This window comes from Pirellulaceae bacterium (assembly GCA_029243025.1).
Taxonomy (GTDB): Bacteria; Planctomycetota; Planctomycetia; order Pirellulales; family Pirellulaceae.
In genome coordinates, this window is record JAQWSU010000006.1 from 461,371 (window position 1) to 519,041 (window position 57,671).

The window sequence follows — 57,671 nt, forward strand, 5'->3', positions numbered from 1 at the left end:
CGTCAAAAAAGCAACGCTGCTTGGTGTCAGCGAGTTCTTTCTTGCTTGCGGTGGAATTCTCAGTACGGTGATCTACTCGCGGTACTTGGGTCCTGATCGGGTTGGCCAACTGGCTGTCTTCATGTCGACGCTCACGATCGTGGTCCCCCTCGTATCGCTGGGGATTGGCCGAGCAAATATCTACTTCTTGAACACGGGGAGATTTGATCGACATCAAGTCATTAACAGTTCCCTGACGGTGGGTCTCTTCATTGCACTCGGTTTGACAGGAGCGATGACCGGCTTTTTCTATTGGAGAGCTGCGTTCTACGGCTCATTTCCCCTCGCGGTACTCTTCATTTTCTCTTTTGGCATGTCCTGTAGCGTGATGATTTCCTTGTTGCGATCGGTTTTACTTGCCGAGCTCGCAAGTCGCCGTATTATGCTTGTCGATGTGATTCAACGCGTTGTCATGGTCGTCGCTGCGCTCGTACTGGCGCTCGTTGGCGTGTTGTCAGTGGGTTGGGCGATGTGTATCAATACGCTCGCTGGACTGGCGGGGGTGTCACTGTTGTTCTTCTTCTTACGCGATGATTTGACGTTTTCGCTGCGATTTAAACGAGAATGGTTCTCGGAAACTGCCACTTACGGCATCAAGGTCGCCGCGACCGGAATCTTGTACGCGATCACTTCATCGCTGACTGTGCTGATTCTGCGTCAGCGCTTGTCCGATGATTTTGCCACCGTTGGGTTTTACACACGCGCCGTGGCGATTTCGGGTTTTGCTGTACTCATCCCACGAGCTTTATCGCCACTGTTCTATGCGAAATGGGCGGATGCCACGAACACCGATAAGACTGTGCAAATTGAGCGAGCCGCACGGTTCAATGTTTGTTATGGCACGCTGGCGGCGTTGGGATTGGTTTTCTTTGGGAAACTGATTGTCTGGGTTTTGTATGGCAACGAATTCTTGCCCGCTTATCGAGTACTTTATCTGTTTGCGCCTGCGATGGTCTTGATGTGTTTGTTTAGTATCTTCAACAGTGTGCTGACTAGCGATGGCCGAGCGACAACAACGGCGCGGACGTTGCTGTTGTCATTGCTCTTGGTCGCGGCAATGGCCTACTTCTTAGTTCCCGTTTGTGGAATGTTCGGAGCGGCCTTGGCTGTTCTTTGTGGCAATCTTTTATCGACGGTTATTCTTGCTGTTACCTGTCGGAGCCTCTATGGCTTGAAACTGTTGCGGATGTTGTTTATCACTCGTGCTGATATCGACTATTTTGTCAAAGCACTCGCGCGCTAAGCGATGCTGCTCTGCACCGCAACCGTCTCACCCGGTCTGACTGGGACTTGTCCAATATGAACTTGCTCACTGATCGATTCAATTTCAACCGGTTGTTGATTCGCGAAACAGTTGGCTACTTGCTCGCCCAGCACGACCAGCTGCAAATCAATTGGCAGGCTGCTCGCGGTTGGATAAGAAAATTGCCAACCGTTATCGTCTGTCGGTGAAATGCGAAGTTTTCGGGTGGCTGCCCAGAAATCGCCAATCTCGGCCATGGAGGCCACCCAGATTTGCCCCTCATCGCGTCGGTTTGCCAGTTGCTGCAGGTTATCGGCGAACTTATCCGTAAGTCGCCAATGACCATCGGATTCCGCGGTTATCGCATGACTTAAATGAGCTCGACTGATTGATGTCAAATAGGTGTGCGAAAAATGAATGCCGTAACTTCGAATCAATCGATCGATGGCCTCCGGCGCGTAGGCTTTTTCCACATCATGAATGGCTAACGTGTTGAACAACCACCGCGGGTTGTCGCCGGCTGCCTGGGATCCGAGAGTTCCGCTTCCCAGCGAGAGGGAGTGATGCTCGGGGTAGAAGATCGGAATCATGCTGATTTCCTCTCGAACGCCGCCAACGTGTCGTAGTAAATCGCTTACTCCGGGAGGTAAAGCCAGGGCGGCAGCCATTTTGGTCGATTGCCAAAACGCTCCCGGAACAGCAGCCAAGTCCGCTGACATCACGCGTTGGATTTTACGTTGGGCCAGAAAAAACTGCAGCATTGTCTTTTCAGGAATCAGTTGATAGGCAAGTACGGACATGCCGTGTAGGACAGCCCAGGGGCGTTTTGCTGCGAGGGCGCGGCGGGTATTAGATGGGAGATCACGAATGTAGGCGCTTCCGCAAAACTGTTGTGTTTCGAGTTGGTCAAGCTGACCCTGGGGCAGAGCGTGCCCAAAATCTAACCGGCCCCAGATATAGCGAATTCCTAATCGATCAAGCCACGGATGCAGAGAATATTCGTCGGAGGGATCCCACCCCCGTCGACCGTAATTTGATAGAAATCGATTGCCGTGGTCGATCCATGTTCGTGGCTTAAACTCGTCGAACGGGCTCAACAACGCCTCGAGTTCATTCACTCGAGGTTGAACGGAACTGTGCACACCGTGGGGACAGATTTCGATGCCTCCGGCATGTCCGTCACGGCAGACTCGAACAAAGTCAGGGTTGTGCAAACCGGGGCCGTCTGATTTGGGTGTTGCCGGAAAGACTGATTTCGTAAACGGCAACTTCCGACCAATGAAACCGGCGGTTGGGTTTCGCGAGGAAGGCCTTGAGTGTCCGTGCCACAAAGCGTTAACTCGTTCACAGCTGTCATGATCGGCGTGATCGGTGATAGAAAATACAGCCCGATTGCGCTGGGGATATCGGCCGGGCACAACGATGGGCACAGGCGTTCGTGAAACGCACAGATAGAACGAGAATTCCAGCTGCTGTCCGACCTGTAAATCATAAGGATTGTGCCAGTTTCGGTAGTCAGGACCTTCAAAACTAAAACGAGGATGAGCGAATTGATGGTCGAGCCAGAATTCGATCGCCAACCGGTTGGCCGTCTCACCGACCTCCCATCGATGGGCTGGCAAGGGTCCGGATCCAACCAAAGAGAGGTGATAAGGTCCCACAGCGGCTTGGAGTGCGACGGGGGTCAAGGCTCCATTTAATTGTGTCTTGCCCAGCGTATCGAATCGATAATCGTTACTCAGCACGCGGACATTCGAAAGATGGGCTACCGACTTCCAAAGCAGTTCTTGAGATTTTATCGTTCGAGAACAGGTCCAAGAACAACTAACTGCCACGACGCGCGGAGAAAGCGACCGGACAGAAACCTGGCCGTGGTAGTCGTTTGACTGAAAAATGCTCTCGAGCGATGTCTCACTCGACCTCAATTCTGGATTCGGGGCGAGGCGGTTGTTTTGCTCAGGGACGGCGGCGACTGATAGGAGCGGTTGTCGGCCCGAGTGACGCGTGGATCCAAATTCAAGTGAACCGTCGTCTTGATTCAAATAGATAGAAAGATCGTTCATGGTGGCTGTTGTACTTGATCTGCTCGTCTGTGCCGAGTCGTGATCCGGATTCCCCAGACTACCGCATTGTTTGCCGTTGGTCGGAAGGCCAACGTTCTAGGCTTCCAATCCGATTGCGAGTCGTTCGCATAGGGGTTCGATGCGGAAAGCCACGAATTCGTCGACCTTCCAGAGATTTTGAGCCGGATCGGTCTCGAAGTAGACAGCCGCCGAGACCAGCAGGAGGTCACGAAAGCTTTTTAGCGGCAGGGATCTGACACCTTTGTTACCGACCCATTGGTAAGCATGGAGTTTGGCGCGGTGAATCCCCAGAAAATTCAGCGCGAGGCGCGTTATGACATTAACCTCTAATTCTTGGCCGACAACTTCACCACGGATCACTGCTGCGAAGGTCGTTGCTTCCAGCTCCCGCCAAATTGCGACCGCTCGATTGACTTCGCGTTTTGCGGCTTCAAGGGTGGCGCCGGTCGAAACCAGTTCTTCTATCGTTCGCTGTTGGCGTTTTGGCCGGTTAGCCCAGAGTCGAAAAAGTTTCGTGGCCTGTTTGAAATAGTAGGGTACGTCTTGCAGGATCAAGTCAAGTTTGCTTGGAAACGTTTTCAACAAACTTGAGCTCAATAAAGATTCCGCTTTGTCGGGACGAAGCTCGGTGTATTTGAATTCCGCGATGTCCGCGATGACTTCGGCGAGCACAGGTGTCATCGCGACCGGTAAACGTTCAACGATTTTGCCTTCGACGAAGTCTCGAAATTGCTGTGGATCCAGTTGCAACTGATCACCGTGCCCTCGGAAACAGTCAGCCAATTTAATGGTCTTGCCAGTGTGACTCTGCGCCTGCTCCTCTAATTTCAAGGGATCCGCATATCCAGCCAGTTGGACATACAAGTCGTCAAATCGCAGCAAACTTGCTTGCCAACCGTGTCCCCACACATCGTGAACGACATATTTGTCGACTTCGTGCAATGGCACGATGGCGGTGAGACGACTGATTTCGTAAGCGATTGATGAAACGGAAAGTCCCGTGCGGTTAGCGAGCTTCTCGAGCAAACTGTTGGGTAAAGCTTCACCCCGTAGAAAACCAAACACTGGGAAATGTGCAAACTGCCACTGTGAAAACTTGGTCACGCGTTTGAGGAATTGCCGTACCGGTTCCTGTTGATCGGCGTCAGACTGTTGGTAGCGTTGGGTATACAACTCCGTCTGGGAAAATGGCAGGCAGAAGAAGATCATGCAACCGGTTGCGATCAGTTCGACTTCGTCGCCTGCCAGGCCAGTATCGGGGTAGCACGTGCTAAAGAATCGGAAGATGTTTTCACGCAAAGTACTGGCCGTTGGCCAGAGGTCAAATTCATCACGAATCGCTCGCACGACTAATTTTTTTCGTTTTGCGTCTTCCGCATCCGCTTCCACTTGCCGTTGGACATCGCTCAGCATTTCGTCACTTAATTCAGGAAATGACCTCAATGCGTTCAGTAGCTGGCGTTGATAGGATGGCGTTGCTCGAAAATCGGGTTCAAAGTAGCGCAGGGTATCGGAGCCGGCCGTGTCGAGGACATCGGAATGATGGGATGCGACCGACTCGTCGAGTTTCATCAAGACGCAAACCGCCCGCGCAAATATTTCTACGTCCTGGGTCGGTGTCTGATTTTCCAACACCGATGGCTCCAAAAGCTTGTCGGAGCTTGAAACCAGGCGATCGTGCAAATCCCGCAAACGCTCTCGATCGGCATCGGTGGGACGCTGCGGCTTGCCTCGACTGATATCCAGTTCCAGTTGTACGAATTTTTCGAGCTCTTGAATTATCGGTGCCCACTGGGGTGGAACTTGCATGCTGCAAATGTTTTTCCCGGTTAAAGTGGCTGGCATTGGTTGTTCTTTCGATTGCGGAGGCGTTCTGTAGCTGAGTGCAATTCACTATCGCGGCAATTCGCGGTCTGGGCACAAGTTCGGCACTGTTCTAGAATGATGCGTTACTCCGTTCGCTAGAAACCCCTTGTTGCTACTAGACTATGCCAAATTCGGACATCGTGATTAAGGGTGCGCGGGAGCATAATCTGCGAGAAGTGGACCTGATTCTACCTCGCAATAAGTTGATTTGCCTGACCGGAGTGAGCGGATCGGGCAAGAGTTCGCTCGCGTTCGACACGCTTTATGCGGAGGGTCAACGGCGGTATGTCGAGAGCCTTTCGAGTTTTGCGCGACATTTCTTGGGGCAGATGCCAAAGCCGGATGTTGATTTCATCGGTGGGCTCAGTCCGTCTATTTCGATCTCGCAGAAGTCAGCGGGGACGAACCCCCGATCGACAGTCGGCACGATCACGGAGATTTACGACTATCTGAGAGTTCTTTTCGCGCGAATTGGTGATGGCCACTGTCCCTCCTGTCGAAGACCCGTCACGGCTCAATCTCGCGAACAGATTCTAGCACGAATTCTGATGATTCCTGACGAGTCTCAGGTCAATATTTTAGCTCCAGTGATTCGGGGACAAAAAGGGGAGTATCGAGATCTATTTGAGGAATATCTGAAACAGGGCTTTGTGCGGGCGCGAGTTGACGGGGAACTTGTCTCCCTGTCGGCCGACCAACAGTTAGATCGCCAAATGCGTCACGATATCGAGATCGTGGTGGATCGGCTGACCGTGAAAAGTGGCTCACGTTCTCGCCTCGCCGAGGCGATTGAGTTGGCGTTGAAGATTGGCAAAGGTAGCCTGATAGTTGCTCAGCCGGACGCGGCCGCTGACGGAACCGTTTCCCGTGGTCGCCGCAAGAAGACTCCAGCTCGTCGTCGTGGCAATCGACCCGGCGATATGGTGATGTCAATCAATTACGCGTGTACCGATTGCGGGCTGAGTTTTGAACCGCCGAGTCCGCAGTTATTCAGTTTCAACAGCCCACAAGGTATGTGTGTCGAGTGCGATGGGCTGGGTGAATATTATTCGTTCGACGTGTCCCTACTGATTCCTGATTCATCGCTCACCTTCAAGCAAGGTTGCGTAGAAATTTTGGGTCCTTGGAAGGATATGGGGCGATGGCGACGTCACATCTATCAAGGTGTGGCGACCACATTCGAGCGGCAGCATAACCTGCCAGAAGGCAGCATGCTCGAGACTCCCTGGGACGAATTGAATCAGCAAATCCAAGAAGCATGGCTATGGGGGACTGGCGAACTGCACATCACGTTTACCTGGCGTGGTGGTAAGTCACCCATGAAATATGGCGGTACTTTTGACGGGATCATTCCCGACCTAATGTCGAAGTATCGGAACAGTAAAAGTCGCATGCAATTGCGACAACTCGAGCGATACATGAGTACGATCGAGTGTCCTGACTGCCACGGACAACGACTGAATGCCCAGGCTCGCAGCGTGACGGTCCGCAGCACTCATTCTCGGTTTTCCGATGATCCGACGCGATCGTTGCCCGACGTCTGTTGCTTATCGGTTGAGGAAGCGATCGACTTCTTCCAATCGCTCGACCTGGATGAAACCCGCACGTTTGTTGCCAGCGAAGTGCTGAAAGAAATCCGTGGCCGCCTCGGTTTCTTGAACAATGTAGGTCTGGATTATCTCTCTCTCAATCGGTCGGCTCCCACTTTGTCGGGCGGGGAATCCCAACGGATTCGACTGGCAGGACAAATCGGCTGCGGTCTTGTGGGCGTTCTCTACATCCTAGACGAACCGTCCATTGGGCTTCATCCGCGTGACAACGATCGACTGATCGAGACGCTTGGCAACTTACGTGATCTTGGTAATACGGTCGTCGTAGTGGAACACGATGAAGATACGATGCGAGCCAGCGATCACCTGATCGATTTTGGTCCAGGGCCGGGAGTACGAGGGGGCCACGTCGTCGCCCAAGGCGATGTCGAAACGTTGGAAGCCAACTCGCAAAGCCTGACCGGTCAGTTCCTCGCCGGCAAGATGCAGATTGAAGTTCCCAAAACGCGGCGGTTGTCTGACGACATTCAGCCACCCGTGGTTGATTTGTCGACGCTCGAAGTCGATCCGCCCAAGAAAGCACGTCGCAAGGCCATCACTGAGGTGCCGACGAGAACGTCCGCTGGGAATCACTGGTTGACCGTTGTCGGAGCCGCTCACAATAACTTGAAACAGGTTGACTTTGCCTTTCCATTGGGTGCATTCATCTGTGTCACGGGGGTCTCAGGATCTGGAAAAAGTTCCTTGGTCAATGATATTCTCGTCGAGGTCTTGCGACGTGATCTGAATCAGGGTGATGGAGATCCGGGTGCGCACGAAGCAATTCTTGGTCTGGAAAATCTCGACAAGATGATTGCGATCGACCAGTCTCCGATCGGCCGCACGCCCCGCTCCAATCCGGGAACTTACATTAAGTTGTTCGATGACGTTCGAAATCTATACACCCAGCTTCCCGAGTCGAAAAAACGGGGTTACAAGCCAGGGCGGTTTAGTTTCAATGTGGAAGGGGGACGCTGCCCCGCTTGCGAGGGGAATGGGTCAACACGTTTAGAAATGGATTTCTTGGCAGATGTTTGGGTCACCTGTCCCGTTTGCCAAGGTCATCGATTCAACCGAGAAACCCTCTCTGTCAAATTCAAAGGTCATTCCATTGCTGACGTTTTAGAGATGGATGTGCAACAGGCACTTGAACTGTTCGACAACATTCCCAAGATTCGTCACAAACTTCAAACGCTCCACGACGTTGGCTTGGACTATTTGAAAATAGGTCAGCCATCTCCTACGCTATCGGGCGGGGAAGCTCAACGAACCAAACTGGCCCGTGAACTTGTCAAGAAAAGTACAGGGCAAACACTGTATCTGTTGGATGAACCAACCACCGGTTTGCATTTTGCCGACATCCAAATGTTGTTGAAAGTGTTGCATGGATTCGTTGAGTCTGGCAATACGGTCATTGTGGTGGAACATAATCTGGATGTCATCAAAACGGCTGACTGGATTATCGATTTGGGACCGGAAGGTGGCGCAGGTGGAGGGCAGGTGGTGGTTGCTGGCACTCCAGAAACGGTCGCCAAGAGTACAGTATCACCGACGGGTCAGGCGCTCAATCGATTAATGAACGGTGCCCCGATCACGAAGACGACGGGTCGTAAGAAAGCCAAGACGAACCGAACCAAATCCGCGCAGCAAGCGCGTTTCATTGAAGTTGAGGGAGCTCAACAACACAATTTAAAACATGTTGATGTGAAGCTGCCACGTGATCAAATGACGGTGTTCTGCGGGCCGAGTGGGAGTGGTAAGAGTTCGTTGGCCATGGACACAATTTATGCCGAGGGTCAGCGACGATACGTTGAAAGCCTTAGCTCTTATGCGCGACAGTTTGTCAGCCAAATGCAGAAGCCGCAATTGGAACGTATTGAAGGCCTCTCACCGGCGATTGCGATCGAGCAGCAAAACTTGGGTAACACGCCCCGCTCAACCGTGGGGACCTCGACAGAGATTTATGACTACCTGCGGATTCTGATGGCCCGTTTGGGTACGCCCCATTGTCCCGATTGCGACATTCCGGTTGGCACCCAGACTCCCGACCAGATCGTGGACAAGATCATGTCGGAGTCTGAGGGCACAAAATTATTTTTGATGGCCCCAGCCAACGTGGAAGCCGGTCAAAAATATGAGACGCTTTGGGACGAATTGCGAAGTCATGGTTTTCTGCGAATACGAGTCGACGGCGAGACGTTTACGCTGGATGATCCTCCCGCGATTGATCGCCGGCGCAGGCATAGTGTGGAAGTTGTGATTGATCGGATTGTGGTTCGCAAAAAGTCGCGGAGCCGGATTGCCGAAAGCGTTGAATCCGCACTTTCTTATGGGCAGGGCGTCATGCATGTGGCCTATCCCGACGACCGTATGCCGGAATCGCGCTGGAAGATTCAATCCCACAGTCAGCATCGCGTGTGTGAACAGTGTGGCCGAAGCTTTGAAACGCTCACGCCCCATAGTTTTTCCTTTAATAGTCATCTCGGTTGGTGCCAGATTTGCGAAGGATTGGGGACCCAGGTGGGTGCCAATCCGGCTTCCCTGATCCGCGATCGGCAAATGACGCTTGCTGAGGGCGCGATTCACATCTGGCCCGACGTTCGTAAACCGCTCTCTCGTTGGATGTTGAAGGCACTTACCGAGGGTACAGGCGTACCGTTGGATGTTCCATTCGATGAATTGGATGCGCGTCAGCGGCGGATCATGATGCATGGTTCGGGCGACGCGTGGCTTTCGGTTTATCGAAACGGTCGCAAAACAAAAACCGGAAGGCCACTCTTTGAATTTCAGTTCAAAGGTTTGTATCCGGCCTTGGAGGAGGCCGCCAAACTGTCGCCTACCTTGCGCGGTCAACTTGAACATCTGGTGGATGAAGTGGAATGCTCTGCCTGCGGCGGTAGTCGGTTGCGGGATGATGCAGCTGCCGTCCGCTTCCGAGGTCGCAGCATCGATCAGCTTTGTCATCAGCCGCTCGGGAACCTGCAAAAAACGATTGAGGCGTGGAAGCTGGCAGCCAACGAACGCAGGATTGCCGGTGAACTGGTTCGTGAAATTACTGGCCGAGTCGAATTCTTGAACGATGTTGGATTGGAGTACCTGACGTTGGCTCGTCCGGCGATGACGTTATCGGGCGGTGAAGCACAGCGAATTCGTCTCGCAAGCCAGCTCGGGAGCGGTCTTTGTGGCGTTCTCTATGTTTTGGATGAACCTACGATTGGATTGCATCCTCGCGACAACAGTCGGCTGTTGGCCGCCCTGCATCGTCTGCGTGACTTGGGAAATACGCTGGTGTTGGTCGAACATGATCGCGAAGTGATTCAAGGCAGTGACATGCTTGTCGATTTTGGCCCGGCCGCTGGCAGTCAGGGAGGGGAGGTGGTCGCTCAGGGAACACCTGAGGTGGTGGCGAAACGCCGTAACTCGGTGACAGGACCCTATCTTTCTGGTCGTAAAGCGATTCCCGTGCCAGCGAATCGACGTCTTTCCGCCGAGGTTGCAAATCAACTAAGCAGTGTTGTCAAGCAGCGTCGAACTCGCAAAAAAGATCAAGAATCGACCGTCGATCTTTTGACCGTGGTTGGCCCACGCCACAATAATTTGCACGGAGAAGATGTCAGCATTCCCTTGCGAGTTTTGACGGCGATCACTGGGGTGAGCGGTAGCGGTAAAAGTTCCTTAGTCAACGATGTCTTGTACGCGTCGCTTGCTCGTACACTCCATCGTGCGAGTTCCATTCCGGGTGCTCACGAACGTATCGATGGAATTGAACATATCAACAAGGTGGTCCGAGTCGACCAACAGCCGTTAGGCAACTCGCCCACATCAAATCCAGCAACTTACACGGGCGTGTTCGAATTAATTCGCATTCTGTTTTCGCAATTGCCGGAAGCAAAAGTGAGGGGCTACACGCAACGACGATTTAGTTTTAATGTCTCGGGCGGTCGGTGTGAGGAGTGTGATGGCAACGGTCAGTTATGTATCGAAATGCATTTCCTGCCGGATGTGTGGGTCGAATGTGACACCTGTCGAGGGCAGCGCTACAATGCAGAAACTTTGGAAGTCAAGTTTCGAGGGCATTCGATCGCCGATGTGCTGAATTTGACCTGCGGGGTCGCCCAAAAGCTATTCGAGAACATACCGAAAATTCGACGTATTCTGCAAACCCTTTGTGATGTGGGATTGGACTATTTGACGTTGGGACAAGCTGCACCAACCTTGTCCGGTGGCGAAGCCCAACGTGTCAAATTGGCGGCCGAGCTTTCGCGTCCCGATACGGGCCGAACGCTTTACTTGCTTGACGAGCCGACGACCGGACTCCACTTCAACGATTTGGCGAAGCTACTGTCGGTGCTGAACCGGTTGGTTGATCTTGGCAACACCGTGGTTGTTATTGAACACAATCTCGACGTGGTGAAAACGGCTGACTGGGTGATCGATATGGGGCCCGAGGCCGGCGAGCAGGGAGGTCACGTGGTGGCATGCGGCACTCCTGAGCAGTTGGTTCAATATGCGCTGGCAACCCCAAAACCAACGAGCACCTCGAAACGTTCCCAACAAAACCTGCTATCGGTGACGGGTCTGGCGTTGGCACCAGTGCTCGAAACAGACCCTCTTGAGCAACGGAAGGTTTATGATCCGACCTCCGATCAGGAGGATCGGGAGGGCGATCTGGATATTACCGAAGTGGGGCAGCAAGCCAAGATGCCCTGGCAAATCGATGGTCGACGATGGCATGCGCAGGATCGTGTTGGTCGAAAGGGAGAGCCCTGCCGCTGGGAAGGCCGCGCCCTTGAAGAGATCGTGGATCGTATTCAAGATTTGGGTGACTTCCATGAAACCGATTGGAGCGCCCGCACGATCGTCGAAATCGCAGGTCAGACCAAGAGTCACGGTTGGTTTCTGCATGCGATTACGGGTGATGCGTGGTTGTTGAAACTGAAATTCCGCACCTCCAAGGGAACATTTCGACGAGACGAAATCGCCAAGAAACTGAATCTCAAAACGCTTAATCAGATGGAAGACTTGCCGGTGTATGGCAATCAGCCTCGCGTTCGCTGCAAATCGATTCGAGGGCCATGGCAGGAAGTAGAAATTCGGGTGCATTCATTTGAAGAGATCGACACGCCCGAGTTTTGGGGTTTTCTCGAAAACGCGGTGAAAGGCTTTGAGAAACTGACGACACGAGCCGCCAGTAACCCCGAGGATTTAATGCCCTGGAAGAAACTGGGCCGAAAGTGGCATTTCTCACGAAGAGGATTTCCGCCGGGCAAAAAAATCAAATGGCAAGGGAGCTTGCTCGAAGAATTATGCGAGTTGCTTGTTGAAGTTGCCGGTGATGACAGCCAATTCCTTTGGAATAACCAACAATTGGTTCACTTGTACGTGCCAGGTCAGCGGCAACCTTGGGCCACTGTCCATACTAAACGCCCTGTATCACTAGATTTGGTGCTCACCGGTCCAAAGAGCCAATTCGGTTTAGGCCGCATTACAAAACTCGGTTCCGATCGCGAAATCGATGGCACCGCGGAAGAAGCGGATTTGGTCAAAATCAAGTTTGTGAACAATGCTGATCTGCAGAGCGGCGAATTGGAGCAATTTCTCCGTGAACATGCTGACGCAGTGCGAACAGCCCTGGCACGCTAGTTATTTTTATTCGGGAAGTGCGAAAGAATGTCAGATCAAGTGTTAATTCCACCGGCCTTTCTGTTTCGGCTCGCAACACCCTGTCGTTATACGGATCAACGGTGGACCAAGAAGGGACTCGAACTCGAAGCCAAACACACGATTCCTAGTTTTCACGCGGAACTAAACGGTGGACCCCATTTTGCAGATCTGCGGATCGGATGGAATGAAGAGGGAATTGCCGTTAACCTTCGCCTCACCGGAAAGAAGCAGGCTCCCTGGTGCCGAGAGACCCGCTTGGATGATAGTGATGGGCTATCGTTATTCCTCGACACGCGTAACACTCAAAACATACACCGTGCCGGTCGGTTTTGTCATCGCTTTGTTTTGTGCCCACAAGGTTCTGGACAGATGCTGGACGAACCGACACTGAAGTTGATTGAGATACATCGATCACGAGAGAATCCAAAACAGGCTCTCAACCAATCGCTGAAGATTCGTAGCGAAAAGCGGATCGACGGTTACATCATCGAGGCGTTCATTGCGGCCAGTGCCTTGACCGGATTTGACCCGGTTGATCAACCTCGCCTCGGTTTCAGCTACAACGTCATCGACCGTGAATTAGGCTGGCAAACCTTTAGTCTGGGACCCGAGTTTCCCTTTATGTCCGATCCAAGCCTGTGGGGGTCGCTAGATTTAATTGAAAGCTAATTGGCGAGAGTCTTTTGTAGCGTTCAAGCCACGCTCGTCAACACGTACGGACCTTTGGGGATGACTGCCAGCGATGCTTGCGGCCCATATCGGTCAAACGCTTGCGCAATAGCCTCTTCCACCGAAGCAGCGCTGCGGACAAACAGGTGATTGATCGTTTCGGGGGACAGCCCCTCAGTGACAATGTCCACCTTGGCCTTTGTTAACACCTGTGCCAACTTCTGCAGTTGCCATTGATCGAGTGAAAAGTAATCCGGCTCAAACAATTGCTGCATGAAATCATCAACGGTTGCATGTCGTTGGAAGAGTTGAGCGAATTCAGGGCTGCCAATTCCTTCCGACATGCTGGCTGCCAGAATGATTGTGCCGCCCTCTTTGATGATCGGTAAGGCGGCAGTCAAACCTTTGACAGACTGATAGAAGGTCGTGTCCAAAGGATATCCTGCACTGCTAGTAACGACGATGTCCACCGGTTCAGGCACTGTCGCCGAAACCACTTCTCGAACAAATGAGACGCCTTCCGCAAAAGCTTGTTCCATGTCACCCGCGACAAGTTTCAACGGTCGCCGTTCCGCATCGATCACGGCATTTACGATAAAGTCGCATCCAGCACGCCGAGCGATCCAACTGTTTTCCTCATGCACCGGATTCCCATCCAGATTGCCACAATCGGCCCGAGGATGGTTGAGGAAATTTGGACCATGCCAGACTCGTACCGTGTCGATGCCGGCCAAGCCGGGACAAATGACTTTACGGCCCCCGGAAAAACCCGCCATTAAATGAGGTTCAATGAGGCCTGTGGTGATCTTTAAATCCGCATCTAAGTATCTGGAATCAATCCAGATCGGAACACCGCGCGGACTTTGTCCGAGATAGCGATGTTGATCGCGGTCTTGACCATCGTGGTTTTCTATTCGATAGCGATTGGCGATTTCCTCACCGACCATTTCGATCAGCTCGTGTCGATCGTTCGGACGGTGCAATCCGGTTGCGACGAGAATCAAGATACTTTCACGCTGGATGCCTGATCGCTCAAGTCGTTGAAGTAACCCGGACAGGATCAGCTGGTTAGGAACCGGGCGCGTGATGTCACAGATTGCGATGCAGACCGTCTTGCAGTTGACCGCCAATTGGTCAAAGGCAGGGGTTCCCGTGGGAGCATCGAGCAATTGATCTAAGGTCAGCGCAGGATTTCGCAGCGGGTCGGTTTGGCGATAAGCCAGCAAACGTGCCTCGCAGGACGGAAGCTGGACCCAGAGTCCAGTACGTCCGTAGTCGAGTTGTACTCGCATGCGTACAACCACCGTCTGCTGAGAGAATGGGAAGGGAACGATTATTCACGACGGGCGACGCGGTAGTCGCCGAAGCGTCTAGCCGCGCTGGTCATCAAAATCGGTATGTGGAGGCGAACGGAGTCAGGAAGCCGCCTGTTTAGGTTTCTTCCTTCTGCTCTTCTTCACCTTCTTCTACTTTGACCTTCTTCTTCTTCTTTAGGGCGACCTTTTGGACGCGCACTTTAGGAAGTCCGAAGATCGAATCGCCTTCTTTCCAACGCTCGTTTTCTTCCAACTTGGCGATGCGCTCGACCCGTGTCAGTACGTTGCGGTTACCAAGACCGCCTCGTCGAACCTTGAGGCTCTTGTCGATTGTCATTTCTGCATTTCTCCCGTAGGACTCTTCGAGTGGCGGACGTCTCGCCGCCCGGCAACCACCCATTCGCTAAATCGGCAAATGGGGAAGCAGGTCAGTATAGAAAAAGAGCCGGTCTTCATCAATCCGATGTGGGCTGGTCGGAAATCGCGATCTTTATCAGGCATGAATTTTGCCTTCTAGCAGACGGTTCATCGCCCATATTAGGCTTTTTCTAGACCGCCCATCGCTCGTTTTGTGCCCATTGTTTCATTTTTGGCCCCCTTTTCTTTCCCCAGAATCTGTGCCGATCAGCCAAGGAAGCCGGTCGGGATTCGGGGAAACGGCCAGAACGGGCCCATTTTCAGCCGCTGGGCTGCTCAAAGGGAGGGCATGGGAGAAGAATCCCAATTCGCGTGGGCAATCCAGTAGGCTCAACTCTCAGCCGAAGTGACGCCGCCGATCGCTCTCAGGAATTCATCTGTACTGTTCGGTCGCTCGGAAGGCTGGACGGACAAGCACTCCATGATCACTTTTGCCAGCTTCGGATTGAGTTTCGGGCAGACGTCAAGCAAATTGACCGGTGCCTTGGTGTCGTGCAGCATGGCTGCCTTGCCCGTCACATCTTGGGATGGCCAGGGGAGTTCCAATGCACAGAGCTGATAAACGGTGACGCCGAGTGAAAAGATATCAACTCGCTGATCGGTTGGCCGTCGTCGCACGACCTCCGGGGCCATATAGTTGGGGGTGCCGGTGCGATTGCCAGGCTGCATGAAATCTTTCGTGGCTGGTACGCTAAGGCCAAAATCGATCAATTTCAACTCGGTGGCATCGTTGGCACAGATGAAATTACGTGGGCAGATATCGCGATGGATGAAGCCAGCTTGGTGCACGACTCCAATCGATTGGGCCATTTGCTTGATCAATTTGAGTCGATTGCCATTGAGCAACGGGCTGCGTTCTTTGATCAAGACGTTTAAGCCAGGCCCGTCCAAATACTCCATCAACACATAATGTTCGCCGGAGTTGGTTATGCCGTAATCGATCGTTTTCACGATGTAGTCGTGTGAAATCTGGATCGCAATTTCGCCTTCCGACGGCTTCTCCAGACCCTTAAAGCGGGCTTCAAAGAATTCTGTTTTTTCGGGATCGAGCACCTTGAGGCCAACGACTTCGCCCGTCTTTTTGTCCTTGGCCATGTGGAAGGAGGACATCGTTCCGGAGACAGCTTCGCGCAACAACTCGTAACGTTGACTAATACTTAATTTGCCTTCGAGCAACGACTTGAATTGATCAAGCAAACCCATCTTGATTTACGCCCCAGCAGAATCGATTCCGGATGGCACGCCAGGTGCCGATTAAATCTAGGTTAACATCGAATAGGGGCAAAAGTGGCGGGAATCCCCGGTTATTTTCCGCAGTAATCGATGACTCGGGCAATTTCGCTTTTGAGGCGATCACGCGAGACGATGCGATCGATAAAGCCATGTTTCAACAGAAATTCACTCGTTTGAAACCCTTCCGGTAATTCGATCCGGATGGTGGCTTTGATCGTGCGAGGTCCGGCAAAACCAATCAATGCCTTTGGTTCGGCAAAAATGACGTCGCCCAGCGAGGCGAAACTGGCTGCGACACCTCCCATCGTGGGATTGGTCAGTACGGAAATGAACAGGCCACCCGCCGCATCGTGACGCGCCAACGCAGCTGACACCTTGGCCATCTGCATTAACGAGTGAATTCCCTCGTGCATGCGGGCTCCACCACCAGATCCGCTCACGATGATCGCAGGCAATTTTTGTTCTGTCGCTCGCTCGACCAATCTAGTAAGCCGTTCGCCCACGACCGAACCCATGCTGCCCATGATAAACGCTGAGTCCGTCACGGCGAATGCAACTCGGCGGGCACGCACCATTCCAGTGCCGGTGATCGCAGCATCCCGCAGGCCAGTCCGTTTTTGTTCGGCCGTCAGCCGATCCCGATACGGCTTCTTGTCTTTGAATTCTAGTGGGTCGTCAGGCATCAAGCCCTCGTCCCACTCTTCAAAAGTCCCTTCGTCCAAGACTTGGCGAATTCGCTCGCCAGCAGATACATAAAAGTGGTAGCCGCACTCCGGGCAAACTCCCAGACGTTTTTCGGCTTCCTTGCGAAAAATTGCGGTTTGGCATCCGGGGCACCGTTGCCAGAGTCCCTCAGGGACGCCACGCTTGGGTCGCTTCATAGCACGTGATGAAAGATTTGTTGCCATATTGGAATTCGCCGAATGGACGGTCGCTGCGATGCTGGATTTCCTCGAATGACTGATTATCGCCGGAAATGCTGAATTCAGGCAAGCCGTTCTGAGTACCGATTATTGCACATCCCACTCTCCGCCGATCGGTCGAATCCTACTTATCTGGCACAGAACTCAAGAATGGCGGGGCTATTCTAACGAGGATGCTAGCACTTTGTCATCGGGAACATCAATTGCCATCCAGCTGCCGCACTCGGTTTCGGCTTGCCAGAGATTTCCCAGATCGGTTTGATCAAGATAGCTGCGAACGATGCTAGCCAACGGCCCCGGTACAACGATGGCGATTGTTCCCGATTTGTGTTTCTTCAGGATCTTCTCGAGAGCGATTTGCACTCGTTGCCGAGTAGAACTCATCGTCTCCCCCTCGGGGGGACAGACCGTGTCAGGTTGTTCCTGCCACTGTTTATAGACTTTTCGCTGGGTTGATTTGATTTCATCAATCAGTTTTCCCTGCCACAAGCCGTGATCCAGATTTTGCAACCGGTTGACCGTTTTGGATTTAAGTGCCAGCGCGCTGCACAACACAGCCGCCGTTTCCTCGGCTGCCTGGCAAGGTGACGAATAAACCATCTCGATGCCCAGATCGGCTAACTCGTTTGCGGTGCGGGCGATTTGGTCGTTACCGAATTCGTTCAAAGGAATGTCTAACGTTCCTTTGATACGACCCTGCTCGTCATAGTCGGTTGTGCCGGGTCGGATCAGAATTACTCGAACCATTGGAGAATCAACTCCCCCCTAGTGCCGCTGGGCCAAGGTTTCCAGCTCGCGAATGATTGAAGCGTAGTCAGGCTCGCGAAAGATCGCAGAACCCACCACAAACAAATCTGCCCCTGCCTCGGCGCAGGAGCCCATGGTGGTCGTGTTCACGCCACCATCGACTTCCAGGATCAAGTCCTCCTGACTCTGTTTTCTCAGAAGATTAAGCTTTTCTAAGGCGACCGGATTGAATGACTGGCCGCCAAATCCGGCGTTGACACTCATTACTAAAATGAGATCGCACAATTCCACAAACGGCTCGATCTGAGCCAATGGCGTGTCCGGATTTAAGGACAGTCCGACTCCACACCCCAGCTCTCGGATCTCCGAAAGGTCACGGTGAGGATCATCTGTTGCCTCAATATGAATCGTAATTAAGTCGGCGCCGCTGTCGACAAAATCCTTGATATATCGACCTGGCCGTTCAACCATTAAATGAACATCGAGCGGTAAATCAGTCACCCCACGGATTGCCGCGATGATCGGCATGCCATAGCTCAAATTCGGAACAAATTGACCATCCATCACATCCAAATGAAGTCCCTTGACTTCGGCTTGTTCAAGTCGCTGAACCTCCTGTTGGAGATTGGCGAAATCGCACATCAACAGCGACGGCAGAACCGCAGGGGTCGCACGACGCAAGCGTTCGAGTTGTTGGCGAGATGACATACCGAGTCCGGAAGAATAAGAATTTGAGGCGGCGATCCAGCTACAGCAAAGATCAAGCGGCATAGCCTGCGACAATGAAAGTTCAGGCGGTTTGAGGCCGACCTGCCAGGATGTAAGGAAACCGTCCGTCCAATATGGCGTCTCAATGAGTTCCGTCGGCCGATCCAAATTCGTGGCCGAGTCGCGTGCTGTTAAAAAGAAGTCCCAATTCTAACAACGACGAACGGCTCCGTCAGCGCGCCTAGTAGGTGATCTCAGAACCCCCCAGCCGAGGGCATGGCCGCCATTCCCGCAGTTTGCCGCCGGCGGAAGACGTTGTTCTGCCTACCTAAGCTGCTACTGGACAGCAGGTTGCAACATCTTAGCGGACGATGGCCGGTCAACCAAAGTCGTCGTGGCTGGGTAGATCGTCGAGCGATTCTAGTCGAAATAAGTCGAGAAATCGGTCGGTTGTCTTGTAGGTAATTTTCTTTGGCGCGCTCGGGTCTCGTTCTACCGCGAGCAGTTGGCGCCGCACTAATTGATTGAGGGCCCCACCACAGGGACGGCCTTTTAACGTTTCGATTTGTTGTCGAGAAATCGGTTGGTTGTAGGCAACAACAGCCAGCAAGTCGACAGCCAGTTGTGATAGTTTCGCTTCTCGAACTCGACCGTAAAAACGTTCTCGCGTTTTTTCGAATTCAGCTCGGAGTGCCAAACGATAGCCGGCCGCGTCGGAAACCACTTGGTAGGGGGCGTCTTGTTCCTGGTAGAGCTGATTCAGGTGAAGGACCAAGTCATCGATCTCCGCCGGGGTCACGCCGCGCAGGTAACTGGCCATCAAACGACTGGTCAGAGGTTCATTCTGCGGATGGCCGACGAACAGGATGGCTTCCAGGATCGCCTCGGCGGAAACATTTGAGTCGTCGTCTTCGGCGACAATCGCCTCAATGTTGGATTCTTTCGTCGTTTTCGATTCGGTCTCTGCGTTATCTTCATCCGCCGATGCCGCGGGCGAGTCTTGACCGATCAATTGAGCAAACGCGTTTGTCAATTGATCGACAGATAAAGTCGTTGGCTCGGCGTCGTCGGAGTTTTGACTGTCGGAGCCAAAGCCATCGACTTCTGATTGGTCGTCGTGAGTCATCGAGTCACATGGGTGGATCGGATGAAGGCCTACGCGTCAACCACATTCTTGTGATCCACCGTAGGGCTTCATTTTCGACCATTATCTGCTTCGCACCAAGATCAATTCTGGCGCTTCTCGACCTCACCCTTCATGAATGCCAGTCCATCACGTGCCAATTGTTCCTCGGAATCGTACATGCGTCGCCAGATCTTCGTCGCGGCAACCAATTCGGGAAGAGCCAATCCAAAGGCTTCGATCATCAGCCAACCGTCGTAACCCACTTCGTTGAGAGCATCGAAGTTGTTATCCCAATGAACACCGCCCGTCCCGGGGGTACTGCGATCGTTTTCGGAGATGTGCACATGAACCAGGTAGGGGGCACATTCACGGATAGCTGCAGCGGGTGACTTTTCCTCGATGTTGGCATGAAAGGTGTCATACATCATGCGGCAATGGGGATGATCCACATCTTTGAGGAATCTGACGGTATCTGCTGCACAGTTCAACAGGTGACACTCGAATCGATTGAGATACTCAACGCCTAGCATGACGTCAACCTTTTCCGCGTGCTCAGCAACTTGTCGCATGCTGTCTACGCCGCGACTCCATTCGTCTTTGGTCGGACCGGCGCCGGTGAAATGTCCTAGTGCTGAGTGGTAAGGCCCGACTAAGGTCTGAGCGTTGACAGCTTGGCAGCAGTCGAGTGCCAGTTTGTTGTTGGCGACTCCTTTCGCCCGGATCGCATTATCGATACTGATTGGATTATCTTCTTCGCCGCGGACCGTGACGGCCGTGCGTTCGAGACCAAGTTCGTCGAGTCGTTTCCCCCACTTCGCCCATTTGTCCACATCTAAATCGAAGATTGGTAATTCGACACCGTCGTAACCCATCGATTTAAGCGATTCCAAGACGGGCAACATTTCGTCGCTGAGATCACCGCTCCACAACAACAAATTCATACCGTACTTCATCGTAATATTCACTCCTTGAGCGCGAGACTTGGCGAGTGCGTGTCCACATTCAGCAACTCGGAAACGCGCTGGTTTACGGATCTACGAGCGATGGGAAACCACTCGGTTAACTCAACCGGCAACGCCGCCAGTTTGACGCGTTGCATGACGTTATTCAAGCGGAATAGCAGTTTGGCATCCTGGGCGTAGTCATACAAGAACCGCACTTCGGAAAAGCGAGGCATCAGTAGCGCGAGTTTGGGGACAGGTTTGCCCGTCATTCGTTCAACCGTCCAAGCAACCATGGTTGGATCCAACGAATCAATTGCATCGTAGTAGGCCTCCAATCCCGCCGGATCGGCCTGAATGAGCGCATCGTCGAGCAAGAGTTCGACCAGAATGTGCCCGAGGAAACTGGGACGCAGTCCATCATCGGGCGGCAAACGGTCACGAATTTCCACGGTAAAGCTCCACGATAATTCGGCAAAGGCTCGAGTTCGGTGAAACCAGTCGTCGTCCTGATGGTGCTTCAGAATTCCGGCAGCGATCGCGGCAATTCGTTGATCTTTGCTATTGAGAAAGGGTCGAGCTAGTTTCGAGCGGGCGCGCACGCGCCGATCCACAACGTTTAACCAATCGGGGATCGCTGTCCCAGCTAAGAAATACGGGTGGTTGGTGAACGCTCGTCCGTGGGCGAAATAGTTCATCGGCTTTCAATCGATACCAACCGCACAATCTCGCGTCGTCAGGGCGCCGTGTTTTCGTCCAATTCGACGGTGACTTCGACATCATCGGAGTTGATGGAGTCGGTTTCCTCCAGCAAGCGAACCAGCGCGGGAATCGATTCGGCAGCCGCGGGTCCAATTTGGCCCAAAGCGCGAGTTGCCTCGCGTCGAACCCCTTCATTCTCGTCATCCAATAACCTTATCAAATCGGGGACGCCGATGACAGCTTCCGGCCCAATACGCGACAATACGCGACAGGCTAAAGAACGAACGACCGGATTAGGATCTTTGAGCGTTTTGATCAACTGGGGAACCGCCGCCGGTCCCATTCGACCGAGTGAATCGGCTGCCGTCTCTGAATCGCTCCACTCATAGTAAGGACGCAGAGCACGGACGCCGTTTTGAGCGGGAGATGTTTGCGAATCGGTCGTCTGGTCGGTCGTCTGGTCGGTCGTCTGGTCGGGGGTCGAAGAGCTATCCGGTTGCGCCGGCTCAGGTGGAGACAGATCAACTTGTTCCGTGATTTCAATCGAGGTCTGGTTCACTCTGCCTTGGGGCGGAGAAGTGGCCGATTGCCAGCCATTGCAGCCCATCACCGTCAGGCAAAACAGCCCCAGAGCCAGTCGGTGCAGATTGGAATGGCAACATTTCATGGAGAGCTCGGTTGGAACCTTCTCGGTAGCTTTGTTATCATCGAGCAAGCGGCAGCCAGCCGGTGTCATGAAAAACGTTCGGTTTCTCGTGGCCCCAGCCAGCTACGGGTCAATCATGGCCGTCTGGCACCTCTGTCAAACCGCCTATGCTTTTCAGAATTATACCGGACAGCTAGGCTTTTCCTGAGATTCCAGCCAGGATTGGCAAAAGCTGCCGTATCGATTGTGCCGCTTACCGGGAATGGTTGAGGGCTTCAGGGAAAATCTCGCAACGAATGGATTAGGTTTCCGCAATTGCCGTTTTTTATTTTTAGCCAAAGGGGGTGATCACGTGCCGATGAGGAACTTGGCGATCCTGTTTATCGCGTCCTTCGTTTCCCTGATTTGTTACGGTGAAGCGGGAAGAAATCGGTACGCGAACATCCTTTCAGAATCCATCGATAAAGTGGCCGCCTTTTATGTCGAGCCGGTTACTTCACGGCAGCTATTTGAAAGCGGCATGAAAGGCATGCTCAACGATCTGGATCCCTATTCCGGATATATTTCGCCTCAACAACTCAGCGAATTTCAGGTTGACATTCAACAAGAATTTGGCGGGATCGGCATCGAGGTTGGCATGCAGGATGATCGTTTGACCGTGCTGAGTCCCGTGCCGGGGACGCCGGCCTATAAGGCAGGTTTGTTGGCGGGTGACACGATTCTTTCCATCGAAGGGCAGGATACTACCGGTTTCTCTCTTCAGGACGCCGTTGAGTTAATGAGGGGTCCCCGGGGAACGCCAGTGAAACTGACCGTCTTGCATCGTGGTGACGAGGAGCCTGTCGAGTATTCGATTATACGTGACAAGATTCAAATCGAGTCGATTCGGGGTGACCATCGCTCGGATGACAGCGAGTGGGTATTTCAACTGACAGACGACCCACGGATTGGATACGTACGACTGACGAGCTTCGGTGATCATACAGCGGAAGACTTGGCCCAGCGGTTGGGTGAGTTGAAAGGAAATGTTGACGGACTCATTATCGACCTGCGCGGCAACGCCGGGGGGTTGCTCACCGCGGCGATCGAGATCTGCGACATGTTTATTCCCAAGGGTGAAATGATTGTCAGCACCCGTGGGCGAGATCCCAAAATGCAGCGCGAGTTTCTCGCAACGAAGGATCCCATTGTCGATCCAAAACTGCCAATTGTGATTTTGGTCGATCCGTTATCAGCCAGTGCAAGTGAGATCTTTGCCGCCTGCATGCAGGACTATGGTCGCGCAATAATTGTTGGTGAGCGGACTTGGGGTAAGGGGACCGTGCAGAATGTCATTGAAATCGAGGGCGGTCGAAGTGCCATTCGTTTGACGACCCAGACTTATTGGCGACCAAGTGGACGCAATATTCATCGACATTCAGATGTAACCGAAGAGGATGAATGGGGTGTGAAGCCCTTGCCCGAGAACGAAGTCAGGTTGACGCCTGAACAACGGGAAGCGTTCTACAAGTATCGTCGAGATCGCGATATTTCGCCCAGCCTTGATGATGAGGGGGTCAAGGACAAGCTGGAGCTGCAAGATGCTGATGGGGACGATACTGATGGGGACAATACTGATGGGGACAACGTGCAAATCGAGCTGGATGAGACAGTGGATCTCCAATTGCAGCGAGCGATTGAGGTGCTGAAGCAAGAAATGCCACCACGAGTCACGACTGCGATTGGAACGAATTCAGCCTTGCCGAAAGCAGCCTAGGGTTCTGGTAGTTGTCTTGGGATAACTACAAACCGTTTGGCGGATTGCTGGTCCCCTTTATGGAGTCCGAGCAGATGATTAAACTCAGCAGCTTATTTGTCTGTTGTTTTGCCGTCCGTGGAGAATCATGGTCAACAATCTGCCCCTAAAGACAATTGTTCACAATGGCCTGACCATCGAAGGTTATTCGCGCGCTGCCGTGCAGAGCTATTGGCGGATTCCAGAGTATAAAGTTGGTTTCGATCTTGGTGCACAACCGTGGGATTTCATGGGTACTGGCACTTGGTTCGTGTCTCATACGCATCTAGACCACATCGCTGCCCTGCCGGTCTATGTCGCTCGTCGTCGTATGATGAAGATGAGCCCGCCCAAGATCTATCTGCCAAGTTGTGCCGTCGACAACGTAAAGCGGATGTTGCATTCCTTTACGCGGCTCGATCGAGGTAAGCTGCCATGTCATTTGATCGGTGTGGAATCAGGGCAGGAAATTGAGCTCTCGCGAGAATTGTTGGTGACAACACACGCGACGAAGCACACCCTACCCTCCTTGGGATTTGTGGTTTGGGAACGTCGAAAGAAACTAAAGCCCGAATACCAAGACTTGTCCGGTGAGCAGATTCGTGATGTGCGATTGAGCGGTAAAGAGGTCACCTTGGAACGGCGATATCCCAAACTCGCTTATTTGGGTGATAGCACGCCGGCAGGATTAGACGACAATCCGATCATGTATGAGGCAGAAGTGCTGATTGCGGAAATGACTTTTCTCGCTCCCGACCACCGCAAGCAAAATATCCATAAACTGGGACATATTCATCTCGATGATTTTGTTGCACGACGTGACCGATTCGAGAATGATTTGGTGATCGCCGCTCACTTTAGCACGCGTTATCATCCGCGGCAGGTTGAAAGCTATGTGCAGAAGGCGTTTCCTGACATGATGGACGGGCGGTTGCATCTTTGGCTCTAAATCATGGACCTAAGCAATGAGCAGCTGAGTGACCCAAGCATCCCCCCCTCCAGTCACGCCACGTGCTGCCTATGTGCATGTGCCCTTTTGCCGGCATCGCTGCGGTTATTGTAACTTTACCCTGATCGCTGGACGCGATGATCTTATTGCCTCCTACCTGGAGGCTCTGGAAATCGAACTTTCCACCTTGGATCTACCTCAACAGGTCGATACCCTGTTTGTGGGAGGTGGCACGCCGTCCCATTTGGCTCCGACTGATCTAGAACAGTTGTTGAAGCTCGTTACCCATTGGTTCCCTCTCAGCGACCAAGCTGAATTTACGGTGGAAGCAAATCCATCTGATGTGGCGCCCGATCGTATTAAAGTCATGAGCCGCGCCGGCGTGAATCGGATCAGCTTGGGCATCCAGTCATTCGATGATGACAAACTGTATATCCTCGAACGTGATCATCGTCTGTTGGATATTCAACGAGCCGTTCATGTCGTCCGACAAGAAATCGACAATCTTTGCCTCGACTTAATCTTTGGTGTGCCCGGTGAATCTCGGGACGTATGGAGACGAGATTTGCAAGCGGCGATCTTGCTGGAACCACAGCATCTTTCCACTTATGGATTGACGTTTGAAAAAGGCACGCCCTTTTGGTCGCGTCGCGAGAAACAACAGCTGAATTCGATTAGCGAATCTGACGAAGCATGGATGTACGAATTCGGCATGGATACCCTGAAGGCGGCAGGTTTTGAACACTATGAGATTTCCAATTTTGCGAAATCCGGATTTCGCAGTCTTCATAATCAAACCTACTGGACGGGTGATCCCTATTTCGCCGCTGGACCCGGTGCTGCTCGCTTTCTGAACGGGCGGCGCGAAACTAATTATCGCAGTACCACGACCTACTTGAATCGCGTTTTGACAGGGCAGCCGCATGTGGCAGAATCCGAGCAACTGTCGGACGAGCAACTGGCTCGGGAACAATTGGTATTTGGCCTGCGGCGAATCCAAGGCGTTCATCGGGTGAACTTTCACCAGCGCACGGGTTTTGAAATCGAGCAGCTGGTTGGGGACGTGCTGTCAAAATACTTGCAGCGAGGGTGGTTGGTGTGGCAAGCTGGATCGCTGCGTCTGACTCGCGCTGGACTACTGTTCAGCGATTCGATCTGGCCAGATTTCTTTTAGGTCGACCCATCCAATGCGATGTTTCAGCATGACCGGTCTGTGGAGATAACCCAGTAAAAATGTGCTGACGATCGGAGACAACTTCAGCGAAGAATAAGAGAGAAATTTGACCAAGATCCGCTCCGTTCAGACGAATAACAGGAATCAGGCCCAGCCCCTTTTCTCGGGAAGGAATGAATAAATGAACTCAACTCCAGAAGCCGTAAGCTGTTGCCGAGACGAGTCCGAAGCGGCCGAGTCGGATCGGTTCGTTGTTTTTGAAAAACTTATTGACTGGCTGATCAGCTCTCATCCAGAGCAGATTCGTGATGACGTACGAAAATTGCGGGAACGATATCCGGAGGCTGCTGATGAAGAATTAGTAGAAAAACTGGTCAGCATCAAATCGATCAAAAATGGTTGGGTTGGAGCTGCGACAGGTGTGCCCGGATTCTTGGCGCTCCCCGTTGCGCTCCCCGTCGACCTGCTTGCTTCCTGGAAGATTCAAATCAATTTGGCGATGTGCATTGCACATATTTACGGTAATGCTCTCGATCGTCGTGACGTGGAGCAACTGAAGACCGACATTCTCGCGATTATGGCTGGTTCAAGCAGCGAGGAGCCGATCGAAGTGATGGGTGTTGAAATTGATCAAGTGACTCAGCAGTCGGTTCGTCGCTATCTGACGCGCGAAGCGACCATCGAACTTTGGAAACATCTCGGGTTGCGCATGATCAGGAGGACCGGTTCCCGGTCGTTGGTGGGTCTTGCCAAAGTCGTACCGTTGGTTGGAGCACCAATCGGCTTCGCATTCGACTATGCCGCCACGCGTCGCATCGGAGAAAATGCTCGTCAATATTATGAGCGAGATAGCCGCGTGACGGTTTAACTGCCCGAGTCCATTCGTTGCCGTTGCTTCGTTGGGTTAGCTGGCAAGGGGGCTGCCCAGCGGCGGGAAAAGCCACGCGAGTATCGTGTCGTGTGGCTTGTGTTTTACTTTGGATCTAGCAAAAAAGCTCTTCGTACGTTTCCTCGTTGAATCCGACCATCAGCGTCTTGCCTTTTCGCAGGGTCGGTGCTCGGAGATTGCCCGTCGGGCCAAGGAGTAGTTTTTTGATCTCGTCGATGCTGGGTTTATCCTTTTTTAAATTGAGATGGACAACCTTTTTACCTTTGGCGGAATAGAGCTGATTGACTTGCTTCAGCAAGTCAAGTGCTCTGTCCTCTTTATAGGTGTCTTTTCTCGCATCGACCTCGACGGTCGCCTCAAGACCTGCATCCGCAAGGAACTCTTGCGTTTTCCCGCAGGTCTTTCAGCCAGGCCGGTGGTAACTCCAATCGATTTTCGCCATCGCTTATGTCCTCTCGAAAACTGTTTAAGAATACCTATGATGATACAGTCGGGCAGGCGGAAACAGCAATGTGGCAGCGCCGTTTCGTTGACTTAGCAGGCTTTAGAATTGAGCTGTTGGACGGGTGAATGAGTATTGCCGAAGATTTACCGGCACTCCCGGATGAGGAATGGAATCGGCGTTTTCGTCGTCGGTTGCTGGGCTGGTTTCGGAAAAATGCCCGCGATCTGCCGTGGCGTCGCTCGCAGGATCCTTACCCGATTTGGGTGAGCGAGATCATGCTGCAGCAAACCCAAGTGGAAACGGTCAAACCGTATTTTAAGCGATTTATCGAGCGTTTCCCCAACGTCCTGGCCCTTGCGAAGGCTGACGAGCAAGAGGTGCTGCAGTTGTGGGAAGGACTTGGTTACTACCGTCGAGCACGTCAATTGCACCGTGCGGCCAAAATCGTTCGGGATGAATATCAGGGACAATTTCCGCGGGATCCGGTTGATGTGATCGCGTTACCAGGAATTGGTCGCTACACGGCGGGGGCCATTCTTTCGATCGCCTTTGATGATCGTCAGCCGATTGTCGAAGGAAATACGATTCGAGTTTACAGTCGTCTGCTTGCCTATCAACAAGATCCACGTTCCTCGGCCGGACAACGGCTCTTATGGGCTTTTGCCGCCTCAATTCTGCCACAACGCAAGGCGGGCCAACTCAATCAAGCGTTGATGGAGTTGGGCAGCGAACTGTGTCGTCCGCGATCACCGCAGTGCGATTGCTGCCCAGTCAACGAACTGTGCCCAACCAACGCTCACGGTTGGCAAGAAAAGATTCCGGTGGCTGGAAAGAAAGTCGCCTACGAAGATTTGCACGAGGTTGCTGTCGTGGTGCAACGTCGCGGTATGATCTTGATCCGTCAGTGTGCCGAAGGTGAACGGTGGGCTGGACTTTGGGACTTTCCTCGATTTTCGGTCAGAGAGGGGCAGAGCCTGCCTGCACAGATCCCTGAACAAGTGCGGGGACTCACGGGTGTTACGGTGGGCGGTTGCCGTTTGCTAACCGAGATGAAGCATGTAGTGACGCGCTACCGGATCACGCTTAGCTGTTTTCAAGCGGATTATCAATCGGGTCGCAAACTTCCCGGAACCGATTGCCAGTGGATTAAGCCAAATCAGCTGTCTGACTTTCCGCTCAGTGTCACCGGACGCAAGATAAGCAAGATGGTCAAAAGTTGACGTTTCCTGGCAGGGTATTCCAACCGTTTGAGAGTGCTTGTCTTAGAGTGCTTGAGTTGTCGGCCTTGTCACTTCATCAGTTCATCGACCGATGCACCGATATCGGGTTGGGCCATGAGACGTTCACCAACCAGGATGGCGTTGACTCCGGCGTCCTCCAGCATTCGCACATCACTTTGGCGATGGATACCACTTTCACCGACCAACAGGCATTCGGCGGGAATCTTTTCTCGCATCCGCACGGTGTGATTCAAGTCGACTTCAAACGTTCGGAGGTCTCGGTTGTTGACCCCAATCAGTGTGGCACCTGCTTCGAGTACGCGATCAAGATTTTCGGGTTCGTAAAATTCAACCAGTGGGGTGAGTCCCAGTTCAACCGCTTCGTTGTGTAACTTTCGTAAATGGCAATCGTCCAGGCATTCTGCAATCAAGAGAACGGCGTCAGCGCCGGCAACACGCGCTTCCAGCAATTGATAAGTGTCGAGAATGAAGTCCTTTCGCAGCAACGGCGTCGAAACAGTCTGTCGGATTTGAGAGAGGTATTGCAGGGATCCTTGAAAATAGCTCTCGTCCGTCAAAACACTGATGCACGTTGCTCCGTGATCGGCATAGATGGAAGCGATCTGTTGAGGTTGGAAATCCTCTCGGATGATACCTTTGGACGGGCTCGCCTTTTTGACTTCTGCAATCAACTTGATGCGACCCTTGGCAGCTAGTGCATCGAAGAAGGGCCGCACGGGGGGAGCTTGATCGAGAGCTTGACGCAATTGCGATTCGGGAACGCGTTCTTTGGCCGTTTCGATTTCAAGCCGCTTGGTAGCGACAATTTTGTCAAGGATGGTGGGCACGACGGATCCTGCGTTTCGAATGCTGAAAAAATCTTTAGTGTTTAAAATGTCGCTTCCCAGTGAAGACCATGGGCAGTTGGTGTTCATCGCAGGCCGCGATCACTTCACTATCACGTTTAGAGCCGCCGGGTTGAATGATAGCGGCAACACCTGCTTGAGCGGCTCGATGAATTGAGTCGGGAAAGGGAAAGAATGCGTCGGAGGCAAGAACCGATCCGACCGCTCGCTCGCCTGCCTTCTGCAGCGCGATTTCGACGGAATCGACGCGACTCATCTGGCCAGCGCCGGCGCCGCACAACGCCTGATTCTTGGTAACGACGATCGCGTTACTCTTGACGTGCCGCACCACCGCCCAGCTGAAACGAATTTCGTCGACGAGCGGCGCATCGGGTTGCGTTGTTGTTGCGATTGTCCAATCATCGTATTGATCAGGGAGCGTGTCCGAAGCTTGGACCAATACGCCACCGCTGATGTGTCGCAGACTCATCGTTGCCGTGACGTCGCCAAAATCGCCGATTTCCATCAGGCGTACGTTCGACTTCCATTTCGGCCGGGTGGTGAGGATTTCTACCGCGGCTGGATCGAAATGAGGCGCCACAATCGCTTCAATAAAAAGGCCTGGTGTTGCGAGTACCGCAGCGGTTGCAACATCTACCTTTCGGTTGAAGGCCAGAATCGATCCGAACGCACTGACAGGATCACCGTCTAACGCTTTTTGGACTGCGTCTACCAGCGATTCTGCGGACGCACAGCCACAAGGGTTGTTGTGTTTGATTACCACAGCAGCGGCTTGTGGCAGCGAACGCACGATCGATATCGCGCTGTCTAGATCTAACAGGTTGTTGTACGACAGCTCTTTGCCGTTCAGTTGTCGGGCTGAAATTAAGCTCGGACCTTCCGTCTTTCCGTCACTGTAAAGAGCCGCTCCTTGATGCGGGTTTTCGCCATATCGGAGCATTGATTTACGCTGAAGTTGGATGTTGAGCTGTTCCGGCAGGGATTCCTCCCCCTTGCTTAACTGTTGGCTGAAGTACTGACTGATGGCGGAGTCATAAGCGGCGGTTCGAGCGAATGCCGCGCCGGCTAATTTCTGGCGTTGTTCAAAGCTGGTCGAACCCGAATCTTGGACTGACTGAAGGATGTCCGCGTATTGCTCCGGTGCGGTCGCAATCGTTACAAACGAATGATTTTTGGCAGCCGCTCGGACGAGGCTCGGACCACCAATGTCGATCTGTTCGATCGCCTCCGGCATGGTCACGCCTTCGCGGGCAACGGTTGCCTCGAATGGATACAGATTAACTGCGACCAGTTCAAACGATGCGATGCCGTGGCTATCAATCCCCTGCATATCGTCTTCTCGGTCGTGTCGGCAGAGGATCCCACCGAAAATCTTCGGGTGAAGCGTCTTGAGTCGGCCGTCCATCATTTCAGGAAAACCCGTGTAGGCAGAGATATCACGGACTTCGATTCCATTCTCGCGTAGGTGTTGGGCGGTGCCACCTGTGCTGAAGATCTCGACACCGGCAGATGCCAATCCCTTGGCAAACTCGGCAAGGCCGAGTTTGTCACTCACACTAATCAAAGCCCGACTTATTCGCGGAGAATCCATAGGTCGTCTTTCCAAAGCAAGATCAAAAAGAAGGTCGTTCAACGGACCTGATTGTCGGCTTCTTCAGACTTTGGTCAACTCCCCGCGCCAGTGGCCAACCGCTGACGGGCGAGCGGATCCTGAAATGCAAGTCGAGGATAGGGGTCCGAGTGACCGTCTACTTAAGACCGAGCGGATGGGCCAAACTGGGCACGCGGGGCTTGCTTCGAGCTGGGTTCGAAAAATCGACGGGCTACCCGAATGGATCCTCACCGTCACCCGCTCCGAATGGATTCCCTTCGTCTGCGTCATCCGCTCCGAATGGATCCTCACCGTCACCCGCTCCGAATGGATCCCCTTCGTCTGCGTCACCCGCTCCGAATGGATCCTCGCCGTCACCCGCTCCGAATGGATCCCCTTCGTCTGCGTCACCCGCTCCGAATGGGTCGTCATCTCCGGCGGCCGGATTATTCAGCCTGCCGGCGTCGGGCGTGGGTGGACTAAATTCGTCGCGACTCGCTCCGGAATCAGAAGCCGGTTGATTTGCTTGCTTCGTTTTGTCTGTGGTGGGTTGAGGGAGTGAAGCATGAATCGTTGGCAAGGGGGCATGTATCTCTCGCAGGCACTGGATAGTTCCATCACTTGCTGCCAGATAGATGCGGTCAGTCAGACGGTTCGTGATCGGCAAGTCATATCCCGATACGTCCAACGACATCACTCGACCGCCCGTTTTCGGATCGAGACCATGCATCACACCTTGTTGATCGAGAACGTACAAACGCGTGTCACTGGCGGCGACGATGCGTTTGATACCGGTCACCAGCCATTGCTGGAAACCATCGGAGCTTCCAACGGCATGTAAGTTGCCAAATTCGGTAATCGCGTAAATCCGCTCATTGTCACTGAATAGCGATTCGTGGATCGGTTCTCCTGTGGCATATTGCCACTCGATTTCACCATCGCCTTCGTCAAGGCAGTAGATGAATCCGTCCGATGATCCGACAGCTAAGCGATCTGGTTTGACGAATACTGTTTGTCCGTGAATCGGTCCGCTTGTGCGAACCATATACTGGACTTCGGGTTTCTTCTCGATATTGCATACGTAGGCGCGGCCACCCTCGGTGGGCCAACTGATTGTACGAGGACTTGCCGTGATCGGAGCGGAAACTTGGCTGCCTGAGTGATAGTACCAAGTGGGTCGTTGGTAAGGTAGCTGATCGGGCTTGCGAACAGGATCGTCCTCACTCGGTAGCCAATGTCCTTCAATTTGACCATTGCTTGTGGGAGCGAATGCTAGTTTTTGGGTGAGCACGGGTCCAATGATGGGATTATTCTGAAGAGATCGTTTCCAGACTTGTTCCCCCGTTTCACGCTCCAGCAGATACAAACTCGATCCGTTGATCACGGAAACGTACTTGTCGTTTGCGGCAGGATTCAACGTTTGATAACTCGGTCGACCGACGAGAATGGCCCACAATGTTTGCCCATTTTCCGCGTCGATAGCCTGAACGGTTCCGGAGTTCGTTTGAATGTAGAGAACGCTTCTCGGAACCCGCTTTTCTTCAATCGTTGTTTGATATCCACGTGCGTCGAGGCGAATCTTTTCTTTTTCTGCGAGTCGAGCTGCCTCGGCGTCACCGATCGCTTTGCCGTCTCGACCGAGATCGATCGCACTAAACCGTCGGATGCCCTTGTCGTACTTCACTTCGTAAACAGGGTAAGAATTCGCGAGATAATCCTCATAGGAATCGAGGCCGAGCAGCTGGAGATGAGCGTTTGCCGCCGCAGATCGATCGCGATCGAGCTCGGCTTGGGACGTCCAAGCGACTTCTAGACCGGCTCGTCGGTAGTCGGTTGGGCCGGAAAACGACCTTCTCAGCTGGCCCCAGGCGCTGCTGCAAACCAGGAGGAGAAAAGGCAATACGAGACACGATTTGTGGTAGCGAAGCATGAATAACCTCAAACACATCGGGCCCAGATAGGCCGAATTGCTAGACTAAGCCGCCATGCGGCCGATGAAGGACGCCGAAATCTGCACGATTCTCGAGTCCCTCGTCCGTTCCGGTGTCCTTTCATGATAGTCGATCGGGCCATTCAATTCCGGGAAAAACACCGATTCGGCGGCAGATCGGCAAAAGCGACCTGCTTGTGTTTCGGATGCTTAACGGTTATCCCGTTGGGGGGCCCATGGACCGGTGGCCGCGGCGAATCTACGATGGGAGATCGTAAAAATCATCAAACAAAAGACGCTGGTGCGGAAGACAGTTGGTACTGAGCCGAAAGTGAATGCCGAATTTCAGGCCTTAAGGCGACCGTCGCCGAAGGGGCTTTCAGCAAGCTTCTCGATTCGCGAATTGTTGTTTTCGACGGCTAACCTGTCCATTTTATCGTACCCGACCCATTTATACGTGTAAGAGGAGTAGGGAATGGAGCTTCGAGATCTTGGTCCCGACGGCCAGCAAGCTCTCGAACAGACTCTGGGCTACCTGAATTTCTCGTCTGGAGCGTCTGACAATCAGTTTTTGCTGAATTTGAATCAGCTATTCGCTCTGATTGAAGACCAGCTCTTGTCAGATGCCGCTCCCGCCCACCGGCGTCTCAAGACGGAGCCCGTGCCGAATTGGCAGGTCGTTGGAACGCTTTGGCGCGAAAAACTGGCCGAATTGACGGGAGTCGTACCGGCATTTGAGGACACGACCCAAGTGGTCGCGGTCTTGAATCTTCTCTTGGATCATGTGGTCCCCGGAGTTCGTGATTTCCATCGTGATCTGTTGTTTCATCAGTCCGACAATGCTTTGCTCACCCCGTTGCTGATCGGCCGGATTTGCGAAGTTGTATTGCGACAGGGGGCACCTTGGGACGAGATCGATCGAATTACCGAGTCTGCGATCCGCGAGTTGAATGACTACGTGGGTTACCGTCCGGTCGCCGTATTGGAATCGCGCGTTCTCGAGCCCTATCCTCATGAAAAAGTGAGGCCCATTCCGCTTTTCATCCAAGGAGTGGGAGTAGCTCATGGTCCCTACCAAGAAGTCATCGCGCTTGCCCTGAAGATCATTAACGAAATTGACCCCATGGTGTTGCAGGCGGCCTGTTTCGTACCAGAGCATCTCGAGGAATTGGCTCTCGATCCTCGAGCCTATGACTTTGAACATCCTGTGAACAAAAGGCCGAATTACCATTTTGGGCAATGGGATCCACACTCGATTGACAACCGCGGTTTCTATAACCGATTCGTGATTCAACAAGTGACGCTCGACGCGTTGATGAATCGGATTGGATCGACACACAAGATTCCCGATAAAGAAGTGAAATTCGAAGCTGCTGCGGTACTCGTTGGAACCATTTTGATGGCATCCGGAGTCAGCGGTACGGGGCCGGATTTTCATGACTCGAGCATCACGCTGGGGAATTTGCTCCCGCGCATTGCGACTTTCCGAGACGTGTTTTATGAGCAGTTGATCGACCAACTTCAGCAACATGATCCAAAGCACGCTGAGCGACTGGTGGAAGAGTCACAAAGGTTGCGGCAACCGTTTGGTGCAGCCCGACAGCATCTCAACTCGCAATTGACTCGCCAGCGAGCGTCACAACTCGAACATGTTCGCTTAGCCAGTTTATTTGCCAGAATGGGATATCCCGAAGCAGCCCAACGGCAGATTAATTCGCTGCCCGTGACCTCGGCCAGAATGCTTTGCCGCATTGATTGCAACCTGACCTTGAGTCAGCGTGATATCGATGACGGCAACCTGATACGAGCCGAGCAGTGGCTTGATGATACCCGCGAGTTGCTCACTCGTGGCATTCAGTGCGGAGCGGTAATCGACCCTTGGAATATTTTGGGTTTCGACGGCAACTTCAGTCTGTTCCCGGCGATGGAGAATAGCATTCACGATCATCGCGTGGACGAAATGCTGGAGCTGATTGACGAGGTATTTGAAACGTATGGCCGACTTTGGAGTGCGGCAGCAGCCTCGGATGATCAAGAGTTAGGCGATCAGGTGAACGCGAAATTTAAAGAATTTGCTCGCTGGTGGCATCAATTTGCCGTGCACGAAGTGAGTTGTGTTGACGCTTCTGATTGCCTGGAATTGCATCGCGCGGCCGAGGATGTGGTCGATGCATTGAATCATTGGCATAAGGCAGGTGAAGCCACAGGAGCCATCCGTTTTTGGGCTCCTTATGTCGAACGCTTTGATGCGCCTCGGGCCTATGCCATGGTGATTGAAATGCTGTTGGATCGTCGCGACGTGGTTGCAGCGCGTGCACTCCTGATTCATTGGCTGGGTCAAGCCGATGTTACGCCTCTGGAGCAAGGTGAGGATTCATTTCATCGGCTGTCGATGCGATGGTTACTGGAAGTTTTGGGACTGAAGCCCAAGTCCGGAGCATCGATCGATGTGCCGGGTCCGGCGCCGCCGGAAACCTGGAGACGCGTGCAGAAATTCTTTGATTACATGGAGGCAAACGCCGGAGATTATTGGCATGTGCCTCCATTCGGACTTGGCGGTGCTGATGAAACCTCTGATGGCCCGGATGGCTCCGAGAACTCCGATGAGCCGTTCATGGATGATGAGGAGGAAGATCAGGACGATGAAGATGATCTGTTCGGAGCGGCCTACGAAGATGTCGTCTACCGTGATAGTACTGATGACGGTATCGAAGGAAGCCTGTTCGACTCGGGAGGGGGAAATGATGATCAGCTTGACCTATTGCATGATCAAATTGCGGGACGGCTCTCTTTCCTTAATTCTCTTGCGCGGCTACGACGAATTGCAGCACTTGCGTGGATGCTGGCCCCTGCCGATGGGGACGATGGTGGGCAGTGGTTTGAGGAGAGTTTGAAGCATTGGTTGCAGCACGGTGCTCAAATTCGCGAGTCACTCGAGCGACTATTGGCCGAGGTCAGTCGATATCGACTAGGAAGACCCTCCCACGATTATCTATCGATGGCTGAATTCGATCGCGAGCGCATGATTAAAGAGTCGCTGATGGAACATGTCATCGGTGCCAGTGTTGAAATCAGCCAAACAGATCAGTTCATCCACTGTGCCTTGCGACATTCGGAAATTGACCTGCCAGCCGATCAGGCGGCCGCCATTCGTTTGCTCAGAAGTGCCATTCAAGGACAGCAAGCCGAAACGGAAGTTGCCTGGGCCGAATTGAAAACGGCTCTCAGTACGGAGCCGATTCTGTATGTTCCTCTTGTGCGGGGTGGGAATCCAAGGAATATCGTAGAAGTTCGTAACCGACAGCAAATGCTGCGAGTCCTTTTGGCTTGGTTGCCTCGCCTGGGTTTGCTCACCGAGACCCGCGACCTGATCGACGTGGTGCGAACGATGGAGCGATCAACACCTGCTGGACCCGGAGCGGTTACCGAATTCGATGATCTTTTTGAAGTCGGATTTCGTTCGCTTGTCGATTGTGTGATTCGAGCGACCAATGTTAATGAGACCCAAGATTTGTCACCGACTGATGAAGTGGGTGACACCGGTCCCCAATTGGTCTCTTGCCTGGAGAGCATGACCGAATCGATGCTGGTCACGTGGCTTTCTCACAGCAGGACTCTAAGACTATCGGTGTTGGAAAAGGTGAAAAGTGACGAAGCTTGGCAAGATCTCGTTCAATTCATCAAGCGTTACGGGGAAGATCTGTTTACCCAACAGTTCCTGAGTCTGGCAAATGTTCGAAGCATCTTGTTTCAAGGAGTTGAAAACTGGTTGCTGCAGATGGAGGAGGATTTGTCTGAAGGATGGAACTTCAAGCTGATTGAAGAGCTCGATAGCGTCATTTCTCGTGAAGAGGTGACCAAGCATATGACCTTGGTACTCGAAGCCGTCGTTGAGAATTACGGGGAGTATCGTGACTACAACAGCACGACGACTCAATCTGATCGAGGAGACTTGATTTACAACTTGCTTGATTTTCTGCGTTTGCTCAGTAAGTACGAACGGGTTGTCTGGAACCTGAAACCGGTGGTGCTTGCTCACGAGTTGTTGGTGAGACGAGGTTGCAACGATGCGGCCCAAATGTGGCGGCGAGCCCTCTCAGAACGAATTGCTGAGGAGGCGAATCGGTATGTCAAGCGGCTGACAAAGCTACAGCAACGTTATGCGATGCAATTGCCCACGATCGCTGATCGGGTTAACGAGCGGTTTTTGCGGCCGCTCATCATTGATCGGATGCGAGCATTGGTCGAGCCGGCGATCGACCAGCGTTCTGAAAAGTCATTTTCGATACTCGAAGATGAATCCGAGTTATTGCTCAAGCAACCCTCGGGTGTTGGCTTTGAGCCGCCGGCTTGGCTGTTGTCGTTGGAAGAGGAAGTGCGTCGGGTGCGCCGCGAAGCAAGATTGGTCGACGAACAGCAACTGTTTGAGTCTTTGCTGCCGGCCGTTGATTTGACCATCGAGGACGTGCAGGATCAGATTGAAGCTTGGAGTCGACACCCCGACGACGACTAGCTTAAGGCAATTCGATGTCGGTCAAAGTGTACTTGATTGGTACGTCGATAATCGCGGCCGGTGACTGGTAGACAAGTTTCCAGTTCGCAATGTCTTCATCTCCCAACGGAAACAAATAAGCGAAACCGACCTCCTGACTTCGTTCGAGATAGCGTTCGAAATTGGGATTTTCAATTCGCTTTCCCGTATCGTTGATCAAATAGACTTGGTTGTTCGATGCCCAGTCCAGATGCGATTGAAAAGCACCGCTCGGATTGTCGAACTTAACCCGAATTCGAAATTCAAAGAGGGAGCCGTTTTTTCGGACACGCTCCAGGGTCACTGTTAAGCCGCCCTTTTGTTGCACCACATCTCGCGCCGTGTCTAAATTCTCGAACAGGAACTGTTCTTCACGTCCGGGGATCATCGCCGTGAATTCCCCAGTGAGCTTGCTGATTTTTCTGATACTTCGGTCGGGTAATTTGAGCGGCAGCACGAGGTCAATTCCCGCGACTGTACTCTGCACGGGTAATTCGAGCGTGCCATCGGGAGAAATCACTGACATCTTCGTGCCGTCGTCTCCCTGCAGCTTGAGATCGGCCAAGGCATGCCGAATGAGGATTGGCATGGCGCGCGGCTCCCACAATAAATTCAGACGGAGTCGTAAGGATTGATTCTCGGTTCTGAGCAGATTTCGTTGAGCGATGATCTCGGCGGCTTCGATACGGAACAGGCCGCTGTAGACACCCGCGTCCTGGCGTTTGCGATCGTTCGGGTCGGCGGCGACGATGCCAATCGTTCGGGTTTGACCCACGTAGCTGTAAATAGTCATGCCCGCTTGATCGAGTATCTGGTCGAGTGCCTGCCAGAACGGTTGATCTTGGATATTAAGTTCCAGTTCCACCCCGTCCTGCGCTTGACCAAAGCGATCTCGGTAATCGACCACGCGATTTCCCGTCTGCTGCTTAATGCTCTTCAAGATTTCCGAAAAAGGAAAAGTGCCTTGAAACGTTAAGCGGGACGGCTGCCGTTTCTGCTCGGCCGACATGCGTTGGAGTGTGTTCCGGATCCGATCAAGTCGCTGTTTGACCTCTGTCGGTGTGTTGTCGTCGGTGCGCGGCAACAGGCCGAGGACGTTGGGGCCTCTCTCTGACAGTTGCGTCTCCGCCCGTTCTCGAATGGATCGATCGGAATCGTCCAGTTCTTGTACCAATTGGTGAATCTCTGTTTGAAGCTTGTCCGTTGGTGTTGACGCTGGTACCTGTGCGAGCAGACAGAAGCTTACGAGAGCAGCCGTGCAGATCATTGGAATCGCCTCCGTCTGTAAGGATTATTTCGGCCGATCCGCCCCCGGGGCAATCAACGGGGCAGCCGGTTTCCACGTCATTTTACGTCCGCATGTCGTTGTGTACCAGTTTCGCGACCTCGGATCCTTTTTCATTCTACGCTTAAGTAACGGTTTCGCCTGCCGTCGAGCCCCCAACCGCTGAGTGAGGAACCGATGATTCGACAACCGATCGTCCTTGTCGCGCTTTTTCTCCTGGCGATCTTCGCCCGTGGCGACGCTCAGACAGTCGAGGTATCTCTCGGTGCTGGAATCTCTGTTCGGGGTAAGCCGATCTATTGGGGTCAGCATTCGGTGGTCTTGATGGAACGAGATGGTCACATGGTGACCTTTCGTCCTGCCGAAGCCAAGAAGTTTCGCAAGCTGTCCGATCGCTTCAGCAGCCTCAGCCAAGCAGAACTACGAGGCAAGCTGATGCGAGAGTTTGGCTCCGACTTTGATGTTTCTGGCACGGGGCAGTATCTCGTAGTTCATCCGGCCGGTCAACGCGATCGATGGGCAGAACGGTTTGAACAACTTTACCGTAGCATGGTGCAGTATTTTCGGGCACGCGGATTTTCGACCAAGCGTCCGGAGTTCCCCTTCACTGCGATTGTTTTTCCGACTCAGGAAAGTTATCAGAACTACCTGCGGCAGCACGACGTTGAACTCGGATTCCATTCACTCGGATACTACGATCTGACTTCCAATCGGATTCATCTCTATGACGTTACCGCAGGACGTCCCGATTCGCCAGATTGGCACATTAATGCAGGAACGATCATTCACGAGGCAGCCCATCAGACGGCGTACAACATTGGAATTCACCAACGGCATGGCGACGAACCGCGGTGGCTGGTCGAGGGCATTGGCACGCTATTCGAGGCAGCCGGCATTTGGGATTCTCGCCATCACCCAACGCGTCAAGAACGTATCAACGAACGCCAGTTGCAGAACTACCGCCGCCTTGTTGATTCCGCAAACTCGTTAGCCTTATTGCAACAGCAGATTGCTTCTGATGATTTATTTGGTCGCACCACGAATGTGGCTTACGCACATGCTTGGGCGATGACCTTTTTCTTGACCGAGCAAGAGCCTCGCCGCTTCGCTGAACTGATTCAACAGTTAAACCGTCGCCAAGCCTTTGGACGCTATACGGCGAAAGAAAGAATCGCTGATTTCCAAAAGGTATTTGGCAGCGATTTACGAATGTTCGACGCTAGGATGCAACGTTTCTTGGAAACGCTCTAGGTCTCGAGAGTTCGGTATCGTTCCCGCTGCCCATCCTGTCCTGGTTGGGCGTTGCGTTGGCCGATTTCAGGTCGACTGACCGATCAAATCTTGCTCATCGGCAACTTCGGGATCGGCGGAAACTTCGGGTTCGACTGGAGCAAAGCGAACACGCGCTGATTTAACGACCAAAGGGTCCTGGGCGTTGTATTGGACCAGTAAGTTTCCGGCAAATCCCCAACCAACAAATGTTTTGTCTTCGATGATCAAGCGAACTGTTACAGCTTGCCCAGCCGGTACTCGAATGCGATCGGTCAACGTTCGATCGTAGATGCCATGATGTCCGGGCTTGGTCGAAGTGTTGTCGGCAGCCGAATAGCTAATCGTTGTTACCTGATCCGTTCCTGCTTCGGACAGTGATTCGGGTGAGTCCACTCGAAAATCAGAGACGGGTTGGAACTGCAAACGATAGATTTCGGCATCTTCGCTGCTGTTGTTTTCAATCCGAATGAGTGTGAAGTCGCCATTGGCTGGTCGCATCACGGATTCAGCAACGGTCAGTTGGGCGATGGTAGGCGGCTGTGTCTCGTTGGTCTCGCTGGCTGTGTCTTGGTTGGCTGGGTCTTGGTTGGGCGACTCGGGGGTGGCTTCCACTGCGGACTGATTTTCCCTGGCTGTCAATTGGCGTATCGTTGCAATTTCCTGTCGAAATGCGGTGACCCGTTGTTCCTTCGCCTGCCGTTCCGTGGCAGCAATTTGGTCCACCAGATTTTGGGCGTCCTGTTCGAATTGATTCAAGGCGCTCACAATTTGATCGTTCCAGCCCTTCATCCGATTGTCGTTGGCTTGAAGTGAACTCCGAAATTCATTTTCCAGAACAACCTTCTGTTTGGCGTAGAGATCAGATTCTTTTTTCAACGCCTGTTCGAACTCGGTGATTAGTTCGCTTGTCTGGGGAACGACCGGTTGTTGGGTCATCGCTAAGCCAATGGCAATGACCGCAACCAAACCACTGACGACAGAGATGATACGACTGGTCCAATCCACCGATGAAATGGGGCGCCCAGAGTTCATGAATCCACCTCGCACAACGAGAACCGAGTGACGGTTGGAATCGACGCGATTCGATCCCACCCTATCCAAGATACCGACCGCTGCCCGACTGGTCTACGGGCGCGATCAGGCAGATCTGATAGCTGCGATCGAAAGGAACGCCTTTTGCCGGTGGTTTGTGGCGTTTGTGCAGGTTTTACGGGAGGCGGAGGGCGATTTCACGCTGTCATTGACAGCAGTGGGGCCGTTGTCGTGTCCCAACCGCTTTGTTTAGCGCGTTATTCCGCCGTTTGGGGAGGGCGGGTGGAACCTAGCAACTATTCGTCTTTTGGTTTGAGGCGACGCAATCCGAAGCCGACGTAATGGAACCCGCTTTCTTCGTTGGTCACCACAGATCCTGTTGGCGCCATGTACTGGGCGATGACTTCGAAGGGTGGGAAGCGATTTTCCGACAACGATTTGTCCAGTGCCGTAAAGAACGGATTATCTTCCGACATGCGATTAATCTGTTCGCGAACATCTTTCGATTGCAGTAGGTCATAACCGTACTTCATGCCCTCTTCGGGTCTTGAAAAAGAGATCATCACGGACTCTTCTCCGCCCGGTTGACGTTTGAGCTTGTTGGAGATCAGTTTGTAATCCAGTTCATCAGCGAGTCGGTCGGCAGAACCTTCATTGGCGAGAATAGCTCGTTCCAGGAAGGAAGCTTTGCTACAGATGACCAAGTAATTACCGATGATGGCGGCGGCTGCGCCGGGGCGAGGTCCACGACGTCGACGACGCCTCTGCCTTTCTAAGTCCTGCTCGTTACCTTCCGCATCCTCTTCTGCAATCTGCTGCTCCTCGCTGTTTTGCTGCTCCTTTAATGCGAAGATCGAGGTTCCACCGAAGGTGCGTTCTTCCATTTGCTCGCTAAATCGATCCATGACTTTGTCAAGCGTCGGCCTGAATACAGCTGGATCTTTCAGCTCGATACCCATTGCATTGACCTGGCTCGTCAATGAGATGGGCCGTTCGTACCAAGTTGTGAAAGTGAACCGACCGGTCATCGCTGGTAGCAGGTCGTCGGTGAAATTGATTCCTAATCCTTCGGAAATTCCTCCATCGACGGTTTGTTCGAAGGAACCTTCGCCGCGAAAAGTATCGACTAATTCACCCAATTGCGTGTAGGCATCGATCATGTCGAAATGCAATGTCGAGTAATTTCCGCAGTCCGCCGGTATCCATTTTTCCGGTGTCGTGGGGCCGTTTTGAAAAGTCAACATTTCCAGGACACCATTGCGAGGTTGATCCAGTAACAGATGTCCATGGACGACTGTATCGAAATCATCGGTTGCGATTTGAATTGTGCCGCCAAGTCCTTTCAGTCCATCCAGCCCGATCGCGGGCAAGAAAGCGAGGCCTGCGGCAGCAGTGAGATTGCCGCGAGTTGCTGTGCGAGCCAAACCGATCGGATCGACGTAAAGGCTTACTTGGGCTTTACCGTCACGTTGGCAACGGGTCATGATTGCATTGTAGGATTCCACTTCGTTGATGGTGCCCTGCTCTTCGTTCTCTGCTAAGGCCGCAGCGATTGCTGCCATCACCAATCGATTCGAGGTAAGAATCAATGTGTCATCAATACGCAGTTGGGCGATCTCTTGGACGTCATCATCAGTTCGCGTTAACAGCTTGATCGTCGTTCCCTCGATCTCTTCCTCGGACTCGACGAAACCCACATCGGTTAGTAATGCGGTACCACGATCCAACAGATCTGTCATCGCATTTCCGTCAGTAGATTCGACAAGGACTGCGACAGCCGGACGTTGACCAGGTAAACCCACCACTCCAATTGCAACTTCACCCAAGGGAAGGTCCATCAAATCTTCGATGCTCATTCCCAGCTGTTCTTCGATACCCGACATCGCCGGGGAGACAGATCCGTAAAGCGTTTCGATGACGGGGCGAACTTGCTCATCCGTAAACATCGCCACCATCGCAGATTCTTGCATGCGTTCTCCCAATTCCTGGGCATCGGGGACGTGCAGTAGCAGATAAGTCGAATCTGGAAGTAAGGCAACGGCGGACGGTGGTTCGGCCGAACAGGGTTTTGCAGCATGCGAGCAAAGAAAAATCAGCAAGGCCAGAGCCAAATTGCGCATCGGGGTTACCTTATGAACAGACGGTGCGATGGAAGTGGAGTGAAACGGTGCTCGTGACATGGTTACGAATCCGGGGGTTGGACGGTGGAATATGCCAGAATCGGCATTTTTTTTCTAACCCGCATGTTTTACGGTGGCTCAACCAATATACTCCTCAGGATGGGTGAAGGTTTCAATCGCTTCTGCCGGATCGTCGAAACTATTGGCCAGCAGTTGGGTTCTAGGATTATACTAGCTGGGCCGACTGAGCCGTCCGCGATTCGTCAATCTACTTGCTAGCAGTTGATTGCGACCACGGAATCGATGTTGGCGATGTCGAGTTAACTTTTGGAAACGCGTCTTTCAGAAATCAATCATGGGTCTCTTCCATTGAAGACGGATGTCAAATCATGCGAAGCCAACTGATTTATTGTCTCGTTCTGGCGGGAGTGGGAGTACTGGCGACCGACGTGTCGGCCCAGCGAGGTTCGACAAGTACCGGAACGTTTGGGAGTCGCACAGTTGGCGGCGGCGGTGGATTGTCAGCTGGAAGTGGTAACGCGTTTGGAAGTGGTGGTGGCCAAGGCGACGCTCTCCAAGGAACGACGGCCGGCAACCGTCTTGAGCAGTTGATTGGTGGCGAGCAGGTTGGCGGGGTGCAAGGGAACGAGCGATTTGTCCGTGGGAACCGCCAAGCTGGGCAATTCGTCGGGGGAAGCACGGCGGATGCTTTCGTCGGCTCAATGACCGGTAGCGCTAACGGCTTCAATGCGGGCAACTTTGCTGCGGGCCTTGGACAGCGCAACAATCGCAATAACACCAATCAAAACCGCAACAATTCTCAACGCAAGATCAACGTGAGAACCCAGCTGAGTATCGGTTTTCGTTACCCCAAGTTGCGGACTTCCGTGATTCAGATGAAAACGCGGAAGTTGATGAATTCGAAGTCGATTGCCAGGCTGGGTCCCATTGAGGTTGATGTGGTAGATCGGACTGCCCGTTTGCGTGGCGTGGTTGCGAACGAGGCCGACCGCGAATTGGCTGTCCGACTTGTTCGGCTCGAACCTGGGATTTCGAAGGTAGAAGATGAGCTTGTGGTTGACGCATCCGTGTCTGACGAAGTTTCTCCATCCGATCCGCAATAGACGAGTTTTGGTATTTCCTGTTCACCGAGAGGTTTTCGGCAGCCAAAACTCTTTGCCGCATAGACGGTGGCACTTCGATGGTGCTGGTGCGAATTCGATTTCGCACTAGATCCCCTTGGTCGTCGCGTCCGACAGTGCGAGTTTCGTAGGCGACGCGTCGAAGTTTCTCTACCGTTTCTTCTTTGACCAATCGTTCCTGCTTCGATTTTTTCCCGTTTAGCAGGTTACGGGCATGATCGCCCATGAGCAGCTGCCCTTCCGTCGTCTTGAAGACGGGAACGACGCTGATCGATTGTTGTTTCCCACCGACTCGGTCCCAGGGGACCCAGACGCTGTAGGAGGGGCCGAAATCCGAGACACTGTAGCGCTGGGAAAACTGTTCTGGTGTGAAAACAAATTTCCGCTTCGCTTGGTCAGCTTGGCTTTTGTCATCGAATGCGTAGACTATCAATTCGCCCTTGGCTGGAACAGTTTGATGTCTTTGATTGTAGAAGTAGATACGTCCGCCGAGACCTCGTGTCGGTTGATTGTTTGCGCCATAAACGACCATTTCGCTCCAAATGGCGACGAGTTTGGTGGGCCGGTTTCGGGCTACTTCTAAGGGATCCTCCTTTTTCGTCGGGAGCCATTTTGATTCCTTGTTACCCGGCGAATTGTCGCCGAAGGTCTGGCAGCCGACGAGTGTACATAAAGTTGCGAGTAGAGCGAGGCCGGTCCAAAACGGTCGATGGTTGTGTGCAGTGTTGATCATGGTTTACCTCGACCTGGGAGGGATAGCTTGGCACGGAGCTTATTCCACGTTGATGACTCTTCTTTTTTGGGTACCACATACTGCGCTGGGGAGACCGGCGGAATATCGCTGAGGGGCGGTTGAGTCAATGTGTTAATGGACGATTCCACGTTCGGTTGGACGCCAGAGGAGTCAAGCGGAGTTTCGGGTTTCTCAGGGAATTCGGTTGCCGGGTTCTTGTTTCGTCGCTTGAACCAGTGGTTGAAGCGTTGAGTGAGAACATGGGACTTCTCATCGGCGGTAGCCGAGGTTTCTCGTGTCGTGGGATCCTCGCCGGGACTCGGTGGTTCGGTCGGCAATTGCTCGCCGGGCATCGGAACTTCTTCAGGAGTCAACGGTTGATTGCCGCTTGGGTCAATGTTTGGATAAATAAGTTCGGTGAAGCCAATTTCCGATCGGTTGATTCCCCCACCTGACAGACCCGTGTCGCCATCCACTTCGATGACGTCGGCCAGACACCAACTCATCCGTTCTGATTCGACTTGGTTGAGAATCTCCAAATCTTCTTCTTTGCGGACAATGCGCGGTGTCATGATGATAAGCAGTTCGGTTCGTACTTCTTCTACGTTGTCGTATCGGAACAATTCACCCACTAACGGCACGTCGGCCAGGTAAGGTACACGTCGAGATACGGAGTTCTTTCCTTTCGTGATCAGCCCGCCGAGAATCACGGTCTGTCCACTGCGTGCACTCACGGTTGTTTGGAGGGTCGTAGTGTCGATCGGTTGCTGTGTCAGTGGTGTTCCATCCTCGGCGATCCCAACGGTGACTGTGTTATCGGATAACTTTGATTTTTCAGCATCGATCTCCATGACGACGAGACCGTCTGGACTGATTCGTGGCGTGACTCCCAGCACGAGTCCGACGTTTTCAAATTCGATCGGAGACAGGGATTGCCCCGAATTGAGTACCTGAATGCCCTCGACGTAGGGGACTCTTTGGCCGACAAGCACAAACGCGGGTTGGTTATTAAGAGTCATGACTTGTGGTCGACTCAATACATCCAGACGGCGAGACTCTCGCAGGGCTCGAATCAATAAGTTGACTGACTCGCTACTCGCTGAGAGGACCAAGCCACCGTAGCCCAGATCCGCGTTTGTCCGACTGAGGGCGAAACTACTCAATGCTTGCCCGGCAAATTTTGCCTTGTTGGCGAGCGCTGCTGCGGATGCGGCGTTTCCAAGGGGTTGATTGTTGAAATTGAAGCCAGGCTCTAGAATTCCCGGTTCCACGACCAGCTCATCTACCGGGTCAAACCGCACGCTTCGATCGAAAAGCAAAGAATCCTGCAAGCCAAGTTCGACGCCGAATTCTTCTTGATTACCCAGATCGACTTCTGCAATCAAAACTTGAATCATGACCATCGGTGGCCGTTCATCCAATTCCTCGACAATCTCAGAAATCTGTTCGAAATATCGTGGCGTAGAGCTGATAATCAGGCTGTTGCTGACCACCTCGGGGACGACGACAACTTCCCGTTCAATTTGCTCAAATGGGCTGATGGCGTCGGGATTAACGAGTTGGATGTCACGTTCGCTCCGGAGGAATTCATTAATGGCCGTCGCGACGTCGAGAGCAGGTGCGTTCATCAGTCGGTAGACTCGACTGCGACGTTGTGAAATGTCATCTTCATCCAGTCGCAGCAGGATGGCCTCAACCACGCCAAGGTCAGCCGATCCACCCGTCGCGATAATACTATTCGTGCGGAGATCAACAGAAAACCGAAGTGGAACCAAGCTTGACTCGCCAGCACCGGTTGCGGACTGTAAGGTCGGTCCGTCTTGCTGATCCGTTTCACCAAACAGTTCCTGCAGTGTCTCGGCCAGCGAAGGTGCGTCGCCATTAAGGATGGTGAAGACTTTGATTTGTGCTTCTGAAGTTGGCAGTTCATCGAGTTGTTGAACGAGCGCCGCGATTAAGGACATGCTTTCCGACGGTGCTGTTACGACCAATGAGTTAGCACGAATATCGGCAGCCACCCGAACGTTCGTCAGTAAGCCTGACTTGAGTACGCGATTGCCCTGTTCGTCGATGGTGAGCGTCAGCATCGACGAACGTGGCGCCGAGAATTGGCCCCGTTGGTTTTGCTGGTTTTGACCGAAGCCACCACCTTGTTGTCCGAGACCACCGCCTTGCCCTCCCAAGCCACCACCCGACCGATTGAGAGTGTCATCGCCCCGTAACGTCGCCTGCAAGACTGGTGCAAGTTCTTCGGCCAGGGCGTTATTCAGTTTGAAGACACGGACTTCGTCGACCGCTTTGCTGGCGTTGACATCGATCTCTTTGATTAATTGTCCTACCTCTTCCATGTCGCGAGGACTGGCGTAAACGATCAACGAGTTGGTGCGGAAGTCAGCTTGTACTTGAATCACTGGACCAAGACCGCCTCGTTCGCTGAAAAAAGTTTCAATCGTCAGTTGAGCATCGGTGGCTGATGAATTGGAAAGCTGAAAGATCTTGAATTGTGACGCCGGTGCGACGGGTTGGTCGAGTCGTTCGATCAAGTCCGCCGTTGCCTTGACCCCTTCTTCTCGTCCAATCAGCAGGATCGCATTCGGTTTCACGAGGGGTGTGATGCTGACCGAACCACGACGAGCGGCGAGAGCTTGGGTGTTTAGTTCTGTCACGAGTTCTGCCATTGACAGACTATTGACATGCTTGAGTGGAATCAGTTCGATCGATGGTTCGGTGTCGATGCTTAATCGCTCAATGTCATCGATGATCTTCATCACGCGTTCAACGTCCGGCTTTCGACCTCGAATGATGATCGAATCGAGTCCCTCTACGAATTCGATTTGAACCGGACCAATCATGGACCCATCAACACCTACCTCGCCACCGGGCAAGCGTATTTCGGTGTTCTCTCCGCGATCGGCCTGCTCGTCCGCTGTGGGTTCCTGCGGTTCCTGCTGATCTTGGGGAGCGTTTTGGGCGAGCAACTCGTCGGTGGCTACTTGTTCAGTTGGTAGGTCACCAGATTGCTGGCTACCTTGCGATTCAATGCCCACTAAATCACCGCCCCAACGTATCTTGGCCGAGACGGCATTTTCTCGGGCGCTTTGCAGCAACCCGACGGCACGGGTGATGGTCGCGGCCGAATCTTGATTCTTGATCGGGATGACTTGGGTGGTAGCGTCGCGACTTGCACTGCGTTGGTCAATCGTACGAATCGCGTGACTCCAGCTCCGGACCAGATCATCGTTCCCCTCAAGGCGATACTGCTGAGTGGTTGGATTGATTAACAGTTTTGTTTGGCCTCGCTTGGCCGGCAGTTGGAATTCCAACATGTCGTTGTTGGCTGCTGTCTCGGATGGCGACAACTTGTCCGCAGTGACTTGATCGAGGATTTCGACGAGCTGTTGCCAGGTGATGTGCTGTAAGGTAGCGTCCGCTTTTCCCAAGCCAAGATTGACCCAACTTAATGACGGAACCTTGTCCGTTACGGTTGACTTGGGCGTCGGGTCGGCCGTTTGCTTGTTGGGGGATCGTTCAGCAAGAAATTTGGTGATTTCGGCGTGCACCGAGGGCTGTGCGTAAACCAGGACCTGGTTGTTTCTTGTGTCCATGCCAATCCGCACTTGGTCTTGGTCTGCATATTTACGTCGTAACGACTTAATCGTTTCAGACAAATCGGTTCCCTGAAGCGGGTATGGTTTCAGGGTGATTTCGTCTTCGTTAGCTGTTGTACGCAAAGTACGCGTGTATTCTGCCGCGAGTTGATGGGATCTCGCCGGTCCATTGATTAGCAGACGTTTGGCACGGTTGTCGGGTACCACGTCGGCCTGAACACGAGCGCGTTGCAGTCGTTCTTGCAATTGGATCGCGGCCTGTGCGGGCGGGGTATTGTGAGTCGGGTAAGCCCGAAATGAATCGGTGAGAGTTTCCTGGCCGCTGGCCGTAGTCATGGAACAGATGACGAGCAGTAGAAGAGTCACCCGCATGGATCGTGGCATGGAGCAAACGAACTGGAAAACAGTTGGCAACACCCGGCTCGGAGAACCCAATGGTGTGTACGACATTTATTCCTCTCAATCGCAGATAAGACGAGGGCCCTGGAGCCAGTTTGAAATAACATGGCCGATTACCGGAGTAACCGATCTTTCTGGGACCACGGGCTCAATGATCCTACAATCGTGACAATCGACAGAGGCAACGCCGTTTCTGGAGGGAAATCTTCGACTCGTGTAAGAAAAAGTGATTAAGGTGGCCAACAGATGCTGCTACTGATAGCACCAACCGGCAGCTCGATCACTTTGGAAGAGTCAGCTGCTGGCGGCTTGGCCAGTTGGATCGGTCAATCGACCTTCCGTGAGGCTTTGACCAACACGTACCTTCAAGTCGCCGTCATCGGTGCGGATGCTCACTTCTTTATTGCCGATGGACTCTACCGTGCCTTGCACGGTGCCGACACGGATGCGGTCGCCCTTGGACAAACGTAATAACTTGCCTGTGGTGCGAACTTTCAGCCAGATTTCGCGTTTTGCTCCATCGGAAATCGTACCGATCAAAAAGGCAAACTCTGCCTCGTCGAAGCGAGGTTTTTCAGGCTCCTCATCCTCGGGTTCGGTTTCGGGTGGCGGATCGGCAACGGTCAACAGGAATTCGGTGGAGTCGCTCAAAGCAGGAGTCCCATCGTCGGTCACTTTGACGCGCAGGGTGAAGTCGCCGTTTTCTTCGGGCCGCCACCGAATGGTTCCCGACTCGGAGTCGATCTCCATTCCTTCCGGGAAATCGCCTTCTAACTCGTAGGTCAAATGATCACGTTCATCTTCATCGTCCGCTTCGACTCTCAAGGAAAAACGATCGCCACGATAAGTATTCGCGTCTCGGATTCTATCTAGGCTGGGTGGCAAATTCGCCGGTGCGAAAGCATTGCGATCAAGGATCGCCGTTTGGTAGTCAGCGATTGTTAATTCTCCCATTCGGTTCGAAGCCAAGTCGCCGACGATCTCACGTTTGTTTCCCGGGAGAATGATCGCTTCGATAGTCACCGCCATATCAAGTTGGCGTGAATCAGAATTTGAAATAGGTTTTAGTGAAAAACTCTGAATGCGATGCAGATCGTCGGAGGAGTAGAAGCCGTGCAGAAACTGCACAGTTTGATCAAGAGAAGCTCGGCCGTCGACTTGAAAGCTTAGGCGAGAAAAGTAACTGCCGCGGATCATCCGGTCGGTGACTCGTACGGAAGGATTTTGCAGGCCCACTTTGTCAACGACGAGGTCCAACAGCCAGCGTTGGTAAAGTGATCGCGCTTTCTCTTGATCTGCAGGCAGTGATTGCTGTTGCAGTTTTGCAAGATTACGTACTGCATTCGCCCCGGTGCGGATGATGACGTTCTTGCGATTGATCTCATTTTGCACGGTGGCAAGATTCGCCTTGCGCTTGGCGATGGCTCCGGTCAAGCTGGTCAGCGTATAGACGCCAACTGTGCCGACCGCCAGCAGTGCGATCGCACCAATGAGTAATCGTTCACGTGATGTCATGGTTGCTGTGCTCGGTTGTTGTTGGTCTGCTGTGGGGTGGTGGTCGGACGTTGATTGGTCGTTGGATTTTTTTTCGATTTCGTCGGACTTGTCTCGACGGTGATGGTTTCCTTGAATCGCCAGGGGTATTTATCGTCTTGTTCTTCAAAAAGCCCTCCTTCACCGCGTACTCGATGCCGCTCGTCCCGGAGGTTGCGTTCGACGGCGGAGATCGTTTGCTGATTGTCGACGATTCCTTCCAGGACAATTAAGCCGTTTCCAGAGGGTGAGATGTTAGCGCGAAATTCGCGCACTTTGGCTTGATCGGGTGGCGGTAGTTCCGTCGATATGTCTCGCATTTCATCAAGCCAATTGACGTCGCCTCGCATCCATTGCTGGACGCTTTTGTACTCGCTGATGCGTGCTTCAGCCGTTTCAACATTTTTCCGCAGTCCTTGGGAAGTCCGTTGCAGTTCGAGGATTTGTTGATCCAGGCTGGAAAGGTACCACCAGCAGGCGGCGGTAAGCAGCAGTAGTACCGATCCCACGCCAGCGATTGAGGCGATCGCCATGGGGCGTTTCGACTTTGGCTCTTCTACTTTTCGTGGGTTGAGGAAATCAAGGACGGCCGCACCAGGATCGTTTTGGTTCACGAGCAGTCCGAGGGCCGCAGTGAATAAGCTCGGGTCCTCGATCGTCAGACTCGGTGATTTGCGATTGATTGTCGGGTCTTCAAATGGATCAATCGACGTGACGGTGATTTCCAATCGTTCTTCGAGTTGTTCGCGCGCGGCTTCATGATCCGGACCCGCACCAAAGACAATCACTTGTTCCACTCGGTCACCGCCCATTTGGTTTTGGGCTGCTACGATCGTGCGGCGAATTTCTCCGGCTAGCAAATTCACTCGACTTGGACCGGTAGGACGTTGAACCGTTCGAATGAACGTCGCCACCTTGTCTTTGAGAACGGTGAGTTCCAAACCGGTACCGAATTCATCGACCATCAACTGGATTCGTTCTTGCTTGATCGACGTTTGGTGATTCACCAGTGAACCCGCGGCGCACGGTCGCAAGATAATCGATTTGGCTTTAAGCTCAGCCTTTTCGGTAATGGCGCTAAATCGAGCGACTCGATCCTTCGGCACCGTCGCAGCGAGGACGGTCATTTCGCCCGGTGCATCGCTAACGCGCAGATAGTCGATCGGCCAGTCCTCTGAGATCTCGGAGAAATCTTGCAGGGCCTGAAAGCGGACAATTTCGGGGAGTTCTTCTTCGGGGACGGTGGGAAGCGAAAGGAGTCTCAATTCTACGTCCGCGCGACGGATCGTGATCAAGGCCTCTGCTGCGCGGTACCGATGGTCGGCGACGGACTGTCGGATTGTTTCGGCCAACGCCGCTAAGTTATCCGGACCCTTATCAGTGTCGATGGCAAGGGTCAGTGCATCTTCAATCGTGATCGATTCACCTTGCAGATTTGCAAAGACGGCTCGGATCTGCTGGTCGTCCCAGTCGAGGGCAACATAACGTGGCATAGTGGTTCAATCGTTGGATGTTGAAATAGTTGCTAAAATGGGATCTACATCGTCATTCTGAATTCGTCAAATCTACGCCCAAAAGTTCTACCGGATAACCTCGGCCTAAATGGCTGATATCTCTCCAGAATAATATGCGGGGGGCGGCAGAGGTAGCATCAAAAATTACTTCACTCCGTGATGCGATCTCGCCTTCGTCAAAATATCCGACGATTTGGGCCCGGTAGACATCGCCTCCGGCGGTCACATAGGGCATCATTTCCCTCATTTCGTCGAGTGTGATGATTGAGCGGGATAGCAGCCAGGTTTCATGTTGAAAATCTGGATCAAATTCGCTGTTATCGATATCTCGTTCAGCGATGATGTCGTTGGCGATTGGTGCGGTGACACCGGGAATGGTCGTGAGCACGACAAACGGAGCGAGATTGATATTCACCCGACCGGGAATAATCGTGTCGGGGACCACGGTGCAATAGTCCATCAGTTTTGGCAAATAGCTGGAATAGGCAAACGGTTGATCCGGGAAGGGTGATTCCAGGATCACCGGCTCTTCGTCCCCGTCGAGTTCAGCGCGAACTTGCACTCCAATCAAATCTAAGACTTGCGTGATTGGGACGCGACCGGATTTTGAGAAGTCGAGCGGTTGGTTGCCAGCCGGTTCGGTTTCGACCTCCTCTTCTCCCCGACTCGGGGTTTTGTAGGGGCCGAACTGGCGGTAGGCGATGATGAAGGTTGCCCATGGTTCGCCGAGCACGGCCGTCAATTCCTCAAACAATAAAGCCAGGTCATCGCCGTTCAAGTCGATACGTGGCATCCCATCACTCGAGACGTTTTTCTCCATGCTGTAAAGCGTCAAATAGGAGGACCATCCGCGATCTAACTCGCCGCTTCCATCGTCGTCGATGATCAACAATTGTTGTTCCTGGAGGTCGATCAGGCCGTTACGATTTTGGTCACGGCCGAAAAGAAGATCAGGAGTGACGCCGCGAACTAGCAACAGTTCTTCCAACGTTTCCAACGGACCATTTTTGGGTGCGTAGGGTTGAGGGAGGCTGGAGTAATAATCGATTTCGGCGCCGTATTCACGGCTGTCATCGTCCTCGTCAATCCAATCAAGAATTGCGTCAGCGATGTCGACTGTCATGCCGGGCAGTTGCATCAACAGGCCCCGTCCGGACGTGTCAACCTCCTCTTCCTCTTCGCCCGATTCAGAATTATTTCCATCATCGTTGCTCTCCCCACCCCCACTGGAATCCCCACTGGGACCGCTTCCACCGCCAGGAGCGCCACCTGCCTCAGCGGCTTCGTCCAGACCGCCGGATAAAGCGCCTCCGAGATCCTCACCGAGAAAATCGGGAACTTCCAGATCCAAGGCATTCAGATTGAGGCGACTCGATTCATCCTCGAGTCCGAATCGCATGCCACCCCAATATCCATCGGTGGAGAGTTCGGGAGCGAGCACGGCAAACCGTACTCGTCCCTTCGCCTCTGAGTTATCGACGACCAACTGGGCTTGGAACATTTCTGGGTTGTAGTAGGTTCCGCCCAGGTCCTCGCGAGTTAGTACGTCTTGCTCAAGAAAATAACGGGCATGTGCGACGCCCGAATCGACCGCTGCGCGAGATTGCAGCTGTTTTCCATGCAGAATAGCACTCTCGTTTTCAGCCAACATGAGGCTTGAAAACGTGTAGGCTGAGAGCGAAAGCATGGCGACCACGACTAGGACCATGATCAATGCTAAGCCTTGGCGACGGTTACTCATTACAGACCCCCCATGGCAGCGTCTGACTCCATGTCTTCTGTTTCCCCGGCCGCGAACTCGGCTAATTCCTCGGGGTCTGAACTGGGAAGATGAACGACGAGTCGGTAGACGTCCTCGGTAGTCAGTTGAGCCATGGTCGACTGCATTTCAACCCGTGTTTTGAATTGACGTTTGTCTGCTGGCAGAATGACCAACGTAATTTCAACAGCGACAGGTATACCGCCTCGTTGCTCAGAATCCCATTCGGTCGACCACTCGAGTCCATCGAAGTAAGCAAATTGAATCGCGGTGATTTCGGGCGCGAATACATCCATGTTTTGATCGATCAGTGCTCCCAATCCGTTTTCGCTGGCCCAGCGGCTTTCGGCACGATCGATAATCCGGCGCGCCAGCCCGGTGGAAGGTGCTGCTTCGTCTGTCGCCACCCCAAAGTTTTGCCCCAGATTGCTCCCCGCAAACTGTTGTGGATCACTGACGGTGAAGTAAGAAATCGTTTTGACATCACCCAATGTGATGATTTCGGATGGGTCGCCGAATTCCGTCAAAAGACTGTACTCTTCCGGTCGCGGAATACGGCTCACGTCGATTTGCAATTGCGATTCATTTCCAAAGAGGCCGGGGACAGATGCGGCGATACTGCTGGACGAGAGATCACTGTCGGCGGTCGAATCCAACTCTTCGTCAGCCTCCATTTCATCAATGGTTTCTTCTCCAGCGAGGAGTGCTTCGGCCCCTTCAAAGGTGTCGCTGAGTTGTTCGACGGTTGAGAAATCCGCCGGCCGATAGACAACCGTACCGCGTAGATCATCCGCGATCTGTTTGAGTACGGCTCTCGCGATCTGCGCTTCCTCAATTTGAGTGCGACGAACCGTGAGTTGTCTCAAATGATAGTCGATAGCTGACGCAATCATCGTGGCAATGATCGCGGTTAAGGCGACCGCGAGGACGACTTCGAGTAAAGTGAAACCTGGCTTGTGTCGAGGGAGGCTCATCATAGACCACCTCCAGCTTGGGATTCGCTGTTGCTGGACAAGAAGCTGTTACTCGAGCTGTCTTCTTCGAGTTCTTCGTCGGTTGGCAGAGGAAGGCTCGGATCACGCATCCATCGAGAAAGCTGGAAGCGAGCCGCGTTGGTGCGTTCTATTTGCCTTTCGGTGACAACGATGACCTGGATGATGCCGTCTTGCAGGGTCGTTCCCGTGGTGATGGAAACTAGCCAGCCTGGCTCTGTATCGACCGCCATTTGACTGATCGATGTGGCGGGAATCGTACCGATGGCGATTTCGGCCATGATCGATTCGGCCAGAATCTGGGCGCGCGTGAGATCACGTGCTTCGGCAGCCGAACGCAATCCTAAGCCAATCAGCTGCGATAAGGCGACCATTGCACCGGCTAGGATTGCCATCGCGAGGACAACTTCAACCAATGACAGGCCGATTGATTTTCGCTTGGAGATCAAGGCGATGTCCTCCGTTCCGAAAAATCGCCCACGGTTTGCACTGTACCCACTCGCGAAATGCCAGTCAGGGCGCGTAGCGAAATGGTGAGGGACTTTTGGCGATCGTCTGCCAGTGCAAGTGTTGCGCCGGAGGTGGTGCCATCGGGAAAGAAAAAAATTGGCATGCCCCAGCGGATCTCTCCGCTGACTTGCTGCGCATCGGCCGTTGCGGAGTAATCTTGCACCACGGGTGCGGCTTCGAAGGACGTCATCTCATAACTTGTACGAGTGTCCATTCGCACGTCCGCTCCCATGAAGAAAATGCCCTCGGGTAGCTTTTTGTAATTCGAAGACGTGCCGAAGGGAGAATCGTTCGGGGAGTAAGGGCCACTAGTGTCGCTGGTCTCGGTGGACGAATCTGCCAAGAGATTCTCTAACGAGGTTTGCAATGTAGTGACGTATTGATCGGAGTACAACGCGTGTTGAAAGACATGCACTTTTCCACTTTTGATCGCTTGGTTGCGAGCTTTTGCCCACTCCGTTTGGATTGTCTCGCCGGCCTTGCGAAGGCGCTGGACATCGAATGAGCCACGCATCACCGGCAAGGCGACCGCCAAAACGGCCACCATGATTGCGATCACCAACAGCACTTCTAGGAGTGTAAAGGCCTTCACCTGACCGCGACCGAATACACCTTTGGCGATCGCGGCAGGTGTGTCAGCGCGCTGTCTTGCATTATCGAAGGTGAAGGTTGAAATCATCAGGATCTGCTAGATTTGGTTGCTGATGTCATCTTCCGTGCCGTCGACTCCGTCGGGTCCGAATGACCAAATGCGATAGAGTTCCGTATTTTCGAGTTGGTATTGGTAGGGATTGTTCCATGGATCGAGGGGGACTTCACGGTCAAGATAAGGTCCTGTCCAGTTCGTCTGATCGCCAGTTGGGTTTCGGAGGGACTGCAGCCCCTCACTCGTGCTGGGGTACTGCATAATGTTCAGTTCGTACAACTTGATCGCATTCTCAAAGATGCCGATTTGCGATCGAGCTGCATCGACGCGGGCTTTCTTTTGAGCACCACGGATAAAGATGCCGGCCATCGAGCCGAGAATCACAAGAATCACGAGCACCAACAAGACTTCCATCAGGGTAAAGCCTTGGCGACGAGGACGACGACGATGGGAACGAAACATCAGTTTTACTCCATTTTGTTTTGAGCTAAATGGTTGACGACATTTTGAAGATCGGCAACAGCAGGGCGATAACAACGAGCAGTACGATACCGGCTAGGATTAGCAGCATGACGGGCTCGAGTAAACGGACAGCCAAGTCCAAACGACGCGATGTTTGTTTTTCGAGGCTGTCGGAAATATCGATTAAAACAGTGTCGAGCGTGTTTGATTCTTCGGCGACGGCGATCATTTCGACAACGGTGGTGGGAAAGTGTCCTGATGCCGACAAGGGCGTGGCCAACGTATCACCCGCAGAAATGTTTTCGGCCGCATTTTCTACGGCTTCGGATAGCACGCGATTTCCAGCCGCATCTCGACTGATGTCGAGTGATTTGAGAATGGGAACGCCGTTCATCAACAGCGTGCCCAAAACACGGCAAAATCGAGCAACAGCAAGACTCAGGAAAATATTACCGAGAACAGGGAGACGGATTTTCCAGGAATCGGCCCAGCGACGCCCAGCGGGCGTTGCCAAGCGGCTGCGGACGAAAATAACCAGAATTCCGATGCCCAACAGGATCAAGAAGCCCCATCGCTGCATCGTGTCGCTGGTCCACATCAGCCATTCCGTTAGCACGGGGAGTTGCCCCTCTTCCCGCAGTTGTTCAAAGATCTGGCCAAAGTTGGGAACGAAAAAAATCAGCAGGCCGAACACCACGACCGTTCCGACAACGCCTAAGAACATGGGGTAGGCCAAGGCGCCCATTGTTCGACTCTTCAGATCTTCCTGTTGTTCGGTGAATTCGGCGATACGAGCCAGCGAGTCTTCGAGAAAACCACCTTCGCTGCCCGCCCGAACCATGCTCACCGCCAACTCTCCAAAGACGGTCTCGTGCTGTTTCATCGCCTCTGACAGATTGGCTCCGTCTTCGACTCGATCACGCACGTCGTCGAGAACTTCCTGGAGCGTTTGATTAGAGGACTGCTTTTTGATCACTTCCAGTGATCGCAGTAGGGGTACGCCACTTCGTAGGAGTGCAGATAACTGGGCGTAAAGGTTTGCCAGTTGTTGCCCTTTGACACGTCGTCGAATTGTCCAGGCTTGTCGCGTTTGACCCGCTTTGATTTGCAAGGGAAAGAGGGATCGACCCGAGAGCACGGACACCGCTTCACGTTCGGACCCCGCCGAAATCGTGCCACTGACACGTTTTCCTTGTACATCTCGGGCGACGTAGGCAAAGTCTGGCATAGTTCTAACACCGAATGGATGGATGACAACTAGACGCGGTCGCTCTTGCTGACACGGATGACTTCATCAATGGACGTTGCTCCTGACAAAACTTTGCGCCATCCATCGTGACGCAATGTGATCATGCCATCCTCGACGGCCTGCTTACGCACAT

At 53.0% G+C, this 57,671-nt stretch carries 39 protein-coding genes and 1 pseudogene (2 of these 40 only partly in view); 11 read left to right on the forward strand and 29 right to left on the reverse strand.

Annotation, left to right across the window (positions count from 1 at the left end; genetic code table 11):
* Positions 1-1,282 carry the 3' portion of an oligosaccharide flippase family protein gene (locus tag P8N76_03765; protein MDG2380768.1) on the forward strand. 8 nt of this gene lie to the left of the window's left edge, so only the last 1,282 of its 1,290 coding nucleotides appear in the window; the start codon falls outside the window, past its left edge; its stop codon occupies positions 1,280-1,282.
* On the opposite strand, the gene P8N76_03770 is transcribed toward P8N76_03765, so the two are convergent.
* Positions 1,279-3,027 carry a hypothetical protein gene (locus P8N76_03770; GenBank protein ID MDG2380769.1) on the reverse strand — a complete coding sequence of 583 codons (1,749 nt, stop codon included), beginning with the start codon at positions 3,025-3,027 and terminating at the stop codon, positions 1,279-1,281. The two genes, P8N76_03765 and P8N76_03770, sit on opposite strands and share 4 nt — an antisense overlap.
* Before the next feature lie 414 nt (positions 3,028-3,441).
* Positions 3,442-5,211, reverse strand: coding sequence for a hypothetical protein (locus P8N76_03775; GenBank protein ID MDG2380770.1), 1,770 nt, complete (start codon positions 5,209-5,211; stop codon positions 3,442-3,444).
* 143 nt (positions 5,212-5,354) lie between these two features.
* Between P8N76_03775 and uvrA the strand changes: the two genes are divergently transcribed.
* Together uvrA and P8N76_03785 are read left to right on the forward strand one after the other, a co-directional pair.
* A complete protein-coding gene (gene uvrA / locus P8N76_03780) occupies positions 5,355-12,464 on the forward strand; it encodes an excinuclease ABC subunit UvrA (GenBank protein MDG2380771.1) in 7,110 nt (2,369 codons plus the stop codon).
* Between the two features lie 27 nt (positions 12,465-12,491).
* The gene (locus P8N76_03785) at positions 12,492-13,154 is read left to right on the forward strand and encodes a hypothetical protein (protein MDG2380772.1); all 663 of its coding nucleotides are present in this window, start codon (positions 12,492-12,494) and stop codon (positions 13,152-13,154) included.
* Positions 13,155-13,177: 23 nt separating this feature from the next.
* Here the strand turns inward: P8N76_03785 and larA are convergent, their stop codons facing one another.
* The 10 genes from larA to P8N76_03835 all read right to left on the reverse strand — a co-directional run bounded on the left by larA (position 13,178) and on the right by P8N76_03835 (position 21,934).
* Positions 13,178-14,446 carry a nickel-dependent lactate racemase gene (larA, locus tag P8N76_03790; GenBank protein ID MDG2380773.1) on the reverse strand — a complete coding sequence of 423 codons (1,269 nt, stop codon included), beginning with the start codon at positions 14,444-14,446 and terminating at the stop codon, positions 13,178-13,180.
* Between the two features lie 139 nt (positions 14,447-14,585).
* Positions 14,586-14,807: a small basic protein gene (locus tag P8N76_03795; GenBank protein MDG2380774.1), complete on the reverse strand. Its 222-nt coding sequence runs from the start codon at positions 14,805-14,807 to the stop codon at positions 14,586-14,588.
* A gap of 410 nt (positions 14,808-15,217) precedes the next feature.
* Positions 15,218-16,090: a serine/threonine-protein kinase gene (locus P8N76_03800; protein MDG2380775.1), complete on the reverse strand. Its 873-nt coding sequence runs from the start codon at positions 16,088-16,090 to the stop codon at positions 15,218-15,220.
* 101 nt (positions 16,091-16,191) lie between these two features.
* A complete protein-coding gene (accD, locus tag P8N76_03805; protein MDG2380776.1) occupies positions 16,192-17,028 on the reverse strand; it encodes an acetyl-CoA carboxylase, carboxyltransferase subunit beta in 837 nt (278 codons plus the stop codon).
* Positions 17,029-17,202: 174 nt separating this feature from the next.
* Positions 17,203-17,790 carry a phosphoglycerate mutase family protein gene (locus P8N76_03810; protein ID MDG2380777.1) on the reverse strand — a complete coding sequence of 196 codons (588 nt, stop codon included), beginning with the start codon at positions 17,788-17,790 and terminating at the stop codon, positions 17,203-17,205.
* An 18-nt stretch (positions 17,791-17,808) separates the two neighbouring features.
* Positions 17,809-18,498: a ribulose-phosphate 3-epimerase gene (gene rpe / locus P8N76_03815; protein MDG2380778.1), complete on the reverse strand. Its 690-nt coding sequence runs from the start codon at positions 18,496-18,498 to the stop codon at positions 17,809-17,811.
* A gap of 379 nt (positions 18,499-18,877) precedes the next feature.
* Positions 18,878-19,624, reverse strand: coding sequence for an SMC-Scp complex subunit ScpB (locus tag P8N76_03820; protein MDG2380779.1), 747 nt, complete (start codon positions 19,622-19,624; stop codon positions 18,878-18,880).
* Between the two features lie 101 nt (positions 19,625-19,725).
* Complete coding sequence (locus tag P8N76_03825) at positions 19,726-20,577, reverse strand: sugar phosphate isomerase/epimerase (protein ID MDG2380780.1); 852 nt, start codon at positions 20,575-20,577, stop codon at positions 19,726-19,728.
* A gap of 8 nt (positions 20,578-20,585) precedes the next feature.
* On the reverse strand, positions 20,586-21,263 hold the full coding sequence (locus P8N76_03830; GenBank protein MDG2380781.1) for a hypothetical protein: 678 nt from the start codon (positions 21,261-21,263) through the stop codon (positions 20,586-20,588).
* A gap of 38 nt (positions 21,264-21,301) precedes the next feature.
* On the reverse strand, positions 21,302-21,934 hold the full coding sequence (locus tag P8N76_03835) for a HEAT repeat domain-containing protein (protein ID MDG2380782.1): 633 nt from the start codon (positions 21,932-21,934) through the stop codon (positions 21,302-21,304).
* 337 nt (positions 21,935-22,271) lie between these two features.
* On the opposite strand from P8N76_03835, the gene P8N76_03840 reads away from it, so the two are divergent.
* The 4 genes from P8N76_03840 (at position 22,272) to P8N76_03855 (ending at position 26,678) form a co-directional block, all read left to right on the forward strand.
* Positions 22,272-23,669, forward strand: coding sequence for a S41 family peptidase (locus P8N76_03840; GenBank protein ID MDG2380783.1), 1,398 nt, complete (start codon positions 22,272-22,274; stop codon positions 23,667-23,669).
* Between the two features lie 127 nt (positions 23,670-23,796).
* Positions 23,797-24,636 (forward strand): MBL fold metallo-hydrolase, encoded by an 840-nt coding sequence (locus P8N76_03845; protein MDG2380784.1) that lies wholly within the window; start codon positions 23,797-23,799, stop codon positions 24,634-24,636.
* 28 nt (positions 24,637-24,664) lie between these two features.
* Positions 24,665-25,810, forward strand: coding sequence for a radical SAM family heme chaperone HemW (gene hemW / locus P8N76_03850; GenBank protein ID MDG2380785.1), 1,146 nt, complete (start codon positions 24,665-24,667; stop codon positions 25,808-25,810).
* Between the two features lie 181 nt (positions 25,811-25,991).
* Complete coding sequence (locus P8N76_03855; protein ID MDG2380786.1) at positions 25,992-26,678, forward strand: EcsC family protein; 687 nt, start codon at positions 25,992-25,994, stop codon at positions 26,676-26,678.
* Between the two features lie 115 nt (positions 26,679-26,793).
* On the opposite strand, the pseudogene P8N76_03860 reads toward P8N76_03855, so the two are convergent.
* A pseudogene (locus tag P8N76_03860) lies at positions 26,794-27,087 on the reverse strand (ArsC family (seleno)protein).
* Positions 27,088-27,269: 182 nt separating this feature from the next.
* Here P8N76_03860 and mutY point away from each other — a divergent pair.
* Positions 27,270-28,364 (forward strand): A/G-specific adenine glycosylase, encoded by a 1,095-nt coding sequence (gene mutY / locus P8N76_03865; protein MDG2380787.1) that lies wholly within the window; start codon positions 27,270-27,272, stop codon positions 28,362-28,364.
* A gap of 68 nt (positions 28,365-28,432) precedes the next feature.
* Here mutY and trpC read toward each other — a convergent pair whose 3' ends face one another.
* The 3 genes from trpC to P8N76_03880 all read right to left on the reverse strand — a co-directional run bounded on the left by trpC (position 28,433) and on the right by P8N76_03880 (position 32,751).
* Positions 28,433-29,212 carry an indole-3-glycerol phosphate synthase TrpC gene (gene trpC, locus P8N76_03870; protein ID MDG2380788.1) on the reverse strand — a complete coding sequence of 260 codons (780 nt, stop codon included), beginning with the start codon at positions 29,210-29,212 and terminating at the stop codon, positions 28,433-28,435.
* A gap of 34 nt (positions 29,213-29,246) precedes the next feature.
* Positions 29,247-30,821 carry a bifunctional phosphoribosylaminoimidazolecarboxamide formyltransferase/IMP cyclohydrolase gene (purH, locus tag P8N76_03875; GenBank protein MDG2380789.1) on the reverse strand — a complete coding sequence of 525 codons (1,575 nt, stop codon included), beginning with the start codon at positions 30,819-30,821 and terminating at the stop codon, positions 29,247-29,249.
* 232 nt (positions 30,822-31,053) lie between these two features.
* Entirely contained in the window at positions 31,054-32,751 is a 1,698-nt protein-coding gene (locus P8N76_03880) for a PQQ-binding-like beta-propeller repeat protein (GenBank protein ID MDG2380790.1), read from the reverse strand.
* A 475-nt stretch (positions 32,752-33,226) separates the two neighbouring features.
* Here P8N76_03880 and P8N76_03885 point away from each other — a divergent pair, with 475 nt between their 5' ends.
* Complete coding sequence (locus P8N76_03885) at positions 33,227-37,264, forward strand: hypothetical protein (protein MDG2380791.1); 4,038 nt, start codon at positions 33,227-33,229, stop codon at positions 37,262-37,264.
* Position 37,265: 1 nt separating this feature from the next.
* On the opposite strand, the gene P8N76_03890 is transcribed toward P8N76_03885, so the two are convergent.
* A complete protein-coding gene (locus P8N76_03890) occupies positions 37,266-38,549 on the reverse strand; it encodes a hypothetical protein (protein ID MDG2380792.1) in 1,284 nt (427 codons plus the stop codon).
* A gap of 195 nt (positions 38,550-38,744) precedes the next feature.
* Here P8N76_03890 and P8N76_03895 point away from each other — a divergent pair, with 195 nt between their 5' ends.
* Positions 38,745-39,818 carry a DUF1570 domain-containing protein gene (locus P8N76_03895; protein ID MDG2380793.1) on the forward strand — a complete coding sequence of 358 codons (1,074 nt, stop codon included), beginning with the start codon at positions 38,745-38,747 and terminating at the stop codon, positions 39,816-39,818.
* A gap of 66 nt (positions 39,819-39,884) precedes the next feature.
* Here P8N76_03895 and P8N76_03900 read toward each other — a convergent pair whose 3' ends face one another.
* Together P8N76_03900 and P8N76_03905 are read right to left on the reverse strand one after the other, a co-directional pair.
* Positions 39,885-40,871 carry a hypothetical protein gene (locus P8N76_03900; GenBank protein MDG2380794.1) on the reverse strand — a complete coding sequence of 329 codons (987 nt, stop codon included), beginning with the start codon at positions 40,869-40,871 and terminating at the stop codon, positions 39,885-39,887.
* A gap of 296 nt (positions 40,872-41,167) precedes the next feature.
* Complete coding sequence (locus P8N76_03905) at positions 41,168-42,991, reverse strand: hypothetical protein (GenBank protein ID MDG2380795.1); 1,824 nt, start codon at positions 42,989-42,991, stop codon at positions 41,168-41,170.
* Between the two features lie 389 nt (positions 42,992-43,380).
* Here P8N76_03905 and P8N76_03910 point away from each other — a divergent pair, with 389 nt between their 5' ends.
* Positions 43,381-44,115 (forward strand): BON domain-containing protein, encoded by a 735-nt coding sequence (locus tag P8N76_03910; protein MDG2380796.1) that lies wholly within the window; start codon positions 43,381-43,383, stop codon positions 44,113-44,115.
* Positions 44,116-44,862: 747 nt separating this feature from the next.
* On the opposite strand, the gene P8N76_03915 is transcribed toward P8N76_03910, so the two are convergent.
* The 10 genes from P8N76_03915 to P8N76_03960 form a co-directional block, all read right to left on the reverse strand.
* Positions 44,863-48,840 (reverse strand): secretin N-terminal domain-containing protein, encoded by a 3,978-nt coding sequence (locus P8N76_03915; protein MDG2380797.1) that lies wholly within the window; start codon positions 48,838-48,840, stop codon positions 44,863-44,865.
* Between the two features lie 327 nt (positions 48,841-49,167).
* Positions 49,168-50,388: a putative Ig domain-containing protein gene (locus P8N76_03920; GenBank protein ID MDG2380798.1), complete on the reverse strand. Its 1,221-nt coding sequence runs from the start codon at positions 50,386-50,388 to the stop codon at positions 49,168-49,170.
* Positions 50,385-51,899, reverse strand: a complete 1,515-nt coding sequence (locus P8N76_03925) for a hypothetical protein (GenBank protein ID MDG2380799.1) — start codon at positions 51,897-51,899, stop codon at positions 50,385-50,387. Before P8N76_03925 ends, P8N76_03920 begins: the two co-directional genes overlap by 4 nt.
* 52 nt (positions 51,900-51,951) lie before the next feature.
* Positions 51,952-53,661 (reverse strand): type II secretion system protein GspK, encoded by a 1,710-nt coding sequence (locus P8N76_03930; protein ID MDG2380800.1) that lies wholly within the window; start codon positions 53,659-53,661, stop codon positions 51,952-51,954.
* Entirely contained in the window at positions 53,661-54,656 is a 996-nt protein-coding gene (locus P8N76_03935; protein MDG2380801.1) for a prepilin-type N-terminal cleavage/methylation domain-containing protein, read from the reverse strand. The genes P8N76_03930 and P8N76_03935 overlap by 1 nt, the downstream gene beginning before the upstream one ends.
* Positions 54,653-55,120, reverse strand: coding sequence for a hypothetical protein (locus P8N76_03940; protein MDG2380802.1), 468 nt, complete (start codon positions 55,118-55,120; stop codon positions 54,653-54,655). Before P8N76_03940 ends, P8N76_03935 begins: the two co-directional genes overlap by 4 nt.
* On the reverse strand, positions 55,117-55,860 hold the full coding sequence (locus P8N76_03945) for a hypothetical protein (GenBank protein MDG2380803.1): 744 nt from the start codon (positions 55,858-55,860) through the stop codon (positions 55,117-55,119). The genes P8N76_03940 and P8N76_03945 overlap by 4 nt, the downstream gene beginning before the upstream one ends.
* A 9-nt stretch (positions 55,861-55,869) precedes the next feature.
* Positions 55,870-56,289 carry a type II secretion system major pseudopilin GspG gene (gene gspG / locus P8N76_03950; protein ID MDG2380804.1) on the reverse strand — a complete coding sequence of 140 codons (420 nt, stop codon included), beginning with the start codon at positions 56,287-56,289 and terminating at the stop codon, positions 55,870-55,872.
* 25 nt (positions 56,290-56,314) lie between these two features.
* Positions 56,315-57,517 carry a type II secretion system F family protein gene (locus P8N76_03955; GenBank protein ID MDG2380805.1) on the reverse strand — a complete coding sequence of 401 codons (1,203 nt, stop codon included), beginning with the start codon at positions 57,515-57,517 and terminating at the stop codon, positions 56,315-56,317.
* A 29-nt stretch (positions 57,518-57,546) separates the two neighbouring features.
* On the reverse strand, positions 57,547-57,671 hold the 3' end of the coding sequence (locus P8N76_03960; GenBank protein MDG2380806.1) for an ATPase, T2SS/T4P/T4SS family. The gene runs 1,576 nt beyond the window's last position; the window shows 125 of its 1,701 coding nt (coding positions 1,577-1,701); the start codon falls outside the window, past its right edge; its stop codon occupies positions 57,547-57,549.

What these genes read in the sequence shown, in the direction of transcription:
- mutY (MDG2380787.1), top strand. Translation starts at nt 27,270, where the DNA reads ATGAGTATTGCCGAAGATTTACCGGCACTCCCGGATGAGGAATGGAAT.
- P8N76_03795 (MDG2380774.1), bottom strand. Translation starts at nt 14,807, where the DNA reads ATGACAATCGACAAGAGCCTCAAGGTTCGACGAGGCGGTCTTGGTAAC.
- P8N76_03900 (MDG2380794.1), bottom strand. Translation starts at nt 40,871, where the DNA reads ATGAACTCTGGGCGCCCCATTTCATCGGTGGATTGGACCAGTCGTATC.
- P8N76_03910 (MDG2380796.1), top strand. Translation starts at nt 43,381, where the DNA reads ATGCGAAGCCAACTGATTTATTGTCTCGTTCTGGCGGGAGTGGGAGTA.
- purH (MDG2380789.1), bottom strand. Translation starts at nt 30,821, where the DNA reads ATGGATTCTCCGCGAATAAGTCGGGCTTTGATTAGTGTGAGTGACAAA.
- rpe (MDG2380778.1), bottom strand. Translation starts at nt 18,498, where the DNA reads ATGTCATCTCGCCAACAACTCGAACGCTTGCGTCGTGCGACCCCTGCG.
- P8N76_03775 (MDG2380770.1), bottom strand. Translation starts at nt 5,211, where the DNA reads ATGCCAGCCACTTTAACCGGGAAAAACATTTGCAGCATGCAAGTTCCA.
- P8N76_03930 (MDG2380800.1), bottom strand. Translation starts at nt 53,661, where the DNA reads ATGAGTAACCGTCGCCAAGGCTTAGCATTGATCATGGTCCTAGTCGTG.
- accD (MDG2380776.1), bottom strand. Translation starts at nt 17,028, where the DNA reads ATGGCAACAAATCTTTCATCACGTGCTATGAAGCGACCCAAGCGTGGC.
- P8N76_03905 (MDG2380795.1), bottom strand. Translation starts at nt 42,991, where the DNA reads ATGCGCAATTTGGCTCTGGCCTTGCTGATTTTTCTTTGCTCGCATGCT.
- P8N76_03825 (MDG2380780.1), bottom strand. Translation starts at nt 20,577, where the DNA reads ATGAAGTACGGTATGAATTTGTTGTTGTGGAGCGGTGATCTCAGCGAC.
- larA (MDG2380773.1), bottom strand. Translation starts at nt 14,446, where the DNA reads ATGCGAGTACAACTCGACTACGGACGTACTGGACTCTGGGTCCAGCTT.
- P8N76_03835 (MDG2380782.1), bottom strand. Translation starts at nt 21,934, where the DNA reads ATGAAATGTTGCCATTCCAATCTGCACCGACTGGCTCTGGGGCTGTTT.
- P8N76_03890 (MDG2380792.1), bottom strand. Translation starts at nt 38,549, where the DNA reads ATGATCTGCACGGCTGCTCTCGTAAGCTTCTGTCTGCTCGCACAGGTA.
- P8N76_03925 (MDG2380799.1), bottom strand. Translation starts at nt 51,899, where the DNA reads ATGCCACGTTATGTTGCCCTCGACTGGGACGACCAGCAGATCCGAGCC.
- P8N76_03955 (MDG2380805.1), bottom strand. Translation starts at nt 57,517, where the DNA reads ATGCCAGACTTTGCCTACGTCGCCCGAGATGTACAAGGAAAACGTGTC.
- P8N76_03840 (MDG2380783.1), top strand. Translation starts at nt 22,272, where the DNA reads ATGAGGAACTTGGCGATCCTGTTTATCGCGTCCTTCGTTTCCCTGATT.
- P8N76_03800 (MDG2380775.1), bottom strand. Translation starts at nt 16,090, where the DNA reads ATGGGTTTGCTTGATCAATTCAAGTCGTTGCTCGAAGGCAAATTAAGT.
- P8N76_03895 (MDG2380793.1), top strand. Translation starts at nt 38,745, where the DNA reads ATGATTCGACAACCGATCGTCCTTGTCGCGCTTTTTCTCCTGGCGATC.
- P8N76_03820 (MDG2380779.1), bottom strand. Translation starts at nt 19,624, where the DNA reads ATGACTCACGACGACCAATCAGAAGTCGATGGCTTTGGCTCCGACAGT.
- P8N76_03945 (MDG2380803.1), bottom strand. Translation starts at nt 55,860, where the DNA reads ATGATTTCAACCTTCACCTTCGATAATGCAAGACAGCGCGCTGACACA.
- P8N76_03830 (MDG2380781.1), bottom strand. Translation starts at nt 21,263, where the DNA reads ATGAACTATTTCGCCCACGGACGAGCGTTCACCAACCACCCGTATTTC.
- P8N76_03935 (MDG2380801.1), bottom strand. Translation starts at nt 54,656, where the DNA reads ATGATGAGCCTCCCTCGACACAAGCCAGGTTTCACTTTACTCGAAGTC.
- uvrA (MDG2380771.1), top strand. Translation starts at nt 5,355, where the DNA reads ATGCCAAATTCGGACATCGTGATTAAGGGTGCGCGGGAGCATAATCTG.
- P8N76_03855 (MDG2380786.1), top strand. Translation starts at nt 25,992, where the DNA reads ATGAACTCAACTCCAGAAGCCGTAAGCTGTTGCCGAGACGAGTCCGAA.
- P8N76_03880 (MDG2380790.1), bottom strand. Translation starts at nt 32,751, where the DNA reads ATGCTTCGCTACCACAAATCGTGTCTCGTATTGCCTTTTCTCCTCCTG.
- P8N76_03785 (MDG2380772.1), top strand. Translation starts at nt 12,492, where the DNA reads ATGTCAGATCAAGTGTTAATTCCACCGGCCTTTCTGTTTCGGCTCGCA.
- P8N76_03920 (MDG2380798.1), bottom strand. Translation starts at nt 50,388, where the DNA reads ATGACATCACGTGAACGATTACTCATTGGTGCGATCGCACTGCTGGCG.
- gspG (MDG2380804.1), bottom strand. Translation starts at nt 56,289, where the DNA reads ATGTTTCGTTCCCATCGTCGTCGTCCTCGTCGCCAAGGCTTTACCCTG.
- P8N76_03885 (MDG2380791.1), top strand. Translation starts at nt 33,227, where the DNA reads ATGGAGCTTCGAGATCTTGGTCCCGACGGCCAGCAAGCTCTCGAACAG.
- P8N76_03845 (MDG2380784.1), top strand. Translation starts at nt 23,797, where the DNA reads ATGGTCAACAATCTGCCCCTAAAGACAATTGTTCACAATGGCCTGACC.
- P8N76_03810 (MDG2380777.1), bottom strand. Translation starts at nt 17,790, where the DNA reads ATGGTTCGAGTAATTCTGATCCGACCCGGCACAACCGACTATGACGAG.